Source organism: Massilia sp. LXY-6, from assembly GCF_051233485.1.
In the GTDB taxonomy this organism is placed as follows: domain Bacteria; phylum Pseudomonadota; class Gammaproteobacteria; order Burkholderiales; family Burkholderiaceae_D; genus Telluria.
In genome coordinates, this window is sequence record NZ_JBKFGF010000011.1 from 113,635 (window position 1) to 167,767 (window position 54,133).

Genomic DNA, 54,133 nt, shown 5'->3' on the forward strand with positions numbered 1-54,133 from the left:
GCTCGAGGAAGTCGACCTGGGTAGCTTTGCCGACACGCTGACCGCCGACCTGCCGTACGGGCGCAAGCGCGCGCTCGAGATCGCCACCACGCTCGGCATGGAGCCGGAACTGATGCTGCTCGACGAACCGACCCAGGGCATGGGCCACGAAGACGTGCACCGGGTGACCGAACTGATCAAAAAAGTATCGGCCGGCCGCACCATCCTGATGGTCGAGCACAACATGAACGTGGTGTCCGGCATCTGCGACCGCATTTCGGTGCTGCAGCGCGGCGCCATCCTGGCCGAGGGCACGTATGCCGAAGTGTCCCGTAACCCGCAGGTGATGGAGGCCTACATGGGCACCGAAGCGCCGTTGGAAGGAGCGCACTGATGGCCGCGGCATTGGAAATCCAGAACCTGCAAGCCTGGTATGGCGAATCGCACATCCTGCACGACGTCGGCTTTTCGGTCGACGAGGGCGAGGTGGTGACCCTGCTGGGCCGCAACGGCGCCGGCCGCACCACGACGCTGCGCGCCATCATGGGACTGACCGGGACGCGGCGCGGCTCGATCCGCATCCACGGCACCGAGGCGATCCACCTGCCGACCTACAAGATCGCGCACCTGGGCGTCGGTTACTGCCCGGAAGAGCGGGGCATCTTTTCCTCGCTGTCGACCGAGGAAAACCTGCTGCTGCCCCCGGTACTGGCTTCGTCGAAGGGCAAGGGCGGCGGCATGTCGCTGGACGAGATCTACGAAATGTTCCCCAACCTGTACGAGCGCCGCAACAGCCAGGGCACGCGGCTGTCGGGCGGCGAGCAGCAGATGCTGGCCGTGGCGCGCATCCTGCGCACCGGCGCGCGGCTGCTGCTGCTGGACGAGATCTCGGAAGGCCTGGCGCCGGTCATCGTGCAGGCGCTGGCGCGCATGATCACGACCCTGAAGGCGAAGGGCTACACCATCGTGATGGTGGAACAGAACTTTCGCTTCGCCGCGCCGCTGGCGGAGCGTTTCTATGTAATGGAGCACGGGCAGATCGTGAAAACCATCCGCGCGGACGAACTGAAGGCCAGCATGCCCGAGCTGACCGAGCTGCTCGGCGTATGAACAACAACATCTTTTTTAACGGAGACAACCCATGAAACGCACCGCCATTGCCACTGCCATTGCCGCCACTGCCGCGGCCGCCTGCCTGTCGATCCCGGCCCAGGCCCAGATCTCGGGCGACACCATCAAGATCGGCTTGATTACCGACCTGTCGGGCGTGTATTCCGACATCGACGGCAACGGCGGCGCCGAGGCCGTGCGCATGGCGATCGCCGACATGAAAGGTGAAGTCAACGGCAAGAAGATCCAGTTCATCGTCGCCGACCACCAGAACAAGGCGGACATCGCCGCCAGCAAGGCGCGCGAATGGTTCGACCGGGAAGGCGTCGACATGCTGATCGGCGGCACCAACTCGGGCGCCAGCCTGGCCATGGCCAAGGTCGCCGCGGAAAAGAAAAAAGTCTTCATCGCCATCGGCGCCGGCTCGGCCCGTCTGACCAACGAGGAATGCTCGCCCTACACCGTGCACTACGCTTACGACACCGTGGCGCTGGCGCGCGGCACCGGCGCCACCATGGTCAAGCAGGGCGGCAAGTCCTGGTATTTCCTTACCGCCGACTATGCCTTCGGCCAGTCGCTGGAAAAGGACACCACCGACGTCATCAAGGCCAATGGCGGCAGCGTGCTCGGCAGCGTGAAGCACCCGCTGGGCGCCTCCGACTTCTCGTCCTTCCTGCTGCAGGCGCAATCGTCCAAGGCCCAGGTGCTGGGCCTGGCGAACGCCGGCGGCGACTTCATCAACTCCGTCAAGGCCGCCAACGAGTTTGGCCTGACCAAGAAGATGAAGGTGGCCGGTCTGCTGGTGTTCATCAACGATATCCACACCCTTGGCCTGAACACGACCCAGGGCCTGTATCTGACCACCGGCTGGTACTGGGACCAGAACGACGCCACCCGCGCCTGGGCCAAGCGCTACTTCGCCAAGATGAAGAAGGAACCGTCGATGCTGCAGGCGGCCGACTACTCGGCCACGATCAACTACCTGAACGCGGTGAAGGCGGTTGGCAGCGACGACGCCGACAAGGTCATGGCCCAGCTCAAGAAGACCAAGATCAATGACATGTTCGCGAAGAACGGCGAGATCCGTCCGGATGGCCGCATGGTCCACGACATGTACCTGATGCAGGTGAAGACGCCGAAGGAATCGAAGGCGCCATGGGACTACTACAAGGTCGTCGCCACGATCCCGGGCGATCAGGCCTACACGACCAAGGCGGAAACCAAGTGCGCCGCATGGAAGTGATGATCTGAACGTATGGAAATCTTTGGCGTCCCCCTGCAAGCCATGATGAGCCAGCTCCTTCTGGGGCTGGTCAACGGCTCTTTCTATGCGATGCTGTCGCTGGGCCTGGCCGTGATTTTCGGCCTGCTCAACGTCATCAATTTTTCGCATGGCGCGCTGTACATGATGGGCGCCTTCGCCGCCTTCATCGGTGTCACCACGTTCGGCCTGAACTACTGGGTGATGCTGGTGCTGGCGCCGCTGCTGGTCGGCGTGTTCGGCATCCTGGTCGAGAAAACGATGCTGCGCTGGCTGTACAAGCTGGATCACCTGTACGGCCTGCTGCTGACCTTCGGCATCACCTTGCTGCTGGAAGGCGTGTTCCGCTCCATCTATGGCGTGTCCGGCCAGACCCTGGACGTACCGGAAGCGCTGTCCGGCGCCACCGACCTCGGCTTCATGATCCTGCCGAATTACCGGGCATGGGTCGTGGCAGCTTCGCTGACGGTCTGCCTGGCGACCTGGTTCACGATCGAGAAGACGAGATTGGGCGCCTACCTGCGCGCCGGCACCGAGAACCCGAAGCTGGTCGAAGCCTTCGGCGTCAACGTGCCGCTGATGGTGACGCTGACCTATGGCTTCGGCGTCGCCCTGGCGGGCTTTGCCGGGGTGCTGGCGGCACCCGTCATCAACGTCACGCCGCTGATGGGCTCGAACCTCATCATCGTCGTGTTCGCGGTTGTCGTGATCGGCGGCATGGGTTCCATCCTCGGCTCCATCGTCACTGGCTTAGGGCTCGGCGTGATCGAGGGCCTGACCCGGGTGTACTACCCGGAAGCCTCGGAAGTGGTGGTGTTCGTCGTGATGGTGATCGTGCTGCTGCTGCGTCCAGCCGGCCTGTTCGGTAAAGAGAAGTAAAGGACCTCGCAAACCTACTGCGCGTTGCAATGTTGGTGGGGGCGCCGAGCCTGCGATGCGCGCTGTACGCTTGTACAGCTGCGCTTCTCGACCAACATTGCGGCCGCTCGCGACGGTTTCCGAGGCCCTTTAGGAAAGGAATTATGAATAAGAAAATCGCCTACACCATCGTCCTGCTGGTCGCCCTGGTCGCGCCGTTCGTCGGCTATCCGGTGTTCCTGATGAAGCTGCTGTGCTTCGGCCTGTTCGCCTGCGCCTTCAACCTGCTGATCGGCTACACCGGGCTGCTGTCCTTCGGCCACGCCGCCTTCTTCGGCGGCGCCGGCTATGTTGCCGGCTATGCGCTCACCACGCTGGGACTGCCGTTCGAGGCCGGCATCGTGCTGGGTGTGCTGGCGGCCGGCGTCATCGGCCTCGTAATGGGCCTGCTGGCGATCCGGCGCCAGGGCATCTATTTCTCGATGATCACCCTGGCGCTGGCCCAGATGGTGTATTTCGGCGCCCTGCGCGCCCCGTTCACGCACGGCGAGGACGGCTTGCAGGGCATCCCGCGCGGCAAGCTGCTGGGCGTGCTCGACCTCGGCAACGACCTGGTCATGTACTACGTCGTGCTGGCGATCTTCATTGCCGGCTTCGCGCTGATCGTGCGGATCGTCCATTCGCCGTTCGGCCAGCTGCTCAAGGCGGTCAAGGAAAACGAGCCGCGCGCCATTTCCCTGGGCTATGACGTGGACAAGGTCAAGCTGCTGGCCTTCGTGCTCTCGAGCGCCCTGGCGGGGTTGGCAGGGGCCACCAAGGCCGTCGTGCTGGGCTTCGAGACCCTCACCGACGTGCACTGGACCATGTCTGGCCTCGTCATCCTGATGACCCTGGTGGGCGGCATGGGCACGTTGGCCGGGCCGATACTGGGCGCCTTCCTGGTGGTCGCCCTGGAGAACAAGCTCGGCGACCTGGGGAACTTCCTCGCCGCAGCGACCCATGTAGAATGGTTCGCGTCGCTGGGCGAATCGGTGGGCATTGTCACCGGACTGATCTTTGTCGCATGCGTGCTGCTGTTCCGGCGCGGCATCGTGGGTGAGATCCTGGCGGCCTTCGATGCCGCCAAGCGCGGGAGCAAGCCGGCCTAACACTGAGGAGGTGCAGGTGTGATCGACGAATCCCTCATGGTGGATGCGAACGGGATCCGCATCCACGCCACCACGACCGGGCAGGGGCCTGTCATCCTGCTGCTGCACGGTTTTCCCGATACCCACATCGTCTGGCGCAAGCAGGTGCCGGTGCTGGCCAGCGCCGGTTTCCGCGTGCTGGCACCCGACCTGCGCGGCTACGGCCGCACCGACGCGCCGCCGCATATCCTCGACTACACGCTCGACAAGCTGCGCGGCGACGTCCTGGGCCTGCTCGACGCGCTGAAGATCGACAAGGTCCGCCTGGTCGGCCACGACTGGGGCAGCGTGATCGGCTGGCAACTGGCGGCACTGGCGCCCGAGCGCATCGAACGCTTGGTGGCGATGTCGACCGGGCACCCGTCGGCGATCGCCCATGCCGGCGTCCTGCAGCACTTGCGCATGGCCTATATCCCTATGCTCTGCATGCCCGGCATCGCCGAGCAGATGCTGCGCGCGGCCGACTGGTTCGCCCTGCGCCAGTTCACCAGCGAACCGGGCCAGGCCGAGTTCTGGAAGCGCGACCTCGAGCCGCCGGGGCGCCTGACGGCGGCCCTGAACTACTACCGCGCCAACCTCAAGCTGGCGCTGCCGCAGTCGACGCCGCGCGCCCACGGGCGCATCAAGGTGCCGGTGATGGGGATCTGGAGCGACCGCGACCCGGCCCTCGGCGAAAAGCAGATGCGCGATTCCGCCCATTACGTGGATGGGGAATTCCGCTTCGAGCGGATCCGCGACGCCGACCACTGGCTGCAGCTGACGGCGCACGAGCGGGTGAATGCGTTGCTGCTGGACTTCCTGGCGGCGAAGAAACCGCAGAGCAGTTTCTGACGGACAAGCCGCCACAAAAGGTGTCAGAACGCCGCTGCGTAGATCGCCCGCGCATCTTCCCGCGTCAGCTCGCGTGGATTGTTCCCCAGCAGCCTGGTCTGCAGCATTGCATCGTCGGCCAGCCGGTCCAGGTCGCGCTCGGTGATGCCGACCTGCTGCAGGGTCGTCTCGACCCCGGTGATCTTGGCGATCTGCTGCATCGCAACAATCAATGCCTGGGCCCGGGCTTCTTCGCTGCCGCTGGCGTAGGGCACCACGATACCGGCGAGTTCCGCATAGTGGCTAGTTGCTGCTGGTAAATTGAAGCGAAGCACATGCGGCAGCACGAGCGAATTCGACAGTCCGTGCGCCACATGAAAGATCCCGCCGATCGGATAGGCAAGGGCGTGCACGGCAGCCACCGGCGCATTCGAGAATGCCTGCCCGGCCAGACAAGCGCCCAGCAGCATGGCCTGGCGCGCATCGAGATCGTGGCCGTTCTCGCAGGCTTTCACCAGGTTCGCCGACAGCAGCGACAGCGCCTGGCGCGCCAGCATGTCCGACAGCGGGTTCTTCTTATGGCGGCTGGTATAGGCCTCGATCGCATGCACCATGGCGTCGATGCCGGTCGCGGCGGTGACCACAGGCGGCAGGCCGATGGTCAAATTGGCGTCCAGCAGCGCCAGGTCGGCGTACAGCTGCGGCGACACGACGCCCATCTTGGTGGTCTCGCCGGTGGTGACGATGGCGATGTTCGTGACTTCCGAACCGGTACCGGCCGTGGTCGGCACCTGGATCAGCGGCAGGCGTTGTCCCGTGACTTTACCGATGCCATACATCTCGGCCAGCGGCTGTTCGCTGCCGGCCAGCACGGCGACCAGTTTGGCGACGTCCATCGAACTGCCGCCGCCGATGCCGATCACGAGTTCCGATCCGTTCTTGCGCGCGAACTCGGCCGCGGCGAGGACCACGGCTTCCGGTGGATCGGCCATCACGTCCGAATAGGTGAGCACCTGCATGCCCTGGCGTTCGAGGCTGACGCGTGGCGTCTCGACCAGGCCGGTGCGCAGGAAACCGGGATCGGTCACCATCAGCACCCGCTTGATGCCGGGGAAACGCTCGGCGACGAGCTGCCCGAGCCGCAGCGCTGCGCCGGGCTCGGAGACGATGCTGGATACCGTGGTGAAACTGAATGCGGGGATGGGGTTCATCGTTTCCGTCTCCTTTTGGTTTTGATTTTGCGTTTTCTCAAGCTTACACCAGCTCGATACATTCCTTACCTTACAATGTCGCTTTCCCTGTCTGTGCGTCTGTCCCATGCTTGATGTCGTCGTTCTGGCCTGCGCGGCCTTCCTTGCCGGCCTGGTTGATGCTGTCGTGGGAGGAGGAGGGTTGATCCAGATTCCGGCGATCTTTGCCGTCTTCCCGAAGGAAGTCCCGGCCACGCTGCTGGGTACGAACAAGCTGGCGTCGATGTGCGGGACCAGCGTCGCGGCGGTGAAGTATGCGCGTCGAGTACAGGTGGCGTGGAGCACGGCGGCACCTGCCGCCATCGCGGCCTTTGCGCTGGCCTTTATCGGCGCCTGGACCGTGACCCGCGTGCCGGGCGATTTCGTCCGCAGCCTGCTGCCGCTGATCCTGCTGGCGGTCGCCGTCTACACCTTCAAGAAGAAGGATTTCGGTTCCGTGCATGCGCCGGTTCACAGCGGCATGACGGAACGCCTGCTGGCAACCGGGGTCGGCGCCGCCATCGGTTTTTATGACGGCTTCTTCGGCCCGGGAACCGGCAGCTTCCTGATCTTCATGTTCGTGCGCTTCTTCGGCTTCGACTTCCTGGGCGCATCGGCGGCGGCAAAGATCGTCAACGTGGCGTGTAACGTCTCGGCACTGATCTGGTTCGGCTACAGTGGCCACCTGATCTGGAAGCTGGCCGGGCTGATGGCGGTGTGCCAGATCGGCGGCTCGCTGATCGGCACCCGGCTGGCGCTGAAGCATGGCAGCGGCTTCGTGCGCAAGCTGTTCCTGGTCGTGGTTTCCTTGCTGATTGTAAAGACGGCCTACGATTCTTTTACAAAATTAGGCTGGTAATGTTTCACGTGAAACAGTGGGGCATTGCCCTGTCTTGCTGAGTTTCGTCACCAAGGGGATACATCCCATGCGCCAGTTGGTGCAATCGGGCGGCACAGGCCGGTGCCGGCCGCGGCGGTCGGAACGAACTGCTCGCCGTTGAAAGTCGATTCATGACGATCCCGGCAATCGCCAAGTCCACGGCTTTTGTAATTCACTGATGGCGCCGTTCGCGTATCCCTTCGCATTGGTCATGGCAATGATGGGCGCAAGCGGCGGTTGGCGTTGACGAGCGGGGTGGTCTTTCGGCGCTTGAGGTGATCGCCGGCGGCCGGGCGTCCGAGCCCTGCGCCGCAGACAGGGTGCCCGTTGTCGTCTTGCGATCCAAGGTTGCCGTTCCGCTTGGGAACCCTGCGCTGCTGCTGGACGGAAGAGGGCGGTCCCTGGCAGCGTTCCTCCAATGCCCGACTTGGACTTGAACGTGGACTCGACCGATCGGACGGCGGCACGGAAACAGGATTGCTCGCATGATAGACAATGCTGAGAAGTCAGCGCGGCGCCACAATCCTTGGTTTCACGTGAAACATTCCAGCGGAATTCAGGCAGAGATGAAGCTGCACAGAAAAAAGAATCTATAATCCCTGCTTAACTCTCCTCGCAGTACATTCCATCATGCTATTTCCGACAGAATTCGACGTGATCGTCGTCGGCGGCGGCCATGCCGGCACCGAAGCGGCTCTTGCGTCCGCACGCATGGGGCAAAAGACCCTATTGCTTACCCACAACATCGAGACCCTCGGTGCGATGTCCTGCAATCCGTCGATCGGCGGCATCGGCAAGGGCCACCTGGTCAAGGAAGTCGACGCCATGGGCGGCGCGATGGCGATTGCCACCGACGAGGCCGGCATCCAGTTCCGTATCCTGAACTCGTCCAAGGGCCCGGCCGTGCGCGCTACCCGTGCCCAGGCCGACCGCGTCCTGTACAAGGCGGCGATCCGCTCGCGCCTGGAAAACCAGCCGAACCTGTGGCTGTTCCAGCAGTCGGTGGACGACCTGATCGTCGAAGGCGAGCGCGTGGTCGGCGCCGTGACCCAGATCGGCTTGCAGTTCCGCGCCCGCGCCGTGGTGCTCACCGCCGGTACTTTCCTGGACGGGAAGATCCACGTCGGCCTGCAGAATTACACGGCCGGCCGTGCGGGCGACCCGGCGGCGGTATCGCTGTCCGCGCGCCTGAAGGAACTCAAGCTGCCGCAGGGCCGCCTGAAGACCGGCACGCCGCCGCGCATCGATGGCCGCAGCATCGACTTTTCCGCGATGAGCGAACAGCCGGGCGACCTCGATCCGGTGCCGGTGTTCTCGTACATGGGCAATGTCGCCATGCACCCGAAACAGGTGCCATGCTGGGTTACGCACACGAATGCGCAGACCCACGAGATCATCCGCAAGGGCCTGGACCGCAGCCCGATGTACACCGGCGTGATCGAAGGCGTCGGCCCGCGCTACTGCCCGTCGATCGAAGATAAGATCCACCGCTTCGCGTCGAAGGAATCGCACCAGATCTTCCTCGAGCCGGAAGGTCTTACCACCAACGAGTTTTATCCGAACGGGATCTCGACCAGTCTGCCGTTCGACGTGCAGCTGGCCTTGGTGCGCTCGATGCGCGGCCTGGAAAATGCCTTCATCCTGCGTCCCGGCTATGCGATCGAATACGATTATTTCGATCCACGCGGCCTGAGGGCTTCGCTGGAAACGAAGGCGATTAGCGGCCTGTTCTTCGCCGGCCAGATCAACGGCACCACCGGCTATGAAGAAGCGGCGGCGCAGGGCATGCTCGCCGGTATCAACGCGGCGCTGCAGACCCAGGGTAAACAAGCCTGGACCCCGGGCCGCTCGGAAGCCTACCTCGGCGTGCTGGTCGACGACCTCACGACCCAGGGCGTGGCCGAGCCCTACCGCATGTTCACCAGCCGCGCCGAGTATCGCCTGTCGCTGCGTGAAGACAATGCGGATATGCGCCTGACCGAGATCGGCCGCAAGCTGGGCGTGGTCGGCGATGCCCAATGGGAGGCCTTCGAGCGCAAGCGCGAAGCCGTGGCCGTGGAGCTGGAACGCCTGCGCTCGACCTGGGTCAACCCGCGCATCCTGGCGGCCGCCGAATCCGAACGCGTGATCGGCCAGGCCATCGAACGCGAGTACAACCTGGCCGACCTGCTGCGTCGTCCGGGCGTCGAATATGACAAGCTCGTCACCCTGCAGGGCGTCGACGGCCAGTCGCTGGCCGGCCCGGGCGTGGCAGACCCCGCCGTGAAGGAACAGGTGGAGATCCAGCTGAAGTATTCCGGCTATATCGATCGCCAGGCGAGGGAAGTGGAACGCCACGACTATTACGAGAACCTGAAGCTGCCGGAAAACCTGAACTACCTGGAGATTACGGCGCTGTCGATCGAGGTCAGACAAAAGCTCGACAAGCAGCGTCCGGAAACCCTGGGCCAGGCTTCGCGTATTTCCGGCGTGACCCCGGCGGCCATTTCGCTGCTGCTGGTGCACCTGAAAAAGCGCGGCGCCAAAGGATTCACCAATGCGCCCAGCGAGGAAACCGCTGAATGAAGAATTTCGACCGCAATACCCTGTCCCAGGTGCTGTTTGACGGCATCGCCGAGATGCAGCTGGATGTCTCCGGGGAACAGCAGGGCAGGTTGATGGACTACCTGGCCCTGATGTTCAAGTGGAACTCCGTCTATAACCTGACTTCGCTGCGCGACCCGATGCAGATGGTGACCCACCACCTGCTCGATTCGCTGGCCGCAGTGCCGGCCTTCGCCGGCGCACGCAATGTGCTGGACGTGGGTTCGGGCGGCGGCCTGCCGGGCATCGTGCTGGCCATCGTCCGCCCGGACATGAAGGTGTCGATGATCGACACCGTGCACAAGAAAACCGCCTTCCTCACCCAGGTGAAGGCCGAGCTCGGCTTGAGCAACGTCACCGTCTACACGGCGCGGGTCGAACAGCTGCAGGTGAGCGACAAATTCGACGTCATCACCTCGCGCGCTTTCGCGGACCTGTCAGATTTCGTCAACTGGTCTTCGCACCTGCTGGCGGAGGGCGGGTGCTATATCGCCTTGAAAGGGGTGGCGCCGCAGGAGGAACAGCAAAGGCTGCCGGCCGCATGGCGGGTAAGCAAAGTGGAACCCCTGCAGGTGCCCAGGCTGGGCGCGGAACGCCATCTCGTGTTCATCGAAAAAGTACGCGAGAGATTGGAATAAAAGCGCAACGGTCTAAACGATATAAACCGTTTATACCGTATTACCAAATAAACCGTATATATCGTTTTAATGGTATGAACGGTATGGCTTTTTGAAGGCATACATGGCGAAAATTTTTTGCGTAGCAAACCAGAAGGGCGGGGTCGGCAAGACCACCACCAGCGTCAACCTGTCCGCCGGGCTGGCCAAGCTGGACCAGCGCGTGCTGCTGGTCGACCTGGACCCGCAGGGCAACGCCACCATGGGGGCAGGGATCAACAAGGCCGGGCTCGAGTCCTCGATCTACGAGGTGCTGCTCGGCGAGGCCGACGTGGCGTCCGCGCGGCTGCGCAGCGAAGCCGGGCGCTTCGACGTGCTGCCGGCGAACCGCGAGCTGGCCGGCGCCGAAGTCGAGATGGTGGAGCTGGACAACCGCGAGCGCCGCCTGAAGGAGGCGCTCGCCAAGGTCGATGCCGATTACGACTTCATCCTGATCGACTGCCCGCCGGCACTGTCGATGCTGACCCTGAACGGCCTGGTGTGCGCGCACGGCGTGATCATCCCGATGCAATGCGAGTACTACGCGCTGGAAGGCTTGTCCGACCTGGTCAACACGATCAAGAAGGTGCACGCCAACCTGAACCACGACCTGCGCATCATCGGCCTGCTGCGCGTGATGTTCGATCCGCGCATGACCTTGTCGCAGCAGGTGTCGAGCCAGCTCGAACAGCATTTCGGCGACAAGGTTTTCAAAACCATCATCCCGCGCAACGTGCGCCTGGCCGAAGCGCCGTCCTACGGTATCCCGGGCGTCGTGTTCGACCCGTCGTCGAAGGGCGCCCAGGCGTATATCGCGTTCGGCGCGGAGATGGTCGAACGCATCAAGACCATGTAATCAACATACAACAACGACAGTCCAACACCATGGCAACCAAAAAACTGAAAGGGCTCGGCCGCGGCCTCGACGCCCTGCTCGGCGGCGATGCGCACGAGACCCCGGCCGCGCCCGCAGGCAGCCCCTCCACTTTGCCGGTCACCCGCATCCAGGCCGGCAAGTACCAGCCGCGTACCCGCATGGACGACGGTTCGCTGTCCGAGCTGGCGGCGTCGATCAAGAGCCAGGGCATCATGCAGCCGGTGCTGGTGCGGCCGGTCGCAGGTGCCGGCGACATCGCGTACGAGATCATCGCCGGCGAACGCCGCTTCCGCGCGGCCCAGCTGGCCGGCCTGGACGAGATCCCGGTGCTGGTGCGCGAGGTCGACGACCAGAACGCGGCGGCGATGGCCCTGATCGAGAACATCCAGCGCGAAGACCTGAATCCGCTCGAAGAAGCGCAGGGCATCGCACGCCTGATCTCGGAATTCGACTTTACCCACGAACAGGCGGCAAATGCCGTCGGCCGCTCGCGCAGCGCCGTCTCCAACCTGCTGCGCCTGGTGAACCTGGCCCAGCCGGTGCAGACCATGCTGATGGCAGGGGATATCGACATGGGCCATGCGCGTGCCCTGCTGGCGGTCGATGCCGCCAGCCAGATCGCGCTGGCGAACCAGGTCATTGCGAAACGCCTGTCGGTGCGCGAGACCGAGAAACTGGTCGCCCGCACGCTGGAAGAGCAGAACGCCCCGGCCGAGGCAAAGCGCCAGAAGGAAAAGTCGGGCGACCTCGTGCGCCTGGAGGAAGAGCTGTCCGACCGCCTCGCCACCCCGGTCGTGTTCAAGATGGGGAACAAGGGCAGGGGACAGATGATCATCGACTTCGCCGACCTCGACGTGCTCGAAAGCGTGCTGGCCCGCCTGCGCGATTAATTTGTTGCACCATTTCCACACTGTGGGCAAGTGCTTACTTGTCCACAGTCACCCGTTGCGCATCCCTGCTAATAACTGATTTTCGTAGGAAATTTAACAGTTTCGGCATAAATCCTTTGTCATTTTTGCATCTTCCTGGCCGCGATATAAGGACGGAAGAGTTTGACTACCGCCTTCATAAGCCCTTATAATTCCGCTGATTCATGTAATTACCATACCGTAACTCGGTTCCACCACGGCTGGCGCGAAAGAACAATAAAAATGCTGCGCTTGGTCTCCCTGCAAATGATGGCAACACTGGTAGCCGGCGTGATCGCCGGACTGCTCGGGGGGTGGCCTGCGATGTTTTCGGCGGTACTTGGCGGCTTGTGTTGTGTCGTTCCCAACGCTGTCATGGCAGTGCGCCTGTTCGCCAGTGCGCAAAAGCCGGGCGGCGCGAACCCTGCCACATTTTTCATCTGGGAATTTGTAAAGATTGCTTTAACGCTCGCGCTGCTGTACGTAACGGCGCGGCTTTACCACGATCTGAACTGGTTCGCCTTGCTGGGCGGCTTCATCGTGGCGCTAAAAAGTTACATCATCTTAATATTTAGGCAGAAACAATGACGAGTCCAACGGCAGAAAATGCGGCGGCGCATGCGCCTACCGCAGGAGAATACATTTCCCACCACCTGGGTCACCTGACCAACATCCACCAGGGCTTCATCGTAGACTTCAAAGTCATCAACTACGATACCGTGTTCTGGTCGATTTTGATGGGTGTTATCGGTGTATTTGTCCTGTGGCTCGGCACGCGCCGCGCCACCTCGGGTGTGCCGGGCCGTTTCCAGGGCGCCATCGAAGCCGTCGTCGAGATGGTCGAAGACCAGTCAAAATCCATTATCCACGGCGATCGCCGCTTCATCGCACCGCTGGCACTGACCGTGTTCGTCTGGGTGTTCCTGATGAACTGCCTGGACTTCCTGCCGGTCGACCTGTTCGCCGCCATCCTGCGCGCCATGGGCATGGGTGAGATGCACTTCCGCATCGTCCCGACCGCCGACCTGAACGGTCCGCTGGGCATGTCGCTGGGCGTGCTGGCCGTGGTCCTGTATTACAACCTGAAGGTCAAGGGCGTCGGCGGCTGGGTCCACGAGCTGTTCGCCGCGCCCTTCGGTATCTATATGGCTCCGTTCAACTTCCTGTTGAACATGATCGAATACGCAGCACGTACGGTGTCGCTCGGCATGCGACTGTTCGGCAACATGTACGCCGGTGAGCTGCTGTTCCTGTTGATTGCCCTGCTCGGTGCGCTGGCTGGCCCGTTCGGTATTGTCGGCCAAATCGTTGCAGGTTCGGCTTGGGCAATCTTCCACATCCTGATCGTGCTCCTCCAGGCTTTCATCTTCATGATGCTGACGCTGGTGTACATCGGTCAGGCCCACGAGAGCCACTGACCGACGCGATCGCAAGAACGAACAAGATAGTGGTAGTAAAGAGTTGTAAATTTCTTAATTTTTTAACACACTTTTGGAGTAACACAATGACTGACTATTCTTACATTGCGCTGGCTTGCGGTCTGATCATCGGCCTGGGTGCAATTGGTGCCTGTATCGGTATCGCTCTGATGGGCGGCAAATACCTGGAAGCTTCGGCACGTCAGCCTGAACTGATGAACACCCTGCAGACCAAGATGTTCCTGCTGGCCGGCCTGATCGACGCGGCATTCCTGATCGGTGTTGGTATCGCAATGCTGTTCGCGTTCGCAAATCCGTTCCACGCCTAATCGAAACATTATTCGATTCTGAACAGCCGAACCGCTCCGGTTCGGCATCCGTTTTTGTGAGAAGGAATTTACCGTGAACTTGAACGCAACCCTGTTTGTTCAGTTCGTGGTCTTCTTCATCCTGGTGTTCGTCACGATGAAATTCGTGTGGCCGCCGGTGATGAAAGCGCTCGACGAGCGCGCCGAGAGGATCGCGAACGGCCTGGCCGCTGCTGACCGCGGCAAGGCAGAAATGGCTGCCGCCGAAAAACGCATCGCCGCCGAACTGGCATCGACCCGCGAAGAAAGCGTCAAGCGCATCGCCGACGCCGAAAAGCGTGCCCAGGCCATCATCGAAGACGCCAAGCAGACCGCTGCCGTCGAAGCCGCGCGCATCATCGAAGCTGCCAAGGCCGACGCCGAGCAGCAAGTGACCCGCGCCCGCGAAGAACTGCGCGGCCAGGTGGCTGCCCTCGCCGTTGCCGGTGCCGAGCAGATCCTCAAGCGCGAGGTGAACGCAACGGCCCACGCCGACCTGCTGAACCGTCTGTCGACCGAGCTCTGATTATGGCTGAGTTCGCAACCGTCGCCCGCCCCTACGCCGAAGCGCTGTTCCGTGTCGCCCAGAATGGCGACATGGCGGCCTGGACCGGCATTGTCTCGGAACTGGCCCAGATCGGCGCCAATCCGGACGTGCAGGCTTTTGCCGGCAATCCGAACGTCACGCCGGCACAACTGGCCGAGACGATTGCGTCGCTGGTCAAGTCGCCGCTGAACGCCGAAGCGAAGAACTTCATTGCGATGCTGGCCGAAAACGGCCGTGTCGCGCTGCTGCCGGAAATCGCCGACCAGTTCTTCCTGCTGAAGAACGCCTCGGCCGGTGCCGCCGACGCGACTGTCTACAGCGCGTTCGACCTGTCGGCAGACCAGGTGACCGCGCTGGTCGCCACGCTGGAAAAGAAATTTGGCCGCAAGCTCAACCCCACGGTCGAAGTCGACCCCTCGCTGATCGGTGGTGTGCGCGTGGTCGTCGGTGACGAAGTGCTGGATACCTCGGTCCGCGCGAAGCTGCAGCAAATGCATCACGCGCTGGTGGCCTGAGGATCTTTGCACCGTCTACCGCGTCCAAGCCCTTGCCCTACGCATCAAGAAACTATTAGGAGTTAGCACTCATGCAACTTAATTCGTCTGAAATCAGCGAACTGATCAAGAGCCGCATCCAGGGCCTCGAAGGTTCGGCTGATGTTCGTAACCAAGGCACGGTGATCTCCGTCGCCGACGGTATCTGCCGCATCCATGGTCTGTCGGACGTGATGCAGGGCGAGATGCTGGAATTCCCGGGTAACACCTTCGGTCTGGCGATGAACCTCGAGCGCGACTCGGTCGGCGCCGTGATCCTGGGTGCTTACGAGCACATCTCCGAAGGCGACACCGTCAAGACCACCGGCCGCATCCTCGAAGTGCCGGTCGGTCCGGAACTGCGCGGCCGCGTCGTCAACGCACTCGGCCAGCCGATCGACGGCAAGGGCCCGATCACGGCTTCGCTGACCGCCCCGATCGAAAAGATCGCCCCGGGCGTGATCGCGCGTGAATCCGTCTCGCAGCCGATGCAGACCGGTATCAAGTCGATCGACGCGATGGTGCCGATCGGCCGTGGCCAGCGCGAGCTGATCATCGGCGACCGCCAGACCGGTAAATCGGCTGTCGCAGTCGACGCGATCATCAACCAGAAGGGTCAGAACATGACCTGCGTGTACGTGGCGATCGGCCAGAAGGCCTCGACCATCAAGAACATCGTGCGCTCGCTGGAAGAGCATGGCGCGATGGAGTACACCATCGTCGTGGCTGCTTCCGCTTCGGAATCGGCAGCGATGCAGTACATCTCGGCCTACTCGGGCTGCGCGATGGGCGAATACTTCCGCGACCGCGGCGAAGACGCGCTGATCGTGTACGACGACCTGTCGAAGCAAGCCGTTGCTTATCGCCAGATCTCGCTGCTGCTGCGCCGTCCGCCGGGCCGCGAAGCGTATCCGGGCGACGTGTTCTACCTGCACAGCCGCCTGCTGGAGCGTGCCGCTCGCGTGAACGCCGACTACGTGTCCGCCTTCACCAACGGCGCCGTGACCGGCAAGACCGGTTCGCTGACCGCACTGCCGATCATCGAGACCCAGGCGGGCGACGTCTCGGCCTTCGTGCCGACCAACGTGATCTCGATTACCGACGGCCAGATCTTCCTGGAGACCTCGCTGTTCAACGCCGGTATCCGTCCGGCGATCAACGCCGGTATCTCGGTGTCGCGCGTTGGTGGCGCCGCCCAGACCAAGGTCATCAAGGGCCTGTCCGGCGGTATCCGTACCGACCTGGCGCAGTACCGTGAGCTGGCTGCGTTCGCGCAGTTCGCATCGGACCTGGACGAGTCGACCCGCAAACAGCTGGACCGCGGTGCACGCGTGACCGAACTGCTGAAGCAGAAGCAGTACTCGCCGCTGCCGATCTCGCTGATGGCCGCGTCGCTGTTCGCCGTCAACAAGGGTTATTTCGACGATATCGAAGTCAAGCGCGTGCTGGATTTCGAAGCCGGCCTGCACGGCTTCCTGAAGTCCAGCCATGGCGCCCTGCTGTCGAAGATCGACGACAGCAAAGCCCTGGACAAGGACGGCGAAGCAGCGCTGGCCGCCGCCATCGCCGACTTCAAGAAGTCGTTCTAAGCGCGCATCGATGGAATACGGGACCGGGGCAACCTGGTCCCTATAAGGAGTAAGGGCTCATGGCAGCAGGCAAAGAGATACGTGGCAAGATCAAGAGCGTAGAAAATACGAAGAAGATCACCAAGGCGATGGAAATGGTCGCCGCGTCCAAGATGCGCAAGGCGCAGGACCGGATGCGCGCCGCCCGTCCCTACAGCGAGAAGGTCCGTAACATCACGGCCAACCTCGCCACTGCGAACCCGGAGTACACCCACGCGTTCATGGCCAACGCCAAGGACACGAAAGCGAAAGCCGTCGGCTTCATCGTCGTCACGACCGACAAAGGTCTGTGCGGCGGCATGAACACCAACGTGCTGCGCCAGGTGACGCAGAAGACCCGCGAGCTGGAAGCCGCGGGCAATCGGATTGAAGTCGTTGCAATCGGCAACAAGGGTCTGGGCTTCCTGAACCGCATTGGCGTGAAGGTCGTTTCGAGTGTCACGCAAATCGGCGACACCCCGCACCTGGACAAGCTGATCGGCCCGATTAAGGTCATGCTCGACGCTTACCAGGATGGTCAGCTGGACGCGGTGTACCTGTGCTACACCAAGTTCATCAACACCATGCGCCAGGAACCGGTGGTCGAGCAACTGCTCCCGCTGCCGGCCGGGCACCTGCAGGCCGATGCAAGCGCCCACTCGTGGGACTACATCTACGAGCCGGACGCGCAAGTCGTCATCGACGAGCTGCTGATGCGCTACGTCGAAGCGCTGATCTACCAGTCGGTGGCCGAGAACCTGGCGTCCGAGCAGTCGGCGCGCATGGTGGCGATGAAGGCCGCGACCGACAACGCGGGCAACGTCATCGGCGAGCTGAAGCTGGTCTACAACAAGACCCGTCAGGCAGCGATTACGAAAGAACTCTCCGAGATCGTGTCGGGCGCAGCTGCAATTAGCGCTTAACAGCGGCAGCTAAGCCGAATAAACGACCTCTCGTAACGAAATTAAAACTATATCTGAAGGAACGAACATGGCTGATGGCAAAATCGTTCAGTGTATCGGCGCCGTGGTTGACGTGGAATTCCCGCGCAACGCAATGCCGAAAGTGTACGACGCACTGAAAATGGAAGGCTCCGAACTGACCCTGGAAGTCCAGCAGCAGCTGGGTGACGGCATCGTCCGTACCATTGCACTGGGCAGCTCGGAAGGCCTGCGTCGCGGCATGATTATCCAGAACACCGGCAACCCGATCATGGTGCCAGTTGGCAACGCGACCCTGGGCCGCATCATGGACGTGCTGGGCAACCCGATCGACGAGCGCGGTCCGGTCGCTGCCTCCCGCACCGCCTCGATCCACCGTACCGCACCGGCCTACGACGAGCTGTCGCCGTCGCAGGACCTGCTGGAAACCGGCATCAAGGTGATCGACCTGGTCTGCCCGTTCGCCAAAGGCGGTAAGGTCGGCCTGTTCGGCGGCGCCGGCGTCGGCAAGACCGTCAACATGATGGAACTGATCAACAACATCGCTAAAGCGCACTCGGGTCTGTCCGTGTTCGCCGGCGTGGGTGAGCGTACCCGTGAAGGTAACGACTTCTACCACGAGATGGCCGATGCGAAGGTCGTTGACCTGGACAACCTGGGCAACTCGAAGGTGGCGATGGTCTACGGCCAGATGAACGAACCGCCGGGCAACCGTCTGCGCGTCGCGCTGACCGGCCTGACCATGGCGGAAGCCTTCCGTGACGAAGGCAAGGACGTTCTGTTCTTCGTGGACAACATCTACCGCTACACCCTGGCCGGTACCGAAGTCTCGGCACTGCTGGGCCGTATGCCGTCAGCGGTGGGCTACCAGCCGACCCTGGCCGAAGAGATGGGCCGCCTGCAGGAGCGCATCACCTCGACCAAGACCGGTTCGATCACCTCGATCCAGGCCGTGTACGTCCCTGCGGACGACTTGACCGACCCGTCGCCGGCAACCACCTTCGCCCACCTGGATTCGACCGTCGTGCTGTCGCGTGACATCGCCTCGCTGGGTATCTACCCGGCAGTCGATCCGCTGGACTCGACCTCGCGCCAGCTGGACCCGCTGGTCGTCGGTGAAGAGCACTACGCCACCGCCCGCGCCGTGCAGGGTACCCTGCAGCGCTACAAGGAACTGCGTGACATCATCGCGATTCTGGGCATGGACGAACTGGCACCGGAAGACAAGCTGGTCGTCGCTCGTGCACGTAAGATGCAGCGTTTCCTGTCGCAGCCGTTCCACGTCGCCGAAGTCTTCACCGGCGCACCGGGCAAGTACGTTTCGCTGAAAGACACGATCAAGGGCTTCAAGATGATCGCGTCGGGCGAACTGGACCACCTGCCGGAGCAGGCGTTCTACATGGTCGGCACCATCGAAGAAGCGATCGAGAAGGCCAAGAAGCTGGCTGCCTAAGCGGCTCCTTTAAGGGACACACATGGCAAACACTATTCACGTAGACGTCGTTTCGGCCGAAGAGCAGATCTTTTCGGGCGAAGCCGAGTTCGTCGCGTTGCCGGGTGAAACGGGTGAGCTGGGTATCTACCCGATGCACACCCCCTTGATCACGCGCATCCGTCCGGGCGCCGTGCGCATCACGATTCCCGGCCGCAGCGAAGAGGAATTCGTCTTCGTCGCGGGCGGCATCCTGGAAGTCCAGCCGAAAGGCGTGACCGTCCTGGCCGACACCGCGATCCGCGGCGCCGACCTGGACGAAGCGAAAGCCCAGGAAGCCAAGCGCAAGGCCGAAGAGCTGATGCTGAACAAGGAATCCGCGATCGATTACGCCAAGGCGCAAGCCGAACTGGCGGCCGCGATCGCCCAGCTGGCGGCCATCGCCAAGCTGCGTCACAAGGGACGCTGATCCAGCGTTTTAAGTGGCACATGAAAAGGCAGCCTGCGGGCTGCCTTTTTTATTGTCCAGGCTGCTCCTGCGCCAGCCGCAACGCCACCTTGTGCCTGAAATACCCGTCCTGCACATAGCGGTACAGGTTCGCGCCCGGGCACACGGTCTGTCGTGAAAAATCGCGGTGGCTGGCGATGTGGTCGAGGCTGACCCCGTACTTCTTCGCCAGCAGCGCCATCAAGCGCACCACCGCATCCAATTGCTGCCGGTTCGGCTCGACTTCCTCGAAATTCCCCACCACCTCGATCAGCGCGTGACCTAGCGGGTCGTATTCCGTATTCGTGTCGCCGGCATAATCGATCTTGCGGCCTTCGTAGATATTGCCGTCGAGATCGATGATGTAGTGGTAGGGGATGTCGAGCCAGTGTTTCGTCCCACGCGACCAGGTCTGCAAGTTGCGCAGGTACCGGCGCGGATCGGTGCCCGGCTTGAATGGCTCGCCCTGGTGATGCAGGGTGATGTGGGTGATGGTCTGGCGCTGCGCCCGCGCGGGGTCGGCCGGGGTGCCGCCCCAGCTTTCAACCGGGACGATGCTGCGTTCGACCTCGGCCAGAGACTGGGCCGGGGCAGGATGGGCGGCGCAAAAAAGCAGGGATAAGGCGAAGGCGAGGGCAGGGCGGAAACTCATGTGGATTCATGCGCCGAAGCGCGATGCAAAGATGATAAGCTGGTCATGACGATAACATAGTGAGCCCAGCATGCGAAACATCGAACAAATCCTCAAGACCGCCAAGACCGTCGCCGTGGTCGGCATGTCGAACAAACCGGAGCGCGCCAGCCACGAGGTGGCGGAATACCTGCAAGGGCAGGGCTACGAGATCCTGCCCGTGAACCCGGCCTATGCCGGCCAGCAGATTCTCGGCCGCACCGTCTACGCCACGCTGCAGGAAGCCGCCGATGCGCTGGCCAGGGATGGCAGGCGCATCGACGTGGTCGATGTTTTTCGCAAGCCCGAGGAAATCGGGCCGATCGCCCGCGATGCCATCGACGTACGCGCCGGCGTCTTGTGGATGCAGCTCGGGATCGAGAACCAGGCCGCGGGTGACCTGGCGCGCGCGGCCGGCCTCGACGTCGTCATGAACCACTGCATGCTGGTCGAGCACCGCAAGCTGGAAGCGCGGGCATGAAAGTCCGCGAACGCTTTCGCGCCCCGAAGAGCGTCAAGCTGCGCGACGAGGATGCCGGCCTGACGCCCCTGCGCGAAAAAAACGGCGAAAAAAACGGCGAGAAGAACGGCGGCGCCAAGCAGCGCGAGCGCGCGGCGACAAGCGACCTGATCGGCCAGGTGGCGCACTTCCAGGAGATGCTGTACGCCAGTCATCAACAGAAGTTGCTGCTGGTCCTGCAGGGCATGGACACCGCCGGCAAGGATGGCACGACGCGTGCGCTGTTCTCGCAGATCAGCCCGATGGGCTTGCAGGCCACTGGCTTCGCCGCCCCGACCGAGCGCGAACGGGCCCACGACTTCCTGTGGCGCGTGCATGCCCACGTGCCGGGCAACGGCCAGATCGCCGTGTTCAACCGCAGCCATTATGAGGACGTGCTGGTGCCGCGCGTGCTGGGCGACATCGACGGCAAGGAAACCAAGCGCCGCTACGCCCACATCCGCGACTTCGAGCGCATGCTGGCCGAGAGCGGTACGACGGTCGTGAAGGTGTTCCTGCACATCTCGAAGGACGAGCAGAAGAAGCGCCTGCAGGAGCGCCTCGACGATCCGGAAAAGCACTGGAAGTTCGACCCGACCGACATCAAAGTGCGCGAGCAGTGGGACGCCTACCAGCGCGCCTACGAAGATGCGATCGCCGCCACCAATCTCGACCACGCGCCCTGGTACATCGTGCCGGCCGATTCGAAGACCCACCGCAACCTGATCGTCGCCCATCTGCTGCTGGAGACGATGGAGGCCATGAAATTGTCGTGGCCGGCGCCGAAGGCCGATCTCGGCACGGTCAAGCTGGAATAGAATGCAGTTTCCTTAACCTCTCACGTCCGCCCGCCGCCATGTTCAAGACTACCGCCCTGCTGTTCTCCCTCGGCGCCGCCATCGCCGCCGCCGCTCCCGCCCAGGCGCAGAGCGCGTCGAACGCCGCGGCGCCGGCCGCGCCATCGGCATCCTGCCCGGCCGTGCTGAAGCACACCTTCAACCGTCTGCAGGACGAGGCGCCGCAGGACCTGTGCCAGTACGCCGGCAAGGTGGTGCTGGTGGTGAACACGGCCAGCTACTGCGGCTTTACTCCCCAGTACGAAGGATTGGAAGCCTTGTATGCCAAGTACGCCGCGCGCGGCCTGGTGGTGCTGGGCTTCCCGTCGAACGACTTCAAGCAGGAATCAAGCGATGCCAAGAAGATCGCCGACCTCTGCTACAACACCTACGGCGTGAAGTTCCCGATGTTCGCCAGCAGCGTGGTGAGCGGCGCCGGCGCCAACCCCCTGTATGCGGAGCTCATCAAGGCCACCGGCAACCAGCCGAAGTGGAACTTCAACAAGTACCTGATCGACCGTAACGGCAAGGTGCTCGACTACTTCCCGAGCAAGGTCACGCCGCAGGATCCGGCGCTGGTGTCGAAGATCGAGCAGGCGCTGGGCGGCTGAGCGATCAGGCTGCGCGCCGGATGGTGGCGCGCAGCGGCCCGCGCAGCGCATTGCAGACCACGATCTCCTGCGCGCGCTCCAGGGTCTCGCGCGCGATCGGGCATTCGATCGCTTGCCAGGCCGGGTCTTCCAGCAGCAGGGAGCGCATCACGCCGGGCAGCACGCCCGACGACAGCGGCGGCGTGTACCAGCGCTCGCCGACCCGCACGAATACGCTGCTGCGGCCGCCCTCGGCCAGTTCGCCGCGCTCGTTGAAGAACAGGGTGTCGAAGGCGCCCACGGCCTCCGCAGCCTTCCAGGCGGCGTCGTAGCGGCTGCGAATCGTCGTCTTGTGACGCGCGAACAGGGCGCTGGAGTCGACCGGCTCGTCCGAGAGCAGCACCTCGACCGGACCTTCCAGCGGCGAAAGCGGTGCGCTGTGCACCACGACTTCGCCGTCCGGCTGCAGGGCCAGGCGCAGGCGGTGCGGCGTGCCAGCCGGCAGCGCGGTGCAGGCGCCCACCGCACTCGCCCGCGCCAGCTCCTCGGCAAACGGAAAACCGAAGTAGGCGCTCGACGCGCGCAGGCGCGCCAGGTGGCGCTCCAGGTGGCGGCAGCCTTCCTCGCGGGTGGCATACATGGTCTCGAAGATCTCGAACCCGTTCGGCAGCTCCGTCAGGAAGCGCGCCTTCAGCCGGCACTCGGCATACTCCATCGCGGGATCGCTGTCGTACACGATGCCGGCCCCGACCCCGAGCTCGCCGCGCCGCACGCCGTTGTGCTCGGGCTGCAGCACCAGGGTGCGGATCGGCACCGACAGACAGAAATCGCCCGACTGCGCCCCGAACGCGGGCGGATCCATCCAGCCCAGCGCGCCCGTGTAGATGCCGCGCGGGGCCGGTTCCAGTTCGTGGATGATCTCCATGGTGCGGCGCTTTGGTGCCCCGGTGATCGAGCCGCAGGGGTACAAAGCGTCGAAGATCGCGTCCAGGCCGGTGCCATCGGCCAGCTGGGCCTGGACCGTGGAGGTCATCTGCAGCACGCTGCTGTAGCGGCGTACCTCGAACAAGGCCGGCACGCCGACGCTGCCGGTGCGCGCGATCCGGCCCAGGTCGTTGCGCAGCAGGTCGACGATCATCAGGTTCTCGGCGCGGTTCTTCGGATCGGCCGCCAAGGCGCTGGCACGCACCGCATCGAGGTCCTCGTCGCCGCTGGCCGGGGCGGTACCCTTCATCGGCCGTGCCAGCAGGCGCCCGGCGTCATGGCGCACGAACAGTTCGGGCGACAGCGACAGCACGGTGCGGCCGTCCGGCAGCCCGATCAGCGCGCCATAGGGCACCGGTTGGCGCTCGCGCAGGCGCGCGTACAGCGCGTGAACGGAACCGAAGGCGTCGAAGCGGATCCGGTAGGTGTAGTTGACCTGGTAGGTGTCGCCGGCGGCAATGTAGTCGCGGATGCGTTCGATGGCGCGCGTAAAGGCCGCTTCGTCGACGTTGGCGCGCACCTCGGCGATCCCGGCCGGGCCACCGGCGCGTTGCCGCAGCCAGTCCGACACCTCGTCCGCGGACAGCAGCTCGTAGCCGCGGAACAGCAGTACCTGGGCCAGCGGAGAATCGTGTAACTGCGCCTGCGCGGGCGGCACGATGCCGAGCAGTTGTTCGCCCAGCTCATAGGCCAGCACCGGCACCGCGTACAGGCCGGCCGCCAGGGCTTCCTGCAGGCGCGCCAGCAGCACCGGCCATTCGGCGGCCGTATGGCAGGCCAGCATGCCCGCATAGCCGCGGTACAGGCGCGAGCGCGACAGCGGGCCGGCGTCCGGACCGGCGTTGTCGAGCAGGGCGAAAATCGGGCCGTCGTCCATGGCGGGGCTCATGCGCTCAGGCGGCCAGCAGCAGCGACAGCTGCAGGGTGCTGTTTTCCGCCGGATGCTGGCGGAACCCGCTCTTGGCGTAGCGGTGCCAGCGTCCGGTCACGTAGGACACCAGCAGGCTGGCGCGCGCGACGACGTCTTCCTCGCGGCCGTGGCCCTGGGTGACAGCCACCCGCAGCGCGCCCTTGAACGCCAGCTCGACCTTGTCGTAGAACTGGTTCATGCGCAGCTGCAGGCGTTCGTCCTCGCCGACCAGGGCGTCGCCGATCAGCACCCGGGTCATGCCGGGGTTGTTGGCGGCGAACGAGAGCAGCATCTGCAGCATCGCATGGGCCTGGGCCACGCCATCGTCCTCGCGTTCCGTGATCTGGTTGCACACGCCGAACACGCTGGACTCGATGAATTCGATCAGTCCCTCGAACATCTGGGCCTTGCTGGCGAAGTGGCGGTACAGCGCCGCTTCCGACACCGACAGCTTCGCGGCCAGCGCCGCGGTCGTGATCTTCTCGCCCTTCGGCTGTTCCAGCATCGCCGCCAGGGCCTGGAGGATCTGCAGTTTACGTTGGCCCGGCTTGGTGCTTGCCATGTGGTCGCGTTTCCGTCTGATGGTTCGTGGTCTATGAGCGCAGCCGGCGCAGGTGCGACGGCAGCTGAAGCACGGATTTTACTTTGACATCGACGTAGGCGGGTCGTTTTAGCATCTTCGGCAGAGGGGATTTACCGCTCGGATCGCTCATGCGCAGGTATTGCGTGACCCAGGCCGTGCGCACGCCGACGCGCTTGGCGTGCTTCAGGTTGACCAGGGTGTCCTCGACCAGCACGCAGCGGCGCGGGGCCAGGCCGTGCTTGCGCAGCAGGCGCCGCAGCATCAGCGTCGACGGCTTCGGGCGCAGCTGGCGGTGCACGTGCATGTCCTCGATCGCGATGTGATGGGAAAAATGGCGCTGCAGGCCGATGTGGCGCACCACCTCGGTCGAATACGCGGTCGGCGCGTTCGTCAGCAGGATCTTGCGGCCGGGCAGACGCCTCAAGAGGCGCGCCAGGCCGCGCTCCCAGCGCACCATCTCGCGCAGGGCGTGCAGATCGTGGGTCTCGCGCAGGAAGTCGGCGGCGTCGACCTGATGGTGGCGGATCATGCCGAGCAGGGTTGCGCCGTAGCGCTTCCAGTAGCCGAGCCGGGCCGCGTTCACCGCTTCCTGGCTGGCCGGCGTAGTGCCGTCGCCGAGCACGCGCGCGATGTAAGTGTTCATGTTGGCGCTGATCGCCGGAAAGATGGCGTGAGACGCGTCGTGCAGGGTGTTGTCGAGGTCGAACAGCCAGACAGGGGAGGAAGGTATAGGCACGGCAAGCTTGGTCGGGAAAGGCAGCCTTGCATTATATCGGCACCGGCCGCCGCGCATTCCTCATGAGGCATTTCTATTTTGTTATGTGAGAACGCGCACAGAGTAACTGATGAGTGTCTCCATAATCGAACAGGAAGCGCGATTACCCGAATCGAATGCCGATGAGCAATTTAGCTGCGAGGAAAAAATGCGCCGCCCCCTGTTTGCCCTGTTGTGCAGCCTGTTTTGGCTGGTCGTTCCCACCGTCTCGGCCGCCGAGCGCGGCGCCCTGTTCCGGGTCAGCCTGGAGGGCCACGACATGTACCTGTTCGGCACGCTGCACGTTGGCTTGCCAGAGTTCTATCCGCTCGAGCCCCGCATCGTCGAGGCCCTGAACCAGTCGTCCACGCTGGCACTCGAGATCGACCCCGCCCAGCCGCAGCGTGAACTCCAGCGCGTCTTGCACGCCCGCGGCATGCTCGAACCCGGCGCGGTGGGCTACGACAGCATGGATCCCGATCGCCGCTCCCTGCTCGACAGCCTGATCGTCCAGGGCGGCTACGATCCCACCAACGCCAGGAAGTTCAAGCCGGTGCTGCTGGCGACCCTGCTGACGATGGCCGAATACACCAAGCAGGGCTACCGCAGCGACCTGTCGAGCGAAGCCTGGCTGGCCCGGCATGCGCGCGCAAACGCCACCCGCGTGCTCGAACTCGAATCGCTGGACCGCCAGCTGTCCATGCTCGACCGCCTGTCGGTACCCGAGCGCTGGCGCTTCCTCGACGAGATGATGGGCACGATCGAATCCGGCGCGCAGCGCGTCGAAGCACGAGACATGGTGCAGGCCTGGAGCAATGCCGACCGCGCCGCGCTCGACCGCATCGCCATGCGCTGCGATGCAGATACCAGCGTGTCCGGGAAGTTCGTGACCCAAGTCTTGCTCAAGGAGCGCAACCGCGGCCTGGCTGACGGCCTCCTGAACCTGCTGCGCCAGGAAAAGCGGACCTTTGCCGCGATCGGCGTGCTGCACCTGCTGGGCAAGGGAAGCGTGCCGGAGCTGTTGCAGGCGAGGGGCGTGAGCGTAGAACGAATCTACTAAGAACCTATCCCAGTAGGGAATGAGTCATTGCTGGCGCGCCTGACAAGCGGGTGCTGCGTTGCTCGTCGTTGCATGGCTTGCCATGCGGCCTCCTCGCGCCTTGCCCGCGCTTGCCATGCATCGCTATCAACTTCCTCTTCCCTACTGGGATAGGTTCTAAGCGACACGGCAGAGCCCGAAAAAGAAAAAAGGCCCGACAAGTCGGACCTTTTTGCTTAATTCTGGCGGAGCGGACGGGGCTCGAACCCGCGACCCCCGGCGTGACAGGCCGGTATTCTAACCAACTGAACTACCGCTCCAGATGGTGCCCTTGACGTGGATTGAACACGTGGCCTCTCCCTTACCAAGGGAGTGCTCTACCACTGAGCTACAAGGGCATCGCTACTTCGTTTCGCAGCGACTTGAATCGCTGCAAAATTTCAGTGAGACCGGATCATAGTGCCAAAGGCCTGTTCGGTCAAGACTTCCAGCAACAAACTGTGCTCAATGCGCCCGTCGATGATGTGCACGGTGTTGACGCCGGACTTGGCGGCATCCAGTGCCGACGAGATTTTCGGCAGCATGCCGCCGGAAATCGTGCCGTCCGCAAACATCTCATCGATCTCGCGCGCCGACAGGTCGGTCACCAGATTGCCCTGCTTGTCCTGTACGCCGGCGATGTTGGTCATCATGATCAGCTTTTCAGCTTTCAGGATTTCCGCGATCTTGCCGGCGACGACGTCGGCGTTGATGTTGTAAGCCTGGCCATCCTGGCCGAAGCCGATCGGCGAGATGATCGGGATGAAGGCGTCATCCTGCAGGGCTTTCACCACGGCCGGATTGATTGCCTCGATTTCGCCGACGAAGCCGATGTCGAGGAACTCGCCCGGATTGTCCTTGTCGGGCATCGACATCTTGCGTGCACGGATCAGGCCGCCGTCCTTGCCGGTCAGGCCGACCGCCTGGCCACCGTAGTGGTTGATCAGCATGACGATGTCCTGCTGGACTTCGCCGCCCAGCACCCACTCGACCACTTCCATGGTCTCTTCGTCGGTGATGCGCATGCCTTGCACGAAGGTGCCCTGCTTGCCGATCTTTTTCAGGGCGTTGTCGATCTGCGGACCGCCGCCATGCACCACTACCGGGTTCATGCCGACCAGCTTCAGCAGGATGACGTCGCGTGCGAAGCCGTGTTTCAGGCGTTCGTCGGTCATCGCGTTGCCGCCGTATTTGATGACGATGGTTTTTCCGTGGAAATTACGGATATAGGGAAGTGCTTCGGCCAGGATCTGCGCCTTGATCTGCGGCGAGACCGCAGTCAGGTCGTTCTTCTGGTCGTCGCCCGTCATTGAGCTCAGCGTAGCGTTCATTGGGGGTCCAAAAAGAATTTGCGAGATTTTACAGGCAAGCGCCCGTCGCAGTGCGCATTATAAAGGCAGCTTGTTGTATTTTCCGGCCCATCGGGCTAAGGTGGGCCCATGAGCACATGTACGCGTTGCGGCGCCGGCTTCGGCTGCGCCATGGTCGATGGTAGCGACAGCCCCTGCTGGTGCACCGCGCTGCCGCCGGTGGTACCCGTTCCGGTGCCGTCCGGCGCTGGGCAGCCTGCGCCCGGCTGCTGGTGTCCCGCCTGCCTGCGTCAGCATATCGCGCAACAGGCTGGAGCGTCGCCAGACAGGCCTGGCGCCGAGTGAACACTGTCCCTCAACGCCGGGTGCGGAAGAAGCGCATCATCTCGCGGCTCGCGTCCGGTCCCTTGGCGTCGGTATAGGTGCCGAGGACATTGCCGCCCGACCAGGCATGGCCGAAACCGTGTACCAGCCAGTGTTCGGCGTGAATCGTGCCGTCCGGATGGCGGTGCACGGTGCGCGTGTAGGCGTGGCCGTCGGGCACGTGGCCCGGCTCGACCGCGGTTTGCTCCTTCGCGTGGCGGCGCCGGCGCCGGATCAGTTCTTCGCCGTTGGCCGGGTGCACCGTGGTGTCCTGGTCGCCGTGGAACACGATGATGGGCAGCTCGCGCACTTTATTTCCCTTGGGACGGCGGAAATCGCCCTTCATGGCGGCCATCGCCGTCGGCAGGTCGTGCGCGGCCGCGAACGGCAGGCCGGAATGCACGCCCACCGCCGCGTACAGCTCGGGATACAGCGTGCCCAGGATGGCCGACATCGCACCGCCGGCCGACAAGCCCGCCACGAACACCTGTTCCGGATCGACCACGTAGCGCGCCATGAGGTCGCGCGTGAGCCCGGCGATGATCGACGGTTCGCCCTGGTCGCGCCGCTGGTCGACCGCGTTGAACCAGTTCCAGCAGCGGTGCGCGTTCGCCTGTTGCGACTGGGCCGGGTACACGACCAGGCAATTCCACTCCTCGGCCAGCGCGTTCATCCCGGTACCGAGGGCGAAGTCGTCCGGATTCTGGGTGCAGCCGTGCAGCATCACCAGCAGCGGAGAAGGCTGGCCGGCATAGGTGCTCGGCACGTACAGCTTGTAGTCGCGGGTGCCGGCCTCGTTGGTGTACGAGCCGTCGATGAAATGGCCGGGCAGGCCGATCGCGGCTGCGCCGCTGGACAGCGGCGGCGCGTTGAAGGGATTCACGGACTGGCCAATACGGCTCAGGCCGGCCAGCATGTCGGAGGCCGAATCGAAGTTGGCCTGGTTCGACGCCGGCATCTGCTGTGCCGCCGGATGCATGCTGGAGGCGGTCTTGATCGATTCCCGCATCATGCTGCGGGCGACGGAAGGACCGCGGCGCATCAGGGAACGGGTGGCGGCGCGCATTTGCGCGAATAACTTGTTGCTTAAGGACATCGGCCCTCCTTGTGATTCGACTTGGTGCCTCAGTCTTGGTCTGCCAGCTTGCGTCAACCTGACAGGTGACGCAAGCGTAATCCGTCCGGATACGGTAATCTGCGCGGCATGAGTCCAACATTACAGCCGGGCATCCGCTTCGAGTGGCATTACACGGTACCCGAGCGCGCCACCGTACCGCAGCTCTATCACGATACGGCATTCTGCCGCGACATGCCGGATGTGCTCGCCACCGGCTATATGGTCGGGATGATGGAGCTTGCCTGTGTGCATGGCATGATGCCCTACATGGACTGGCCGCGCGAACAGAGCCTGGGCACCATGGTCAGCTTCCAGCACCTGGCGCCGACGCCGCCCGGCATGACCCTGCACGTGAAGGGCGAAATCATCGAGGTCGACGGCCGCCGCGTACGCTTCAGGGTCGAGGCCTGGGACGACGCCGAACGCATCTGCGAAGGCATCCACGAACGCTGCGTGATCGATCCGGCGCGTTTCAATGCGAAATTGGCGCACAAGATCGAGAAAACCGAGAAAGCGGTGTCATGAATCCGGAACAGCAAACGCCCGTCCCATCCCCCTGCATCAACGTGTGCCGGATGGTGCCCGCAACCGGCCTGTGCGAAGGCTGCCTGCGCACGATCGACGAGATCGTCGCCTGGGGCCGTGCCGACGACGACTACAAGCGCGCAGTATGGGCCGAGATCCGGCGCCGCGAAGCGCAGATCTTCGACTGATGCGGCTGCCTGCGTCGATGCGGGTGTTCGAGCGCGGCTGGCTGTCCGCCAACAACATCCTGTTCATCGGCCGCGACCAGACGACCCTGGTCGACAGCGGCTACGTCACGCATGCGCCGCAGACGCTGGCGCTGGTGCGTCACGCGCTCGGCGGCCTGGCGCTGGACCGCATCGTCAACACCCATCTGCACTCCGACCACTGCGGCGGCAATGCCATGCTGAAGGAAAGCTTCGGCTGCCGCATCGCGATTCCGGTGGCCGAGGCCGACAAGGTCCGGGCCTGGGACGAGGAGGCGCTGAGCTACCGTGCCACCGGCCAGCAGTGCGCGCGTTTCACGTTTGACGAGACGGTGTCTGCGGGCGAGGTGCTGGCGATGGGCGATCTGTCCTGGCAAGCCTTGGGCGCGCCGGGCCACGACCCGCATGCGCTGCTGTTCTGGTGCGAGGAGGAGGGCATCCTCATTTCCGGCGACGCCCTGTGGCAGAACGGCTTCGGCGTGATCTTTCCGGAACTGGCCGGCGAGCCCGGTTTCGAGGAAGTGCGGGCCACGCTCGACCTGATCGCCACATTCCGTGCGCGCCTGGTGATTCCCGGCCACGGCGCGCCGTTTACCGATGTCGAGGCCGCCCTGCAGCGCGCCTACGGGCGCCTGGACTACCTGGCGGCCGATCCGGTCCGTAACGCGGAGAACGGCGTGAAGGTGCTGCTGAAATTCCTGCTGCTCGCGCGCCGCGACATTCCGCTGGCCGAGGTGGAGGCCCTGTTCGAGACGGTGCCGCTGCTGGTGCTGGCGCGCGCGCGTTTCCTGCCGCGTCCGCCGGCCGAGCTGGCACGGTGGGCAGTACGGGCGCTGGAGAAGGCGGGCGCGGCGCGGCTGCACGGCGATGTGCTGGTCGACGCCTGAACGCCGGAATTAGAACCGAGTATCTAGCACGATCGTGCTTTTTTACCTCTATAATCGAACAGCTGGTCCGATCAACCCCATTGCAACTCTTCACGAGAACATCCATGGCCCTGCCTCCCGTCCTGCAAAACCTTTCCTTACCCGTCATCGCGTCGCCGATGTTCATCGCCAGCGGCCCCGCGCTGGTGGCTGCGCAGTGCAAGGCCGGCATCGTCGGCTCCTTCCCGGCCCTGAACGCGCGCCCGGCCGAGCAGCTTGACGTCTGGCTGACGGATTTGCAGCGCGAATTGGCCGCGTACCAGGAAGCGCACCCGGATAAAAAGGTCGGGCCGATCGCCGTCAACCAGATCGTGCACCAGTCGAACGACCGCCTCGCGCATGACGTCGAGGTCTGCGTGAAGCACCAGGTGCCGATCATCATCTCCTCGCTGCGCGCGCCGCCGCAGGAAATGCTGGATGCGGTGCACGCCTACGGCGGCATCGTGCTGCACGACGTGGTCTCGATCCGCCACGCCGAGAAGGCCCTGGAAGCGGGCGTCGACGGCCTGATCCTGGTCGCGGCCGGCGCCGGCGGCCATGCGGGCGCCCTGTCTCCGTTCGCGCTGGTGGGGGAGGTGCGCAAGTTCTTCGATGGCCCGATCGCCCTGTCCGGCGCGATCGCCACCGGCGACGCGATCCTGGCGGCGCAGGCGATGGGCGCCGACCTCGCCTACATCGGCTCGCGCTGGCTGGCGACCAGGGAATCGAACGTCAGCGAGGCCTACCGCGACGCCATCGTCGGCTCCAGCGCGGCGGACATCGTGTACACGAACCTGTTCACGGGCGTGCACGGCAACTACCTCAAGAAATCGATCCTGGCGGCCGGGCTAGATCCGGAGAATCTGCCGGTCTCGGACAAGAGCAAGATGAGTTTCGGCTCCGGCAGCGCCAAGGCCTGGCGCGACATCTGGGGCGCGGGGCAGGGCGTGGGCCTGATGGATGACGTGCCGACGGTGGCGCAGATGGTGGAGCGCCTGACGCAGCAGTACCAGGCGGCGCGGGAGCGGCTGCGGCTGCCTCGTTGACGTCGTCCCGCGAAGGCGGGGATCCAAGTTCGGCGATCAGTGCAAACGTGTGCCACGGCCCAACCTCAACTTGGGTTCCCGCCTGCGCGGGAACGACGTTCCTTAGGCCGGTGGTCCTTCTTTTTCATCCTCCACCTGCTTGTCCTCTTCCTTGATCACCCACAGCCCCGGCAGGTTACGCCAGTAGCCATGCGCATCCATCCCGAACCCGACCACGAACTTGTTCGGGATGGTCAGTCCCACGATATCGGCCTGCACCGGCTTCCGGCGGCCCAGTTCCTTGTCGGCGAACACGGCCAGGATCACCTCGGCCGCGCCCATGTCCAGCAGGCGCTGCTTCACGTGGGCGAGCGTCTCGCCTTCGTCGAGGATGTCGTCGACCACGATGATGGTGCGGCCCGCCACGTTCTGGCGCGGGATCACCTTCCACACCACCTCGCCACCACGGTCCAGGTCGCCGTAACGGGTGACGTGGATGTAGTCGAACTCGAGCGGGAAAGTCAGTTGCGGCAGCAGGTGGCCGGTGAACACCACCGCGCCGCCCATCACGCCCAGCACCAGCGGGAAGGCGCCGGTATCGTCGGTGTCGAAACGCTGGTTGAGCACCTCGGCGACGTTGCGTACGGCGGCCTGGACGGTGTCGGCACTGACGAGTTCTTCGGCGCGGGCGAGGAGTGCGCGGGCGCGCGTGTAGTGAAAATCCTGTTCTTGCATGGTTTATTGTAGGAAAAAGAATTCAATACGGATTATCCGCCAGAATGCTTCGGGCTGCGATTCGCTTGGTTCGTAAGATCAAGGGATTGATGTTCCAGAGCAATGAGGCGCCTGCGCCACATCCGGGCAGAGGCGCGTATGATACGCAGCTTGGAGAATCCACAACACACGAGCATCCCCGATATGCCTGCAACCATGTCCGCAACCACGCCAAGCACCGACACCACCGGCCTGCGCGCCGAACGCCTTGCCCAGCTGCGCGCCGCGATGGCGCGCCACCAGGTCGACGCCTTCATCATCCCTTCCGCCGATCCGCACTTGTCCGAATACCTGCCCGGACGTTGGAAGGGCCGCGAATGGATGTCGGGCTTCACCGGTTCGGTCGGCACCTTCATCGCCACCAAGGATGTTGCCGGCGTCTGGACCGACGGCCGCTACTATACCCAGGCCGAGCAGGAGCTGGCGGGCACCGAGATCCGCCTGATGAAGATCCCGTCGGGCGCCAGCCTGCTGCACATCGACTGGCTGGCCGAGACCATGCAGCCCGGCCAGACCGTCGCCGTCGACGCCCGCGTGCTGGGCCTGGCCGTGGCGCGGCTGCTGGAAGACGCACTCACAGCGCGCGGCGTCAAGCTGCGTACCGACCTCGACCTGCTGGACGAGATCTGGAGCGACCGTCCGGGCCTGCCGCCCGAGGCCGTATTCGAGCACGAGGCGCCGCATGCGACCACGCCGCGCGCCGACAAGCTGCGCGCCACCCGCAACGCGATGGCCAAGCTGGGCGCCGAGCGCCACTTCATCTCGACCCTGGACGACATCGCCTACCTGTTCAACCTGCGCGGCGCCGACGTCAGCTACAACCCGGTGTTCGTCGCCCATGCGCTGGTCGAGCCGTCGAGCGCGACGATCTTCGTGGCCGAGGGCAAGGTCCCGGCCGCGCTGCGCGAGCGCCTGCAACAGGATGGCGTGCGCGTCGCGCCGTACGAGCAGGCGGCGCAAGCCCTGGCCGCGCTGCCGGCCGGGAGCAGCCTGTTGCTCGACCCGCGCCGCGTCACCGCCGGCATGCGCGCCGCCGTCCCGCAGGGCGTGCGCGTGGTCGAGGCGATCAACCCGACCACCTTCGCCAAGTCGCGCAAGCTGCCGGCGGAAGCCGACCACGTGCGCGACGCCATGGAACAGGACGGCGCCGCGCTGTGCGCCTTCTTCGCCTGGCTCGAATCGACCTTGCTCGACCAGAAGCGCGCGCCGCTCACCGAAGTCATGATCGACGAGCAGATCACCGCCGCGCGCGCGCGCCGTCCGAACTTCATCAGCCCGAGCTTCGGCACCATCGCCGGCTTCAACGCCAACGGCGCGATCATGCACTACCGCGCTACCCCGCAGAACCACGCCGTGATCGAGGGCGACGGCCTGCTGCTGATCGACTCCGGCGGCCAGTACCTGGGCGGCACCACCGACATCACCCGCGTAATTCCGGTCGGCACGCCGTCCGCCGCGCAAAAGCGCGACTTCACGCTGGTGCTAAAGGGGATGATCAATTTGTCGGTGGCGCGCTTCCCGCGCGGTACCAAGGGCCCGATGCTGGACGCGCTGGCGCGCGCGCCGATCTGGGCCGCCGGCATCGACTACGGCCACGGCACCGGCCACGGTGTCGGCTACTTCCTCAATGTGCACGAAGGCCCGCAGGTGATCTCGCCGACCGCCATGCCCGAGCCGCATACCGCGATCGAACCGGGCATGATCACCTCCAACGAACCGGGCATCTACCGCCCCGGCCACTGGGGCATCCGCATCGAGAACCTGGTGCTGGCCCAAGTGGTCGACACCACGGAATTCGGCGAATTCCTCGGCTTCGAGACCCTGACACTGTGCCCGATCGACACCCGCTGCATCGACATGACCCTGATGCGCGGCGACGAGGTCGCGTGGCTGAACGACTATCACCGCAGCGTGCGTGCGCGCCTGCTGCCGCTGGTCGACGGCGCCGCGCGCGACTGGCTCGAACAGCGTACCAAGGAGATCTGAGATGGCGGCCGGCGTCCGTTCCACCCGCGCCAGCGCCGCCGTCGAGCGGCTCAAGAGGCGCACCGGTACCACGACGTATTCGATGGCACGCACCGGCGACGGCCACTTCTTCCTGGCCGAGCGGGCCGGCGCACCGCCGCTGTGCCCACCGATGGAGCTGGATGACTTCGTGAAATTCGTCGACGGCCTCGGGCCGCAGCCGGAAAAGCGCATCACCAAGAACGATGCCGCTTTCGAAAAACAACTGGTGCGAAAGAAGCAGCCTTGAATCCACCCGCATCGCCGGGTTCCGTGCTGAGCTTGGCGGACCTGGTCAATCTTTATTGGTCGCATGCCGAACTGCAGACCAATGCCCTGGTCCTGCTGCACCTGCTCGGCGCGCTGCTGCTGGGGCTCCTGGTCGGCTACGAGCGCTCCTACCACGGGCGCGCGGCCGGCATGCGTACTTATGGCCTGGTGTGCATGGCATCGTGCGCGCTGACCATCATCGCCGGCTACCCGAACTCCTGGTACGGCGGGCATGGCGCCGCGGTGGCGCTGGTCGATCCGACCCGCGTGATCCAGGGTGTGGTCACCGGCATCGGCTTCCTCGGCGCCGGCGTGATCATGCGCTCGGGTTTCAACATCAGCGGACTTACGACGGCGGCCTCGATCTGGGCCTCGTCGGTGATCGGCATCATGGTCGGCGTCGGCTTCTACATGGCGGCGATGGGCCTGGCCTTCTTCTCGGCGATGATCATGATCTACCTGAACCGCGCGGTCAGCATGCTGCCTTCGCGTCAGGCGGTGGCGGTGACGCTGCGTTTCAAGCCCGGCGTGCGCCCGGAGGAAGACGAGCTGCGCAAGCAGGCGCTGGAGCGCGGCTACGAGATCGCCGGCGGCTCGCTCACCATCGGCAGCGACAAGGGCTGCCAGGAGTGGCGCTTCGTGGCGCTGGCGCTGGCCAACCATGCCGGCGCGCCGCTGTCTTCGCTGGCCACCGAGCTGTCGGGCCTGGAGGGCGTGGATGGCTTCCTGCTGTCGCACGCCCGCAACTGATAGGGACATGACGATGAAAGCCCAGGACGTACTCGATTTCTGGTTTGGCGCTCCCGGCAGCGAGGCCGCCAACCAGCCGCACCGCGAATGGTTCGTCAAGAGCGACGCCTTCGACGGCCAGATCCGGCAGCGCTTCGGCGCCGCCATCGACCAGGCCGTCGCCGGCGGCCTGCGCGAATGGGATGCCGAGGGGCCGCAGGGTGCGCTCGCGCGTATCCTCGTGCTCGACCAGTTCACCCGCAACGCCTGGCGCAACACGCCGCGTTCCTTCGAGGGCGATCCGCTGGCGCTGGCCGCGGCAAAGCACCTGGTCGACAGCGGCGCATACAAGGAATTGCCTCCCTTGCAGCGCGCCTTCGTCTACATGCCGTTCGAGCATGCGGAGGACGCGTACATGCAGGAGCGTGCGGTCGAGCTGTTCACGATGCTGGCGGCCGAACATCCGGGCTTCGACGAGATGCTCGACTACGCGCACCGCCACCGCGGCGTGATCGCGCGCTTCGGCCGCTTCCCGCACCGTAACGAGATCCTCGGCCGCGCCTCGACGCCCGACGAGATCGAATTCCTGCGCCAGCCCGGCTCGCGCTTCTGATGGCGGCACTCCTGAACATCGTCGGCGCCGGCCACGTCGGCCGCGCGCTGGGCCGCCTGTTTTACGCGCGCGGCGTGTGGGCCGTGCAGGACGTGCTGACCCGCTCGCACGGCAGCGCGCAGGCGGCGGTGGATTTTATCGGCGCCGGCCACGCGGTCGATGCCGTCCAGGCGCTGCGTCCGGCGGCCGTGTGGATGCTGGCGGTATCGGACGACCGTATCGCCGGGGTGGCGCGCGAACTGGCCGCGCGCGATGACTGGCAAGGCGCGGTGGTATTCCACTGCAGCGGCGCGAAAGCGTCGTCCGAACTGGCGCCGCTGCGCGCGGCCGGCGCCTTCGTCGCCAGCGTGCATCCGGTGCGCAGCTTCGCCGATCCGCAGCAGGTGGCCGCTGCCTTCGACGGCACCTTTTGCGGCGTCGAAGGGGACGCGGAGGCGCTGGCGGTGCTGAATCCGGCCTTCGAGGCGATCGGCGCGCGCGTGGTGGCGATCGATGCGCGCGCCAAGACCGTGTATCACGCGGCCTCGGTATTCGCCTCGAACTACCTCACCACGGTGCTCGACGCCGCCCTGCGCGCCTACCAGGCGGCCGGCATCCCGGCCGAGGTGGCGTGCGAGCTGGCGCGGCCGCTGGCGACGGAAACCCTGGCCAACGTGTTCCGGCTGGGGCCGGAGACCGCACTGTCCGGCCCGATCGCGCGCGGCGACACCGCCACCGTGGCGCGCCAGCAGGCCGCCGTGAACGCCTGGGACCCGGCCACCGGCGCGCTGTACGAGGCGCTGGCGGCCGCCACCTGGGACCTGGCGCGGCGCCGGGACGCTCAGCATGACCCCCAAGCATAAATTTTTCTTATCCATGAAGGAGACTGCATGCACTTGACCGCGTGGGCGACCCTGGCCGTTCTCGGCGTGTATTTCTGGACCGGCGTGATGGCCGGCTGGGCCAGGAGCAAATACAAGGTGCCGGCGCCGGGAATGGACGGTCCGCTGCCTTTCCAGAGCGCGCAGCGGGTGCAGGCCAACACCCTCGAGCAGCTGCCGCTGGTGCTGGCGCCGCTGTGGCTGTGCGGGACCTATCTGGGCGACACCTGGGCGGCGGCCGGCGGCCTGCTGTGGTGCGTGGGACGCATCGTGTATGCACTGGGCTATTACCGCGACCCGAGCAAGCGCGAAGCCGGCTTCATCATCGGCATGCTGGCTTGCGGCGCCCTGGTCGCGGGCAGCGCGCTCGGATTATTGTTGCACTAGAGCAAAAGCTCGATGCCGTTTCGTGACAAAGTTCCTATAGTGCAATAAGCTGCACGTCTACGACCACGGAGGATCGCATGCTGTTCTTGAAGAGTACCAGCGTCACCAAAGCACCCGGCGTGTACGAAGTTGATGTTGCCGCCAAACCGCCGGGCAAGACCTTCGGCGTGTTCCTCGCGACCGACCCCGACAATCCGCCGAACGCCATGCTGACCGCGCTGCAAGAACTCGGCTTCGCGCACACCTATCAACAAAGCTATGTCCACAAGGACAAAGGCAAGGTGCTCGACCTGCATTTCCAGAAAGACGGCACCGACCTGTTCAAGGGCTGGAAGAGCGAGGAATGCGCGAGCAACCTGGCTGCCCTCGACAGCCTGTTCGGCAACTTCGGCATTAGCGTTACCCCACGCGTGATGAGCCTGGCCGAAGCCTACGCCTGAACCTCAAGCACGTCGATCAATTACTTCAACGTGATACAGCGCCCACGGGCAAGCCGCAAAGCGCTGCGCCAGCGGCTGCGCGGCCATCTCCGGCACCCGGTCGGCATCGTACACGGCCCATAGCGGCCCCAATCCTCCCAGCGGCATTGGCTTGCCGTCCACGTGCGTGGCGACGATGAAGCGCCGCGCACGCGCCTGGGCCAGCGGCAGCTCGACGTTGTAGCCGTCCACCGCGCGCAGCACCAGCACCGTCTTGTCCCCGAGCGCGGCACCGGCGCGCGCCAGCACGTCCACCAGGAGCGGGCCGCGCAGCGTGTGCGTCTTGCCGTCGTATTCCAGGGTCGGGTGGATCGTCACCGCGGGCAAGGCGCGCAGTGCGGCGTCGTCGAACACGTAGGCTTTGCGGAAGCTCACCCCATGCTTGTGCATCATCTGGTCGAGCGCCGGGTCGAAGGGACCGCGGTTGGCGTGGGCGATGGCGCCGGTGAGCGTCAGCAGGGCCGGACCGTCCGGCGGCGCGGGCAGGGAAGCGCCGGCGGCCTGGCCGCCGAAGGGAAGGGCGCCGGCCGCTGCCGCCGCGCCGAGGAACTGGCGTTTGTTCATGCGAAAATGTCCTGTCGATGGGATCCCGCCATCATAGCTTTTACTCTTTTATATTTGTCTGAATGGACCTGTTCCCCTTCGATGCGGGCCTGCAGCCGATCCCGATCGAGGATGGCGAACTGGCACTGCTGCCCCAACTTCCGCTGCCGATCGACAACGCCGAGGTCTTCGCGCGCCTGCTGCGCGACACCGAGTGGCGCCATGAATCCGTGGTGGTGTACGGCAAGCGCCACCTGCAGCCGCGCCTGACGGCCTGGCACGGCGAAGCCGGCTATGGCTATTCCGGCCTGTATCTTGCGCCGCTGCCGATGACGCCGCTGCTCGAGCAATTGCGCGGCGCGGTCGAAGGCGCCACCGGCCATCGCTACAACAGCGTGCTGCTGAACTACTACCGCGACGGCGCCGACAGCATGGGCATGCACAGCGACGACGAGCCGGAACTGGGTCCGCATCCCGCCATCGCCTCGCTCAGCTATGGCGCCGCCCGAGCCTTCATCCTGCGCCATAAGCGCACTGGGCGAACGCTGAAATTCGACCTTGCAGACGGCAATTTGTTACTGATGGCAGGTGCTTTGCAGCAAAATTGGCTGCACGGGATCAATAAGACTGTAAAACCGGTAGGACCCAGGCTCAACCTGACTTTCCGTTACATCGCTTAAATTCTAGGCATCTGCAATCAATACCGATCATTTTATTAATGAATAACGGGTCATTAAGTTACATCTTATTACAGTTCTTACGAATTGAGCACTGACTTGAGCATTTGGCACTGTTATCTTGACTACATCGCGATTCCTTTTGCATCGCGAACCAGTCAACCAAAGTAAAGGATGTCGAATATGAAAAAGCTCATCGTTGCACTGATCGCAGGCGCCGCCGCTATGTCCGCAGCACAAGCCCAGAACTTCACCGATAACCCGCACGCTTACGTCGGCGTTGGTGTCAGCTCTGCCAAGAACGTCCAGCTGGACGACTACAAGGCTTCCGCCAAGATCTACGGCGGCTACGAACTCAACCGCACTTGGGCTGCTGAAGCCGGCTACACCGATTTCGGTACCAATACTTTTGCCAACGGCAATACCAAGGGCGACAGCTACTACGTGGCTGCCAAGGCAACGATGCCGATCAACGATCAGTTCTCTGCTTACGGCAAGCTGGGCGTCGAACACAGCGAGCGCAAGCTGAACACCGCTGGCCTGAACCTGTCGAGCAACGATACCGGCGCCTACGGTGCCCTGGGCGTGCAGTACAAGCTGAACCAGCAGGTCGCACTGACCGCCGAGTACGAGCGCTATGGCAAGGAGAAGGATTTCGGCGCCAAGGCGAACGTCTGGACCGTCGGCGCGCACTACAACTTCTAAGCGCAGCACTGCAGCGTGGGACGATTCAGGCCAGTGGCCTGAATTGCGTGCCCACGCCTGACGCTTGCGTCATGTTAAAAAAGGGCCTTTGTGGCCCTTTTGCTTTTTTCAGAGCGGCGCCCGGGACGGCGCATGCAGTGGCTGCATCCAGGGCGGCAAGGCCAGCGGCGCCTGCGGCGCGCCGAAGCCGGCGGCGACGAAGCGGTGCAGCGAAGACCACGGCCATTCCGTCGCCTGCTCGCAGAAGCCGTGGCGCATCGGGTTGCTGTGCACATAGTCGATCAGGTCCGTGTACTCGTTGTCGTCGCCGACGCGGTAGTCGCGGTAGTGGGGCTCCCAGATCGCCGCATCGGCCGTGCCCGCCGGGCTGGCGGCCTGTCCGGTCTTGTGCAGGGCCTTGGAAAAGGCGATTTTGACGGCGCGCCAGCGCGTGGCGCAGTCATGGTCGCCGGGCGGCAGGGTCCAGATCGCGTGCGCGTGGTTGGGCAATACCACCCAGGCATCGACGTGGAAGGGCTTGCGGATCCTTGCCTGGCGCATGGCTTCGCCGAACGCCGAGAAATAATCCGTCAGCAAAGTGCTATTCCGGTCCAGCAGCCGTACCGTAAAAAAGTACGTCATGCCGGGAACGCGGTTATCGCGGTAACGTGTCATGGATGGATGTGGCGAAAGCCGACCTCAACGACGCCCGATTCTACACATGAGATGGGAACCGGGCCGATCCATTTCCGCGCGAAAAATATGGACGCGCCCGCTCGGGAAACCAGGTGCCAGCATTGCCCGGAACGCTGTCCGCACCGGACGAACGGCAAAAAAAAGCTCCCGGTGGGGAGCTTTTGTGGCTTTGGCGCGACTGAATCGACGCGGGTCGTTCAGGCAGCTCAGGCAGTAAGCGGCTTGTAGCGGATGCGCTTCGGCTTCGCGCCTCAGCGCACTACGCGCAAGTCACGGTGCGCACCGACAGTCCCGAGGTAGCGTCCACCCCGACTGGCCAGCAGCCAGCCGCCATGCTGCCAGCCCAGGCTCAGGAAGGTGTTCACGGAGCGCAGGTTGGTTGCCTGTACGTGGGAGAGGCAGATCTGCAGTCCTTCCTGCGCCATGCTGGACGCAGTGGCGACCAGCAGCTTCTTGGCCCAGCCGCCGCGCCGGCTTGACGGGTGGGTGTACAGGAAGCTCAGGAACGCATTGCGCGGTCCCACCTTGCACGTGAGCGGGCACGGCGTATCGGTGTGGGCGGTGCCGACGTCGATCCGGGTCTGCGAGCGCACAGCGCCGTCTTCGACCAGCGCGTAGATCCGCCCGCCTTGCGCAAGCACCTGGCGCACCCCGGCCCCGGTATGCGGTCCGATCTGGTCGAGCAGGCTGTCGGGACAGCGCGCCAGGTCGTCCTCGGAGACGAGCCGCAGCAGCGTACAGCCCGGCGGGCATGCCGTGCCCGCGTCGCGCAGCGGCAGCGCAAACAGCGTGTACACATCGAGCGCCAGCGCCTTGCGCAGCAGCCAGAAGCTCAGGCTACGCAGGCCGCCGCGTTCCCGCAGCAGCGCTACCCGTTCGTGGTTCCACAGCGCGCGCATGCTAGAGCGGCTCCCAGCCGGACAAGGCCGTTTTCAGCATTCGGTACCCGACTGCGCCGACCAGTCCCGGCCGGAACAGGATCAGGTCCATCATCCGCGCGCCCGGCTGCGCGCCCCAGCGCTGCTTGTAGCCGGAGTCGCCCTGGCCCCAGTCCACCAGGCGCAGGCCGCGCTCGATCGCGTCCTGGAAAATGTCGAGCGAGAGCAGCGAGCCCGGGCTGGACGCCTTCCACGCCTCGTCATAGCCGTTGGCCACGATGCACATCGTCTGCCCATGTTCGAGGTGCAGCGAAAAGGCGATTTCGCGGCCGCCGCACGACAGCAGCCACAGCACGACCTCCGGCCCGTCGCCATGCTGGGCGAGCCGCGACCAGTAAGCCTGATTCTGCACACCCACGAGCTTGACTTCCTTGCCCTGCTGGCCAACCCAGGAGGCCTGCTCGACCAGCGCTGCGCGCTGCAACAGCGATGCGGCGCAGCTTCCGGTGAGCCGGTGCCGTTCCGTGGTCACCGCGCCCTGCTTGTCGAGGCGGCGGCGCAGGTAGGCGATGTTCTTCCACAGCGATCCGCTGACCTGCGCCTGCAGCGCCTCCTTCGACGCTGGCAGGGTCAGCTCGAACACCTGCCCGCTTTCCTGTTTCAGGCCACGCCAGCCGTGCGCGCGCAACAGGGTAATGAAACGCTGGGTATCGGTGTCGCCGTCGATGAGCGGTCCCATGCGCAGCATGGCGCCGCACGGGCGCCTGGTCAGCTCGGCGGCGAGCCCGGCCAGTGCCTGCTCGCCGGCACCAGGCTCGACGGCCACGCCGCGCCACGGCCAGTAGTAGCCGCCTAGCGCCCACAGGTCCAGCTTGCCTGCGCGCTTGCGCGCGAACGCGACCTCGGCGCCCGGGGCGCGGACCACCGCCAGCGGGCCGCGCCAGCCATTGCCGGGCAAGTAGGCCTGTTCCCACGCCGCAGCGGTATGCGCGCGCACGAAACCGCGCCGCGCCAGCACATCGGATGCCACATCGAGTCCCTCAGCCATGTCGCCCCCCTCAGCCATGTCCGCGGATCAGCCGGCGCACTTTTGCCTTGACCCCATAACGGTCCAGCAGCTGGCCTGCCCAGCCGGAAAAGCGGTCCATCAGCGCGTGGCCGCGGACGATGGCGGCATTGCGCAGCGTGGACCGCACCAGGAATACGTGGGCGCACTGGCGCTGGTGAGTGGCGAACAGGCGCTTGTGGTCGGACTGGCCTTCGGTGAAGTCGAAGTAGCGCAGACCGCCTTCATTGAACATCTCCTCCAGCGCCAGCCACTGCAGTACGGTGCCGACCGACAGATGCATGTAGGCCGGGTCGTAACCCAGGTAGGCGTAGATGGCGACGCCGTCCTCGACCGGGCAATACAGGTAGGAGACCGGCCGCTCGCCGTCGAACAGCACGTAAGCGCGCAATTGCCCACTGGCGGCCAGCGCGCGGGCGCGCTCCATGAACTCGGGCGTGTCGGGCAGGCCCGCGTCCAGCAGCTTTTCCTGGTAGGTCAGCTTCGACACGGCGCGCGCCAGCTCGAAGAGGGCCGGGACCTCGTCCGGGCGGCGGTAAGAATGCCATTTCAAGGTGCCGCCGCAGTGCTCGGTGTACTTGCGGATCTTGCGGTTGATGGTCGAGCGCGTCTTGGACGAGAACTTCTTCTGGTACTCCTCGAAAGAGGTGTTCAGGTCGATGTAGCAGTGCTGGTACTGCAGCGGGACGTAACGCAGGAACGGGCCGGACCGGGCTACGCGCGGCAGTGCTTCGTCGACCGGCAGACGCCGCAGCGCGAAGCCTTGGCTGCCCGGCACCAATTGGTCTTCGCCGGGAATGGCGATGCCCTCGGGATTGCCCGCCTCGGCCAGCCCGATCGAGCGCAACTGCAGGCGGATCGGTGTCTGGAACAAGGTCCAGTCGCTCAGCTGGAACTTGAACGGCACGTCACGCATTTGCCATGGATTCATTCTTGCCCCCATCTCAGTGCACCAGCCGGCGCGCGGCCTGGGCCACGTAGCGCTGCGCAGTGGCCAGCGGCGACACCTGCGGCAGCTCCCAGTCCGGCGGTGCCGCCGGGACCACGGACGGATCGAAGGACGCGGTCGGGAACTGCGCCGCGTTGCGGCCGAGCCATTCGCACAGGCCGGCGAAGCGGCGCGTGACGATCCGGTCTTCGCTGCGGCGGTCGGCGCTCAGGAGTTCGAAGTTGTGCGATACCAGCGTCGCCGCCGGCAGGCCCTGGTCGCGCGCGCGCGTCAGGCCCTGCACCAGCTCGGCGAGCGAGCAGGCGGTGATCTGCATCGGGCGTACGCGCCCGAATCCGTCGCGGAACAGCGTCACCGGGTACTCGGCGATGCCCTCGATGTGCGAGGGGTGCAGCGAGCGCGCGCTGCCCTTGTCCGGATACGGGAAATCGAAACAGGCGTTCATGCTGGAGTCGACCTTGACGCCGATGCGCGCCAGCGCTCGCAAGGTGTCGGCGTTGGCCGAGTAGTTCCCGCTGCGGAACGCGGTCGGGCGCGGCGCCCCGGCCTCCACCAGGCGGCCGGCGGCAGCGTCCAGCATCGCGGCCTGTTCGTCCAGCGAAAACCGGTGCAGCATCGGCGTCTTCTTGCGGCGCGGGACGATCTCGTTGGGCAGTTCGTCCAGCCATTCCGGATGGATGTGCATCTGCACGTCCTGACCCGCCTCCATGATCAGTCCGACCATTTCCTGCAGGGCGTCCAGTCCGTAGTAGTAGGAAAACAGCGGCTCGACAAAGAACACCGCCCGCAGCCCGTTGTCGCGCAGGATCTGCAGGTTGACCGGCAGGGCTCCGCGCTCGTGCGGCGGCGGGCCGTACGTGAGGCGACGGAATGCCGCCGGCAAGCGGGCCGCCATGTCGGTCCAACCATCGGCCCAGATCTCGACATCGTACGTAAGGTGAACTTGCATGAATGGTCGACATCTTAATGAATTGATAATTTGAAATTATCTTACACTTTTGCAAGTCCTTCCAACATTTTTCGCCTATCGTGCGCGCCCCCCGAAGTGTTTGCGGAACATCAGCCGGATGCTTGGATGGTCAAAAAAAATCCCCACAATGTGGGGATTTTTTCATGCAGCAAGCATTTAGCTCGACAGCGGCTTGTAGCGGATGCGCTTCGGCTTCGCGCCTTCTTCACCCAGGCGCTTCTTCTTGTCGGCTTCGTATTCCTGGTAGTTACCGTTGAAGAAGGTGACTTGCGAGTTGCCTTCGAAAGCCAGGATGTGGGTCGCGATACGGTCCAGGAACCAGCGATCGTGCGAGATCACCATCACGCTGCCGGCGAATTCCAGCAGCGCGTCTTCCAGTGCGCGCAGGGTTTCGACGTCCAGGTCGTTCGACGGTTCGTCCAGCAGCAGGACGTTGCCGCCTTGCAGCAGGGTTTTCGCCAGGTGCAGGCGGCCGCGTTCGCCACCCGACAGGTTGCCGACCACCTTCTGCTGGTCCGCGCCCTTGAAGTTGAAGCGGCCGAGGTAGGCGCGCGACGGCATCTCGAAGCGGCCGACGCTCAGCATGTCGGCGCCGCCGGTGACGTCTTCGAACACGGTCTTGTTGTTGGCCAGCTCATCGCGATGCTGGTCGACCAGCGACACTTTCGCGGTCTGGCCGATCACGACTTCGCCGCTGTCCGGCTGTTCTTTACCGGCGATCATCTTGAACAGGGTCGACTTACCGGCGCCGTTCGGGCCGATGATGCCGACGATCGCGCCCGGCGGCACGGTGAACGACAGGTTGTCGATCAGGAGGCGGTCGCCGAAGGCTTTGCTGACGTTCTTGAATTCGATGACTTCGTTGCCCAGGCGCTCGGCGACCGGAATGAAAATCTCCTGGGTCTCGTTGCGCTTCTGGTATTCGTATTCGCTCAGCTCATTGAAGCGGGCCAAGCGGGCCTTCGACTTGGCCTGGCGTGCCTTCGGGTTCTGGCGCGACCACTCCAGTTCTTTCTGCAGTGCCTTCTGGCGTGCCGATTCGGTCGCTTCTTCCTGCTTCAGGCGTGCCTGCTTCTGGTCCAGCCAGGACGAGTAATTGCCCTTCCACGGAATGCCCGAACCGCGGTCCAGTTCCAGGATCCATTCGGCGGCGTTGTCGAGGAAGTAGCGGTCGTGGGTGATACCCACCACGGTGCCGGGGAAGCGCAGCAGGAACTGCTCCAGCCACTCGACCGATTCGGCGTCCAGGTGGTTGGTCGGCTCGTCCAGCAGCAGCATGTCCGGCTTGCTCAGCAGCAGCTTGCACAGTGCCACGCGGCGCTTCTCGCCACCGGACAGCACGCTGATCTTCTGGTCCCACGGCGGCAGGCGCAGCGCGTCGGCGGCCATTTCCATCTGCAGGTTCAGGTTGCCGCCATCGGCTGCGGCGATGATCGATTCCAGGCGCTCCTGCTCTTTCGCCAGGGCGTCGAAATCGGCGTCTTCTTCCGCGTAGGCGGCGTACACGGCTTCCAGTTTCGCTTGCGCCTCGAAGGCTTCGCCCAGCCCGCTTTCCACTTCCTGGCGCACGGTCTTGTCCGGATCCAGCTGCGGCTCCTGCGGCAGGTAGCCGATGTTCAGGCCCGGCATCGGGCGCGCTTCGCCCTGGATGTCGGTGTCGATGCCGGCCATGATCTTCAGCAGGGTCGACTTGCCCGAGCCGTTCAGGCCCAGCACGCCGATCTTCGCGCCCGGGAAGAAGGACAGCGAGATGTCCTTCAGAATCTGGCGTTTCGGTGGGACGATCTTGCCCACGCGGTTCATGGTGTAGACGTAATTGGCCATGTGATATTGGTAAATTCGATGAGAAATAAGGACGACAGGATACTGTAAAAAACCGGGGTCAGACTCCGGTTTTAGGAAATTGCCCAAAACTGGAGTCTGACCCCGGTTTGATGCTGCTTAAGCTTGCTTGGTGGTTGCGCTTGACGGGCGGCGCAGCAGGCCCTCTGCGGCGAACAGTGCCAGCGCCAGCCAGATCAGTACGAAGCCGACCAGGCGGTCGGCCGAAAACGGTTCGTGGAACAGCCACACGCCGAGCAGGAATTGCAGGGTCGGCGACAGGTATTGCAGCAGGCCCAGCGCCGACAGCGGGATCTGGCGCGCGCCCGAGGCGAACAGCAGCAGCGGGATCGCGGTGATCGGCCCGGCCGCTGCCAGCAGCAGGCGGGTGGTGGTCGATTCCGTGTTGATGAAGGCATTCTGGCCGTGCATGGTCAGCCACAGCACGTAGGCGCCCGCCACCGGAAACAGCACCATGGTCTCGAACGACAGGCCCTCGAGCGCGCCCAGCGCCGCGGTCTTGCGCAGCAGGCCGTAGCCGCCGAAGGATAGCGCCAGCGCCAGCGAGATCCAGGGCACGGCCCCGGCCTGCCAGGTCAGCCAAGCCACGCCCAGCGCCGCCACCGCGATCGCCATCCACTGCGCGCGCCGCAGGCGTTCCTTCAGCAGCAGGTAGCCGAGCGAGATGTTCACCAGCGGGTTGATAAAATAGCCCAGGCTGGATTCGATCACGTGGCCGTTGTTGACCGCCCAGATATAGATCAGCCAGTTCACGCTCAGCAGCACGGCCGAGGCGACGAAGCTCCAGAAGATGCGCGGCTGGCGCACCAGGTTGAGCCAGGCCCATTGGCGGCGCACGGCCAGCACGATCAGCAGGAACAGCAGCGACCACAGCATGCGGTGCGCCAGGATCTGCAGCGGCGGCACCTCGCCGATGGCGTGGAAATACAGCGGGAACAGGCCCCAGCACAAAAAGGCCGAGGCGGCGGAAAGAATGCCGGTACGCATGGGATCGCGGGGGATGTGACGAGGGTCGACATTATCCCTGAACTGGGACCGGCTTGCTGGCGAGCTTGCCATTTTTCTATTCGCTGAGACAATGGCGTCCTTGAAAGACGGAATTCAGCTTGTCTTTCCACGTTCAATATTCTATTGTGCAACGCACCAAAACAAGCAACGGTGAAATCTTGACGGCGCAACATAAGAAAAGCAGCATCGCAGCGCTGACCGTGTCCGCGGTCGGCATCGTCTATGGCGACATCGGCACCAGCCCGCTGTACACCCTGAAGACCATCTTCGATCCGGCCCACGGCCTGGCGCTGACCACGCCGAACCTGCTGGGCATCGTGTCGCTGATCTTCTGGGGCCTGACGATGATCGTCTCGCTCAAGTACGTGACCCTGGTGTTGCGTGCCGACAACCGCGGCGAGGGCGGCATCATGGCCCTGATGGCGCTGGCCCTGAACTCGGTCACGCGCGGCTCGCGCTGGCACTACGTGCTGATGTTGATCGGTGTGTTCGGCGCCACCATGTTCTACGGCGACAGCGTGATCACGCCGGCGATTTCGGTGCTGGGCGCGATCGAGGGCCTGGAAGTGGCCACCCCCGGCCTGGAAAAATACGTGGTGCCGCTGACCATCATCGTGCTGGTGATCCTGTACAGCGTGCAGCGCCACGGCACCGCCGGCATCGGCCGCTGGTTCGCCCCCGTCATGCTGGTCTGGTTTGCGGTGCTGGCCGTGATGGGCGTGATCAACATCGCCCAGGCTCCCGTCATCCTGCAGGCCCTGAACCCGCTGCACGCCTTCGAGTTCATGCTGCGCAACCGCTTCGTCGCCCTGGTCGCGCTGGGCGCGGTGGTGCTGGCCTTCACCGGCGCCGAAGCGCTGTACGCCGACATGGGCCACTTCGGCAAGAAGCCGATCCGCATGGCCTGGTTCATGGTCGTGTTCCCGGCGCTGGCGCTGAACTATCTTGGCCAGGGAGGCCTCCTGATCACGCATCCGGATGCCTTGGAAAATCCCTTCTTCCGCCAGCTCGGCAGCTGGAGCGTGCTGCCGCTGGTGGTGCTGTCGACGATGGCGGCGGTGATCGCCTCGCAGGCCACCATTTCCGGCACCTTCTCGATGACCAAGCAGGCCATCGCCCTCGGGCTCCTCCCGCGCATGCGCGTGATGCACACCTCGGAAAGCGAGATCGGCCAGATCTACATCCCGGCCGTCAACTGGCTGCAGCTGTCGGTGGTGCTGATCGCGGTGATCGGCTTCGGCTCGTCCGACAAGCTGGCCGGCGCCTACGGGATCGCGGTGACGGCGACCATGTTCGCCACCACGATCCTGACTTTCTTCGTGATCCGCTACCGCTGGCACCTGCCGCTGTGGCTGTGCTTTGGCGCCACCGGCTTCTTCATGATCATGGACGTGATGCTGTTCTCGTCCAGCACCCTCAAGCTGCTGCACGGCGGCTGGTTCCCGCTGCTGCTGGGCGCGATCCTGCTGACCACCATGCTGACCTGGAAGCGCGGGCGCGAACTGGTGTTCGAGAACCTGGAAAAGCATGCGATCCCGCTCGACGACTTCCTGCAGTCGCTGTTCGTCGGCCCGCCGACGCGCGTGGCCGGCACCGCAATCTTCCTGCGCGGCGAAACCGACGGCGTGCCGCACGCGCTGCTGCACAACCTGCTGCACAACAAGGTGCTCCACGAGCGCGTCATCTTCCTGACCGTGCACATGCGCGAGGAACCCTATGTGCCCGAATCCGAGCAGGTGAAGGTGGAAGCGCTGGGCCACAACTGCTACCAGCTGAACGTCGCTTACGGCTTCAAGGACGAGGCCTGCATTCCCGACATCCTGCGCCTGTGCGGCCTGCAAAACCTGGAATTCGAGATGATGGAGACCTCCTTCTTCATCGCGCGCCAGACCGTGATCTCGGTACCGGGATCGGGGATGATGCCGTGGCGCGAGCACCTGTTCGTGCTCATGCAGCGCAACGCGCGCACCGCCGCCGATTACTACCAGATCCCGGCCAACCGCGTGATCGAACTGGGCACGCAGGTGGAGATTTAAGGACAAAGCCGTACAAATTCCGCACAGTCCTTGCACAGACAGTCCCGGCGGCCCTTGCTATGGTCGGAGTTTGCCTGATTAAACTTCGATCATTTCAAGGAGCACCATGAAACTGTTGTCCTTCCCGCTGGCCGCCGCCTTCGCCGCCGTGTTGAGCCTGACCGCCTGCGGCGGCGGCGGTGGCGATTCCGGCAGCGGCAACGCGAGCAACCCGGCCGCCACCGTCAAGATCACCGATACCGTGGTCGGCACCGGCGCCGAAGCGGCCGCCGGCAGCCATGTGCTGGTCAACTACACGGGCTGGCTGTACAGCGCCAGCGCCGCCGGCAACAAGGGCGCGCAGTTCGATACCAGCGCGGGCAGGGGTCCCTACGAGTTCATCGTCGGCGGCAATGTGATCCAGGGCTTCAGCCAGGGCGTGAAGGGCCTGAAGGTGGGCGGCAAGCGCACCATCGTGATCCCTTCCGTGCTCGGCTACGGCCCCAGCGGCAGCCAGAATATCCCACCGAACACCGACCTGGTATTCGACGTCGAGCTGGTGAAAGTCTGCGGCGCCACCTGCTGACGCCGCGTAGCCCCTCTTACTCGCGCAGGCCCCCGATCGGGGCACGCTCGACGAACCTCCCTAGGTAGCGCTGGATCGCCGCGCCCGGCTGGTGCGTGGTGCCCGCCAGCGCATCGAAGTCAGCGACAACGGCCCCGGCGTGCCGGACGGGCTGGCGGGGCACATCTTTACCCCCTTCTTCACGACCAAGAAGCAGGGCGGCGGGATCGGCCTGGCGATGGTGCGCCACCTGGTGCACGAGAATGGCGGCACGGTGCACCATGCGCGCTCGGTCGGGCGCGGGGCGCGCTTCGTCATCAGGTTCTGAACACCCGTGGAAGCCGGGAGCTTATGGAACGTGCATCGTGAGTAAATGATATGCTTGCTCCTTGGCCGCGCCCACGCCGCGGCGTAATAACGGAAACCGGAGAGAGTAATGACAGCAACAGCGGACAATATAGAAGCCCAAGCAATCCACGACCTCACGCCGCGCCAGCGAGTGTTCGCGATTATCGGCGCGTCGTCGGGCAACCTGGTCGAGTGGTTCGACTTTTACATCTACTCGTTCTGCGCGCTGTATTTCTCGTCCGCGTTCTTCCCGAAGGCCGATCCCACCGTCCAGCTGCTGAACACCGCCGGCATCTTCGCCGCCGGTTTCCTGATGCGCCCGATCGGCGGCTGGCTGTTCGGCCGCATCGCCGACCGCTACGGCCGCCGCAACTCGATGATGATCTCGGTGCTGATGATGTGCGGCGGCTCGCTGATGATCGCGGTGCTGCCGACCTATGCCGCGATCGGTACGGCGGCGCCGGCGCTGCTGCTGGTGGCGCGCCTGTTCCAGGGCCTGTCGGTGGGCGGAGAATACGGCACCAGCGCCACCTACATGAGCGAGGTGGCCGAGCCGGGCCGTAAAGGCTTCTATGCCTCGTTCCAGTACGTGACCCTGATCGGCGGCCAGCTCGCGGCCCTGCTGGTGCTGGGCATCCTGCAGCTGTTCCTGTCGCACGACGAACTGGTGGCCTGGGGCTGGCGCATTCCCTTCGTGGTCGGCGCCGCCACGGCCGTGGTGTCGCTCTACCTGCGCCGCTCGCTGCACGAGACCACCACCGAAAGCGAGCGCAAGAACAAGGCCGCCGGCAGCGTGGCCGCACTGCTGCGCAAGCATCCGCGCGCCTTCGTGACAGTGCTCGGCTTCACCGCCGGCGGTTCGCTGATCTTCTACACCTTCACCACCTACATGCAGAAGTACCTGGTCAACACAGTGGGCATGAACACCAAGACCGCGAGCGCCATCATGACCGTGTGCCTGCTGATCTACGCGGCCATGCAGCCGCTGTTCGGCGCGCTGTCGGACCGCATCGGCCGTAAAACGTCGATGATCGCCTTCGGCGCCCTGGCGACGATCTGCACCGCGCCCATCATGTTCACGCTGCGCGGCGTCACCAGCCCGGTGATGGCGGGCGTCCTGATCGTCTGTGCGCTGGCCATCGTCAGCCTGTACACCTCGATCTCGGGCCTGATCAAGGCCGAGATGTTCCCGGTCGAAGTGCGCGCGCTGGGCGTGGGCCTGTCTTACGCGGTGGCCAATGCCATCTTCGGCGGTTCGGCCGAATACATGGGCCTGTGGTTCAAGCAGGCCGGCACCGAGTCGTATTTCTACTGGTACGTCAGCTTCATGTGCCTGCTGGCCTGCATTGTGGCGATCCGCATGCCGGATCCGCAGAAGTCCGGCCTGCTCAAGTAAGCAGCATATCGATGTGCAGGATGCCGTCTTCGTCGTAGGGTTCGGAGACGGTGACGAAACCGAAGCCGGCGTAGAAGCGCTCCAGGTGAGCCTGGGCGCCGATGCGGATCGCGTGGCCCGGGTGCAGCTGGTGCGCCAGCGCGATGCCCTGCGCTACCAGCTCGCGCCCGAGGCCGGTGCCGCGCGCGGCCGGGCTGGTGACCACGCGGCCGATCGACATCTCCTCGTATTTGGCACCCGGCGCCAGGCAGCGCAGGTGGGCCACCAGTTCCGGCTTGCCGCCCTTGTCGCGCCAGCCGAGCAGGTGGTGGGCGCCTGGGTCGAGGCCATCGATGTCCGGGTACAGGCAGGTCTGCTCGAGCACGAACACTTCCTGGCGCAGCGCCAGCATTGCATACAGCTGCGCGACCGTCAGGTCGGCGAAGCCGCTCCATTGCCAAGTAATCATACGTTTATTTATATAGACAATTGTTTGTTCAGGCCGCCGTCTCGAAGCCTTCGAGTACGTTGACCACGTTGATGCCAAGCTCGGGCACGACGGAACCCCCTTCGAACACGAACACGCTGGGTAGGCCGAGGTAGCCGATGCGCTCGCCGATGCGCAGGAAGTCCGCGCTGGAGAGATTGAAGTGCGAGCGCGGATCGCCGCCGAAGGCATCCACACCCAGCGACACCACCAGCGCCTGCGGCGCGAACATCGAGATCTTGAGGCAGCTCGATTCCAATGCCGCGAACCACTGGGCGGCCGTGGCGCCGTGCGGCAGCGGCAGGTTCAGGTTGTAGCCGAGGCCTTCTCCTGCACCCGTTTCGTCGGCATGGCCGAGGTAGAAGGGATAGTCCTGGCGCGGATCGGCGTGGATCGAGGTGAACAGCACGTCCTTGCGATGATAAAAAATGCTCTGGGTGCCGTTGCCGTGGTGGTAGTCGATGTCGAGGATGGCGACGCGCTGCAGGCCGTCGTCCAGCAGGTGCTGGGCCGCCAGCGCCGCATTGTTCAGGAAGCAGTAGCCGCCGAAGTAATCCGCGCCCGCGTGGTGGCCGGGCGGACGGGTCAGCGCAAAGCTGCCGTGCTCGCCCAGGCGCAGCGCGTGGGCCGCGTTGACGGCGCAGTCGGCCCCGGTCTTGGCCGCGACCCAGGCGCCGGCCGTGAGCGGGCTGCCGTTGTCCATCGAGTACAGGCCGAGGCGGGCCGTAAAATTGTCCGGCTCGACGTCATGGCGCATCGTGCGGATCGGCCACACGGAGGGTAAGGCATCGCGCTCCGCATTGCGCGGGTCGAGCTGCAGCCATTCGCTCCAGGCGCTGCGCAGAAAGTGCAGGTAGCGCGGCGTGTGCACCCGCTCCAGCGACACCAGCGGCACCCCGTGCGGCGTGACGATCCGGCCGAGGCCGCGCCGGCTCAGTTCCGCGACGACAAGGTCGGCCCGCTCGGGCTTTTCCGAACACGGGACACGTTCGCCGCGCAACATTTCGTAGCGGGCGGCATGTTGGGAGTGGTGTTCGTTGTAAAAGGTGAGCAAGGTCCGCCCTGGCTGGCTTCAGCTGTTACAGCACAGTGTACTGCTGTTATAAGCCGCAACAAAATCGTCGAAGCTGCCGGTGTCGGCGCGCTCGATCTGCTCCTGCTCGGAGAGTGACACCCGCGCCATCTCGTCGAACACGGCCACCTCGGCCGGCATCAGGGCGTCGGCGCGGAAGGCTTGCGCGTGCAGCGCGCTCTGCTGCAGGCCGAACTTGGCGAACGAGCCGAGTTCGCGCACCGCCGCCAACACCTTGTGCGAGGGCGTCAGCGTGGGGTCCAGTACTTTGGCCTTCTGCGCGTCGAGCGACTCGACGTGCACGCCCTTGACATTGTGTTCGCTGTCCAGCAGCTCGGCCAGCGGGCGGATGCGCTCGATCAGTTCCAGCGCCCAGTCCGAAAGCAGCACTTCCTGGTCGTCGCGGGTGAGCGTCAGGTCGGGGCGGCGGCCTTCCTTCACGGTGCGGGCGAAGTTGCGCGCATGGATCTGTCCTTCCATCGCATTGATCTTCGGGCTTTCCTCGAGCGCGCAGAACAGCAGGAAGGCGTCCAGGAAGCGGCCGGTTTCCAGCGCGATGCCGACCGGTTCGAACGGATCGACGTCCAGGCAGCGCACCTCGATGTACTGCACGCCGCGGTTGCACAGCGCCTGCACCGGGCGCTCGCCGGTCCGGATCACGCGCTTCGGGCGGATCGTCGAATAGTACTCGTTCTCGATCTGCAGGATGTTGGTCGACAGCTGGATCCACTCGCCATCCTTCTTGGTGCCGAGTTCGGCATACGGCGGATAAGGGCGGTTGACCGCATCCATCAGCGAGGTGACGTAGCTCTCCAGGCTGTTCTCGTGCGGGCGCAG

At 64.4% G+C, this 54,133-nt stretch carries 61 protein-coding genes and 2 tRNA genes (2 of these 63 running past the window's edge); 42 read left to right on the forward strand and 21 right to left on the reverse strand.

Annotated features, from left to right (window positions below; genetic code table 11):
• The 6 genes from ACI48D_RS06395 to ACI48D_RS06420 form a co-directional block, all read left to right on the forward strand.
• A protein-coding gene (locus ACI48D_RS06395; RefSeq protein WP_435570382.1) for an ABC transporter ATP-binding protein crosses the window boundary here: on the forward strand, positions 1–373 show its final stretch. The gene continues 395 nt to the left of window position 1, outside the view; only the last 373 of its 768 coding nucleotides appear in the window; its start codon lies off the left edge, out of view; it ends in the stop codon at positions 371–373.
• Entirely contained in the window at positions 373–1,089 is a 717-nt protein-coding gene (locus tag ACI48D_RS06400; RefSeq protein WP_435570383.1) for an ABC transporter ATP-binding protein, read from the forward strand. The genes ACI48D_RS06395 and ACI48D_RS06400 overlap by 1 nt, the downstream gene beginning before the upstream one ends.
• A gap of 31 nt (positions 1,090–1,120) precedes the next feature.
• Positions 1,121–2,332, forward strand: a complete 1,212-nt coding sequence (locus tag ACI48D_RS06405) for an ABC transporter substrate-binding protein (RefSeq protein WP_435570384.1) — start codon at positions 1,121–1,123, stop codon at positions 2,330–2,332.
• A 12-nt stretch (positions 2,333–2,344) separates the two neighbouring features.
• Positions 2,345–3,229 carry a branched-chain amino acid ABC transporter permease gene (locus ACI48D_RS06410; protein WP_435570385.1) on the forward strand — a complete coding sequence of 295 codons (885 nt, stop codon included), beginning with the start codon at positions 2,345–2,347 and terminating at the stop codon, positions 3,227–3,229.
• A 143-nt stretch (positions 3,230–3,372) separates the two neighbouring features.
• Positions 3,373–4,356, forward strand: a complete 984-nt coding sequence (locus ACI48D_RS06415) for a branched-chain amino acid ABC transporter permease (RefSeq protein WP_435570386.1) — start codon at positions 3,373–3,375, stop codon at positions 4,354–4,356.
• Positions 4,357–4,374: 18 nt separating this feature from the next.
• Positions 4,375–5,226 carry an alpha/beta fold hydrolase gene (locus tag ACI48D_RS06420; RefSeq protein ID WP_435570387.1) on the forward strand — a complete coding sequence of 284 codons (852 nt, stop codon included), beginning with the start codon at positions 4,375–4,377 and terminating at the stop codon, positions 5,224–5,226.
• A gap of 23 nt (positions 5,227–5,249) precedes the next feature.
• Here the strand turns inward: ACI48D_RS06420 and ACI48D_RS06425 are convergent, their stop codons facing one another.
• On the reverse strand, positions 5,250–6,407 hold the full coding sequence (locus ACI48D_RS06425) for an iron-containing alcohol dehydrogenase (protein ID WP_435570446.1): 1,158 nt from the start codon (positions 6,405–6,407) through the stop codon (positions 5,250–5,252).
• Between the two features lie 115 nt (positions 6,408–6,522).
• Between ACI48D_RS06425 and ACI48D_RS06430 the strand changes: the two genes are divergently transcribed.
• From ACI48D_RS06430 to ACI48D_RS06495, 14 genes are all read left to right on the forward strand, one after another.
• Entirely contained in the window at positions 6,523–7,293 is a 771-nt protein-coding gene (locus ACI48D_RS06430) for a sulfite exporter TauE/SafE family protein (RefSeq protein ID WP_435570388.1), read from the forward strand.
• 651 nt (positions 7,294–7,944) lie between these two features.
• Positions 7,945–9,879 carry a tRNA uridine-5-carboxymethylaminomethyl(34) synthesis enzyme MnmG gene (gene mnmG / locus ACI48D_RS06435; protein WP_435570389.1) on the forward strand — a complete coding sequence of 645 codons (1,935 nt, stop codon included), beginning with the start codon at positions 7,945–7,947 and terminating at the stop codon, positions 9,877–9,879.
• A complete protein-coding gene (gene rsmG / locus ACI48D_RS06440; protein ID WP_435570390.1) occupies positions 9,876–10,535 on the forward strand; it encodes a 16S rRNA (guanine(527)-N(7))-methyltransferase RsmG in 660 nt (219 codons plus the stop codon). The genes mnmG and rsmG overlap by 4 nt, the downstream gene beginning before the upstream one ends.
• A gap of 103 nt (positions 10,536–10,638) precedes the next feature.
• Entirely contained in the window at positions 10,639–11,409 is a 771-nt protein-coding gene (locus tag ACI48D_RS06445; protein ID WP_435570391.1) for a ParA family protein, read from the forward strand.
• Between the two features lie 29 nt (positions 11,410–11,438).
• Positions 11,439–12,320 (forward strand): ParB/RepB/Spo0J family partition protein, encoded by an 882-nt coding sequence (locus ACI48D_RS06450; RefSeq protein WP_435570392.1) that lies wholly within the window; start codon positions 11,439–11,441, stop codon positions 12,318–12,320.
• Positions 12,321–12,581: 261 nt separating this feature from the next.
• Positions 12,582–12,926 carry an ATP synthase subunit I gene (locus ACI48D_RS06455; RefSeq protein ID WP_435570393.1) on the forward strand — a complete coding sequence of 115 codons (345 nt, stop codon included), beginning with the start codon at positions 12,582–12,584 and terminating at the stop codon, positions 12,924–12,926.
• Positions 12,923–13,756, forward strand: coding sequence for a F0F1 ATP synthase subunit A (gene atpB / locus ACI48D_RS06460; RefSeq protein WP_435570394.1), 834 nt, complete (start codon positions 12,923–12,925; stop codon positions 13,754–13,756). The genes ACI48D_RS06455 and atpB overlap by 4 nt, the downstream gene beginning before the upstream one ends.
• 86 nt (positions 13,757–13,842) lie before the next feature.
• The gene (atpE, locus tag ACI48D_RS06465; RefSeq protein WP_052234347.1) at positions 13,843–14,085 is read left to right on the forward strand and encodes a F0F1 ATP synthase subunit C; all 243 of its coding nucleotides are present in this window, start codon (positions 13,843–13,845) and stop codon (positions 14,083–14,085) included.
• 73 nt (positions 14,086–14,158) lie between these two features.
• Positions 14,159–14,629, forward strand: coding sequence for a F0F1 ATP synthase subunit B (locus tag ACI48D_RS06470; RefSeq protein WP_435570395.1), 471 nt, complete (start codon positions 14,159–14,161; stop codon positions 14,627–14,629).
• Positions 14,630–14,631: 2 nt separating this feature from the next.
• Complete coding sequence (locus ACI48D_RS06475; RefSeq protein ID WP_435570396.1) at positions 14,632–15,165, forward strand: F0F1 ATP synthase subunit delta; 534 nt, start codon at positions 14,632–14,634, stop codon at positions 15,163–15,165.
• A 71-nt stretch (positions 15,166–15,236) separates the two neighbouring features.
• Positions 15,237–16,772 (forward strand): F0F1 ATP synthase subunit alpha, encoded by a 1,536-nt coding sequence (atpA, locus tag ACI48D_RS06480; protein WP_435570397.1) that lies wholly within the window; start codon positions 15,237–15,239, stop codon positions 16,770–16,772.
• 59 nt (positions 16,773–16,831) lie between these two features.
• Positions 16,832–17,713 (forward strand): F0F1 ATP synthase subunit gamma, encoded by an 882-nt coding sequence (atpG, locus tag ACI48D_RS06485; protein WP_435570398.1) that lies wholly within the window; start codon positions 16,832–16,834, stop codon positions 17,711–17,713.
• Between the two features lie 67 nt (positions 17,714–17,780).
• Positions 17,781–19,184: a F0F1 ATP synthase subunit beta gene (atpD, locus tag ACI48D_RS06490; RefSeq protein WP_435570399.1), complete on the forward strand. Its 1,404-nt coding sequence runs from the start codon at positions 17,781–17,783 to the stop codon at positions 19,182–19,184.
• Positions 19,185–19,206: 22 nt separating this feature from the next.
• Positions 19,207–19,632: a F0F1 ATP synthase subunit epsilon gene (locus ACI48D_RS06495; RefSeq protein WP_435570400.1), complete on the forward strand. Its 426-nt coding sequence runs from the start codon at positions 19,207–19,209 to the stop codon at positions 19,630–19,632.
• Positions 19,633–19,681: 49 nt separating this feature from the next.
• Here ACI48D_RS06495 and ACI48D_RS06500 read toward each other — a convergent pair whose 3' ends face one another.
• The gene (locus tag ACI48D_RS06500) at positions 19,682–20,302 is read right to left on the reverse strand and encodes a peptidoglycan recognition protein family protein (protein ID WP_435570401.1); all 621 of its coding nucleotides are present in this window, start codon (positions 20,300–20,302) and stop codon (positions 19,682–19,684) included.
• A 70-nt stretch (positions 20,303–20,372) separates the two neighbouring features.
• Here ACI48D_RS06500 and ACI48D_RS06505 point away from each other — a divergent pair, with 70 nt between their 5' ends.
• Genes ACI48D_RS06505 through ACI48D_RS06515 form a run of 3 tightly spaced genes read left to right on the forward strand, consistent with a single transcriptional unit; the run spans position 20,373 to position 22,266 of the window.
• Positions 20,373–20,801, forward strand: coding sequence for a CoA-binding protein (locus ACI48D_RS06505; protein ID WP_435570402.1), 429 nt, complete (start codon positions 20,373–20,375; stop codon positions 20,799–20,801).
• On the forward strand, positions 20,798–21,637 hold the full coding sequence (locus ACI48D_RS06510) for a PPK2 family polyphosphate kinase (protein ID WP_435570403.1): 840 nt from the start codon (positions 20,798–20,800) through the stop codon (positions 21,635–21,637). The genes ACI48D_RS06505 and ACI48D_RS06510 overlap by 4 nt, the downstream gene beginning before the upstream one ends.
• A gap of 38 nt (positions 21,638–21,675) precedes the next feature.
• Complete coding sequence (locus ACI48D_RS06515) at positions 21,676–22,266, forward strand: glutathione peroxidase (protein WP_435570404.1); 591 nt, start codon at positions 21,676–21,678, stop codon at positions 22,264–22,266.
• A gap of 4 nt (positions 22,267–22,270) precedes the next feature.
• Here the strand turns inward: ACI48D_RS06515 and pabB are convergent, their stop codons facing one another.
• From pabB to ACI48D_RS06530, 3 genes are read right to left on the reverse strand one after another with little or no spacing between them, the layout of a single operon-like run.
• Positions 22,271–24,106, reverse strand: coding sequence for an aminodeoxychorismate synthase component I (gene pabB, locus ACI48D_RS06520; RefSeq protein WP_435570405.1), 1,836 nt, complete (start codon positions 24,104–24,106; stop codon positions 22,271–22,273).
• A 16-nt stretch (positions 24,107–24,122) separates the two neighbouring features.
• Positions 24,123–24,701 carry a nucleoid occlusion factor SlmA gene (slmA, locus tag ACI48D_RS06525; RefSeq protein WP_435570406.1) on the reverse strand — a complete coding sequence of 193 codons (579 nt, stop codon included), beginning with the start codon at positions 24,699–24,701 and terminating at the stop codon, positions 24,123–24,125.
• Positions 24,702–24,732: 31 nt separating this feature from the next.
• On the reverse strand, positions 24,733–25,515 hold the full coding sequence (locus ACI48D_RS06530; protein WP_435570407.1) for an HAD-IA family hydrolase: 783 nt from the start codon (positions 25,513–25,515) through the stop codon (positions 24,733–24,735).
• A gap of 130 nt (positions 25,516–25,645) precedes the next feature.
• Here ACI48D_RS06530 and ACI48D_RS06535 point away from each other — a divergent pair, with 130 nt between their 5' ends.
• Positions 25,646–26,536 (forward strand): TraB/GumN family protein, encoded by an 891-nt coding sequence (locus ACI48D_RS06535; RefSeq protein WP_435570408.1) that lies wholly within the window; start codon positions 25,646–25,648, stop codon positions 26,534–26,536.
• Between the two features lie 222 nt (positions 26,537–26,758).
• Here the strand turns inward: ACI48D_RS06535 and ACI48D_RS06540 are convergent.
• From ACI48D_RS06540 to argB, 3 genes are all read right to left on the reverse strand, one after another.
• Positions 26,759–26,835 (reverse strand) — tRNA-Asp (locus ACI48D_RS06540).
• 3 nt (positions 26,836–26,838) lie between these two features.
• Positions 26,839–26,913: transfer RNA gene (locus ACI48D_RS06545), tRNA-Thr, on the reverse strand.
• Positions 26,914–26,955: 42 nt separating this feature from the next.
• A complete protein-coding gene (argB, locus tag ACI48D_RS06550; protein WP_435570447.1) occupies positions 26,956–27,864 on the reverse strand; it encodes an acetylglutamate kinase in 909 nt (302 codons plus the stop codon).
• Between the two features lie 129 nt (positions 27,865–27,993).
• On the opposite strand from argB, the gene ACI48D_RS06555 reads away from it, so the two are divergent.
• Positions 27,994–28,209: a cysteine-rich CWC family protein gene (locus ACI48D_RS06555; protein ID WP_435570409.1), complete on the forward strand. Its 216-nt coding sequence runs from the start codon at positions 27,994–27,996 to the stop codon at positions 28,207–28,209.
• 10 nt (positions 28,210–28,219) lie between these two features.
• Here the strand turns inward: ACI48D_RS06555 and ACI48D_RS06560 are convergent, their stop codons facing one another.
• Positions 28,220–29,323: an extracellular catalytic domain type 1 short-chain-length polyhydroxyalkanoate depolymerase gene (locus tag ACI48D_RS06560; protein ID WP_435570410.1), complete on the reverse strand. Its 1,104-nt coding sequence runs from the start codon at positions 29,321–29,323 to the stop codon at positions 28,220–28,222.
• Positions 29,324–29,431: 108 nt separating this feature from the next.
• On the opposite strand from ACI48D_RS06560, the gene ACI48D_RS06565 reads away from it, so the two are divergent.
• The 4 genes from ACI48D_RS06565 to ACI48D_RS06580 all read left to right on the forward strand — a co-directional run bounded on the left by ACI48D_RS06565 (position 29,432) and on the right by ACI48D_RS06580 (position 32,026).
• Positions 29,432–29,869, forward strand: a complete 438-nt coding sequence (locus ACI48D_RS06565; protein WP_435570411.1) for a thioesterase family protein — start codon at positions 29,432–29,434, stop codon at positions 29,867–29,869.
• The gene (locus ACI48D_RS06570; protein ID WP_435570412.1) at positions 29,866–30,057 is read left to right on the forward strand and encodes a DUF1289 domain-containing protein; all 192 of its coding nucleotides are present in this window, start codon (positions 29,866–29,868) and stop codon (positions 30,055–30,057) included. Before ACI48D_RS06565 ends, ACI48D_RS06570 begins: the two co-directional genes overlap by 4 nt.
• Complete coding sequence (locus tag ACI48D_RS06575; protein WP_435570413.1) at positions 30,057–30,962, forward strand: MBL fold metallo-hydrolase; 906 nt, start codon at positions 30,057–30,059, stop codon at positions 30,960–30,962. Before ACI48D_RS06570 ends, ACI48D_RS06575 begins: the two co-directional genes overlap by 1 nt.
• A gap of 104 nt (positions 30,963–31,066) precedes the next feature.
• Positions 31,067–32,026 (forward strand): NAD(P)H-dependent flavin oxidoreductase, encoded by a 960-nt coding sequence (locus ACI48D_RS06580; RefSeq protein ID WP_435570414.1) that lies wholly within the window; start codon positions 31,067–31,069, stop codon positions 32,024–32,026.
• A gap of 102 nt (positions 32,027–32,128) precedes the next feature.
• On the opposite strand, the gene ACI48D_RS06585 is transcribed toward ACI48D_RS06580, so the two are convergent.
• Positions 32,129–32,740 (reverse strand): hypoxanthine-guanine phosphoribosyltransferase, encoded by a 612-nt coding sequence (locus ACI48D_RS06585; RefSeq protein ID WP_435570415.1) that lies wholly within the window; start codon positions 32,738–32,740, stop codon positions 32,129–32,131.
• Positions 32,741–32,935: 195 nt separating this feature from the next.
• Here ACI48D_RS06585 and ACI48D_RS06590 point away from each other — a divergent pair, with 195 nt between their 5' ends.
• The 7 genes from ACI48D_RS06590 to ACI48D_RS06620 all read left to right on the forward strand — a co-directional run bounded on the left by ACI48D_RS06590 (position 32,936) and on the right by ACI48D_RS06620 (position 38,082).
• Positions 32,936–34,765: an aminopeptidase P family protein gene (locus ACI48D_RS06590; protein ID WP_435570416.1), complete on the forward strand. Its 1,830-nt coding sequence runs from the start codon at positions 32,936–32,938 to the stop codon at positions 34,763–34,765.
• Position 34,766: 1 nt separating this feature from the next.
• Entirely contained in the window at positions 34,767–35,033 is a 267-nt protein-coding gene (locus tag ACI48D_RS06595; RefSeq protein ID WP_435570417.1) for a hypothetical protein, read from the forward strand.
• On the forward strand, positions 35,030–35,803 hold the full coding sequence (locus ACI48D_RS06600) for an MgtC/SapB family protein (protein WP_435570418.1): 774 nt from the start codon (positions 35,030–35,032) through the stop codon (positions 35,801–35,803). Before ACI48D_RS06595 ends, ACI48D_RS06600 begins: the two co-directional genes overlap by 4 nt.
• 13 nt (positions 35,804–35,816) lie before the next feature.
• Positions 35,817–36,395, forward strand: a complete 579-nt coding sequence (locus ACI48D_RS06605; protein ID WP_435570448.1) for a DUF924 family protein — start codon at positions 35,817–35,819, stop codon at positions 36,393–36,395.
• Complete coding sequence (locus ACI48D_RS06610; RefSeq protein ID WP_435570419.1) at positions 36,395–37,237, forward strand: Rossmann-like and DUF2520 domain-containing protein; 843 nt, start codon at positions 36,395–36,397, stop codon at positions 37,235–37,237. The genes ACI48D_RS06605 and ACI48D_RS06610 overlap by 1 nt, the downstream gene beginning before the upstream one ends.
• 27 nt (positions 37,238–37,264) lie before the next feature.
• On the forward strand, positions 37,265–37,642 hold the full coding sequence (locus ACI48D_RS06615; protein WP_435570420.1) for an MAPEG family protein: 378 nt from the start codon (positions 37,265–37,267) through the stop codon (positions 37,640–37,642).
• 77 nt (positions 37,643–37,719) lie between these two features.
• Positions 37,720–38,082 carry a hypothetical protein gene (locus ACI48D_RS06620; protein WP_435570421.1) on the forward strand — a complete coding sequence of 121 codons (363 nt, stop codon included), beginning with the start codon at positions 37,720–37,722 and terminating at the stop codon, positions 38,080–38,082.
• 3 nt (positions 38,083–38,085) lie between these two features.
• Here ACI48D_RS06620 and ACI48D_RS06625 read toward each other — a convergent pair whose 3' ends face one another.
• Positions 38,086–38,685, reverse strand: coding sequence for a molybdopterin-dependent oxidoreductase (locus ACI48D_RS06625; protein ID WP_435570422.1), 600 nt, complete (start codon positions 38,683–38,685; stop codon positions 38,086–38,088).
• Positions 38,686–38,747: 62 nt separating this feature from the next.
• Between ACI48D_RS06625 and ACI48D_RS06630 the strand changes: the two genes are divergently transcribed.
• Both ACI48D_RS06630 and ACI48D_RS06635 read left to right on the forward strand, forming a co-directional pair.
• Positions 38,748–39,344, forward strand: coding sequence for an alpha-ketoglutarate-dependent dioxygenase AlkB family protein (locus tag ACI48D_RS06630; protein WP_435570423.1), 597 nt, complete (start codon positions 38,748–38,750; stop codon positions 39,342–39,344).
• A 180-nt stretch (positions 39,345–39,524) separates the two neighbouring features.
• The gene (locus tag ACI48D_RS06635; protein WP_435570424.1) at positions 39,525–40,046 is read left to right on the forward strand and encodes a porin family protein; all 522 of its coding nucleotides are present in this window, start codon (positions 39,525–39,527) and stop codon (positions 40,044–40,046) included.
• Between the two features lie 108 nt (positions 40,047–40,154).
• On the opposite strand, the gene ACI48D_RS06640 is transcribed toward ACI48D_RS06635, so the two are convergent.
• The 7 genes from ACI48D_RS06640 to rarD form a co-directional block, all read right to left on the reverse strand.
• The gene (locus tag ACI48D_RS06640; RefSeq protein ID WP_435570425.1) at positions 40,155–40,700 is read right to left on the reverse strand and encodes an REP-associated tyrosine transposase; all 546 of its coding nucleotides are present in this window, start codon (positions 40,698–40,700) and stop codon (positions 40,155–40,157) included.
• A 272-nt stretch (positions 40,701–40,972) separates the two neighbouring features.
• Complete coding sequence (locus ACI48D_RS06645) at positions 40,973–41,620, reverse strand: GNAT family N-acetyltransferase (RefSeq protein WP_435570426.1); 648 nt, start codon at positions 41,618–41,620, stop codon at positions 40,973–40,975.
• Between the two features lies 1 nt (position 41,621).
• Positions 41,622–42,647: a GNAT family N-acetyltransferase gene (locus tag ACI48D_RS06650; RefSeq protein ID WP_435570427.1), complete on the reverse strand. Its 1,026-nt coding sequence runs from the start codon at positions 42,645–42,647 to the stop codon at positions 41,622–41,624.
• A 10-nt stretch (positions 42,648–42,657) separates the two neighbouring features.
• Positions 42,658–43,596: a GNAT family N-acetyltransferase gene (locus tag ACI48D_RS06655; RefSeq protein WP_435570428.1), complete on the reverse strand. Its 939-nt coding sequence runs from the start codon at positions 43,594–43,596 to the stop codon at positions 42,658–42,660.
• Positions 43,597–43,609: 13 nt separating this feature from the next.
• Complete coding sequence (locus ACI48D_RS06660; protein WP_435570429.1) at positions 43,610–44,563, reverse strand: hypothetical protein; 954 nt, start codon at positions 44,561–44,563, stop codon at positions 43,610–43,612.
• 177 nt (positions 44,564–44,740) lie between these two features.
• Positions 44,741–46,408, reverse strand: a complete 1,668-nt coding sequence (gene ettA, locus ACI48D_RS06665; RefSeq protein ID WP_435570430.1) for an energy-dependent translational throttle protein EttA — start codon at positions 46,406–46,408, stop codon at positions 44,741–44,743.
• A 117-nt stretch (positions 46,409–46,525) separates the two neighbouring features.
• On the reverse strand, positions 46,526–47,413 hold the full coding sequence (rarD, locus tag ACI48D_RS06670; protein WP_435570431.1) for an EamA family transporter RarD: 888 nt from the start codon (positions 47,411–47,413) through the stop codon (positions 46,526–46,528).
• Positions 47,414–47,592: 179 nt separating this feature from the next.
• Here rarD and ACI48D_RS06675 point away from each other — a divergent pair, with 179 nt between their 5' ends.
• The 4 genes from ACI48D_RS06675 to ACI48D_RS06690 all read left to right on the forward strand — a co-directional run bounded on the left by ACI48D_RS06675 (position 47,593) and on the right by ACI48D_RS06690 (position 51,758).
• A complete protein-coding gene (locus ACI48D_RS06675; RefSeq protein ID WP_435570432.1) occupies positions 47,593–49,470 on the forward strand; it encodes a potassium transporter Kup in 1,878 nt (625 codons plus the stop codon).
• Between the two features lie 106 nt (positions 49,471–49,576).
• On the forward strand, positions 49,577–50,035 hold the full coding sequence (locus tag ACI48D_RS06680) for an FKBP-type peptidyl-prolyl cis-trans isomerase (RefSeq protein ID WP_435570433.1): 459 nt from the start codon (positions 49,577–49,579) through the stop codon (positions 50,033–50,035).
• A 91-nt stretch (positions 50,036–50,126) separates the two neighbouring features.
• Positions 50,127–50,342, forward strand: a complete 216-nt coding sequence (locus ACI48D_RS06685) for an ATP-binding protein (protein ID WP_435570434.1) — start codon at positions 50,127–50,129, stop codon at positions 50,340–50,342.
• 108 nt (positions 50,343–50,450) lie between these two features.
• Positions 50,451–51,758 (forward strand): MFS family transporter, encoded by a 1,308-nt coding sequence (locus tag ACI48D_RS06690; protein ID WP_435570435.1) that lies wholly within the window; start codon positions 50,451–50,453, stop codon positions 51,756–51,758.
• Here ACI48D_RS06690 and ACI48D_RS06695 read toward each other — a convergent pair.
• The 3 genes in view from ACI48D_RS06695 to gshA are tightly spaced (at most 28 nt apart) and all read right to left on the reverse strand, a layout consistent with a single transcriptional unit that may run on beyond the window.
• Positions 51,751–52,206 (reverse strand): GNAT family N-acetyltransferase, encoded by a 456-nt coding sequence (locus tag ACI48D_RS06695; RefSeq protein ID WP_435570436.1) that lies wholly within the window; start codon positions 52,204–52,206, stop codon positions 51,751–51,753. The genes ACI48D_RS06690 and ACI48D_RS06695 overlap by 8 nt on opposite strands.
• A gap of 28 nt (positions 52,207–52,234) precedes the next feature.
• On the reverse strand, positions 52,235–53,278 hold the full coding sequence (locus ACI48D_RS06700; protein ID WP_435570437.1) for a histone deacetylase family protein: 1,044 nt from the start codon (positions 53,276–53,278) through the stop codon (positions 52,235–52,237).
• A gap of 18 nt (positions 53,279–53,296) precedes the next feature.
• A protein-coding gene (gene gshA / locus ACI48D_RS06705; protein ID WP_435570438.1) for a glutamate--cysteine ligase crosses the window boundary here: on the reverse strand, positions 53,297–54,133 show its 3' portion. 759 nt of this gene lie beyond the right edge of the window; only the last 837 of its 1,596 coding nucleotides appear in the window; the start codon falls outside the window, past its right edge; it ends in the stop codon at positions 53,297–53,299.

Bases quoted from the DNA above. Each gene is read 5' to 3' on its own strand.
- ACI48D_RS06645 (WP_435570426.1), bottom strand. From the start codon at position 41,620: ATGCGCGCGCTGTGGAACCACGAACGGGTAGCGCTGCTGCGGGAACGC.
- ACI48D_RS06695 (WP_435570436.1), bottom strand. From the start codon at position 52,206: ATGATTACTTGGCAATGGAGCGGCTTCGCCGACCTGACGGTCGCGCAG.
- ACI48D_RS06655 (WP_435570428.1), bottom strand. From the start codon at position 43,596: ATGAATCCATGGCAAATGCGTGACGTGCCGTTCAAGTTCCAGCTGAGC.
- ACI48D_RS06555 (WP_435570409.1), top strand. From the start codon at position 27,994: ATGAGCACATGTACGCGTTGCGGCGCCGGCTTCGGCTGCGCCATGGTC.
- atpE (WP_052234347.1), top strand. From the start codon at position 13,843: ATGACTGACTATTCTTACATTGCGCTGGCTTGCGGTCTGATCATCGGC.
- ACI48D_RS06445 (WP_435570391.1), top strand. From the start codon at position 10,639: ATGGCGAAAATTTTTTGCGTAGCAAACCAGAAGGGCGGGGTCGGCAAG.
- atpA (WP_435570397.1), top strand. From the start codon at position 15,237: ATGCAACTTAATTCGTCTGAAATCAGCGAACTGATCAAGAGCCGCATC.
- atpD (WP_435570399.1), top strand. From the start codon at position 17,781: ATGGCTGATGGCAAAATCGTTCAGTGTATCGGCGCCGTGGTTGACGTG.
- ACI48D_RS06560 (WP_435570410.1), bottom strand. From the start codon at position 29,323: ATGTCCTTAAGCAACAAGTTATTCGCGCAAATGCGCGCCGCCACCCGT.
- ACI48D_RS06565 (WP_435570411.1), top strand. From the start codon at position 29,432: ATGAGTCCAACATTACAGCCGGGCATCCGCTTCGAGTGGCATTACACG.
- argB (WP_435570447.1), bottom strand. From the start codon at position 27,864: ATGACGGGCGACGACCAGAAGAACGACCTGACTGCGGTCTCGCCGCAG.
- ACI48D_RS06615 (WP_435570420.1), top strand. From the start codon at position 37,265: ATGCACTTGACCGCGTGGGCGACCCTGGCCGTTCTCGGCGTGTATTTC.
- ACI48D_RS06690 (WP_435570435.1), top strand. From the start codon at position 50,451: ATGACAGCAACAGCGGACAATATAGAAGCCCAAGCAATCCACGACCTC.
- atpG (WP_435570398.1), top strand. From the start codon at position 16,832: ATGGCAGCAGGCAAAGAGATACGTGGCAAGATCAAGAGCGTAGAAAAT.
- ACI48D_RS06605 (WP_435570448.1), top strand. From the start codon at position 35,817: ATGAAAGCCCAGGACGTACTCGATTTCTGGTTTGGCGCTCCCGGCAGC.
- ACI48D_RS06400 (WP_435570383.1), top strand. From the start codon at position 373: ATGGCCGCGGCATTGGAAATCCAGAACCTGCAAGCCTGGTATGGCGAA.
- ACI48D_RS06570 (WP_435570412.1), top strand. From the start codon at position 29,866: ATGAATCCGGAACAGCAAACGCCCGTCCCATCCCCCTGCATCAACGTG.
- ACI48D_RS06580 (WP_435570414.1), top strand. From the start codon at position 31,067: ATGGCCCTGCCTCCCGTCCTGCAAAACCTTTCCTTACCCGTCATCGCG.
- ACI48D_RS06620 (WP_435570421.1), top strand. From the start codon at position 37,720: ATGCTGTTCTTGAAGAGTACCAGCGTCACCAAAGCACCCGGCGTGTAC.
- pabB (WP_435570405.1), bottom strand. From the start codon at position 24,106: ATGGACGACGGCCCGATTTTCGCCCTGCTCGACAACGCCGGTCCGGAC.
- ACI48D_RS06450 (WP_435570392.1), top strand. From the start codon at position 11,439: ATGGCAACCAAAAAACTGAAAGGGCTCGGCCGCGGCCTCGACGCCCTG.
- ACI48D_RS06660 (WP_435570429.1), bottom strand. From the start codon at position 44,563: ATGCAAGTTCACCTTACGTACGATGTCGAGATCTGGGCCGATGGTTGG.
- ACI48D_RS06635 (WP_435570424.1), top strand. From the start codon at position 39,525: ATGAAAAAGCTCATCGTTGCACTGATCGCAGGCGCCGCCGCTATGTCC.
- slmA (WP_435570406.1), bottom strand. From the start codon at position 24,701: ATGGCAAGCACCAAGCCGGGCCAACGTAAACTGCAGATCCTCCAGGCC.
- ACI48D_RS06585 (WP_435570415.1), bottom strand. From the start codon at position 32,740: ATGCAAGAACAGGATTTTCACTACACGCGCGCCCGCGCACTCCTCGCC.
- ettA (WP_435570430.1), bottom strand. From the start codon at position 46,408: ATGGCCAATTACGTCTACACCATGAACCGCGTGGGCAAGATCGTCCCA.
- mnmG (WP_435570389.1), top strand. From the start codon at position 7,945: ATGCTATTTCCGACAGAATTCGACGTGATCGTCGTCGGCGGCGGCCAT.
- ACI48D_RS06405 (WP_435570384.1), top strand. From the start codon at position 1,121: ATGAAACGCACCGCCATTGCCACTGCCATTGCCGCCACTGCCGCGGCC.
- rarD (WP_435570431.1), bottom strand. From the start codon at position 47,413: ATGCGTACCGGCATTCTTTCCGCCGCCTCGGCCTTTTTGTGCTGGGGC.
- ACI48D_RS06535 (WP_435570408.1), top strand. From the start codon at position 25,646: ATGCGCCGCCCCCTGTTTGCCCTGTTGTGCAGCCTGTTTTGGCTGGTC.
- ACI48D_RS06430 (WP_435570388.1), top strand. From the start codon at position 6,523: ATGCTTGATGTCGTCGTTCTGGCCTGCGCGGCCTTCCTTGCCGGCCTG.
- rsmG (WP_435570390.1), top strand. From the start codon at position 9,876: ATGAAGAATTTCGACCGCAATACCCTGTCCCAGGTGCTGTTTGACGGC.
- ACI48D_RS06630 (WP_435570423.1), top strand. From the start codon at position 38,748: ATGGACCTGTTCCCCTTCGATGCGGGCCTGCAGCCGATCCCGATCGAG.
- ACI48D_RS06455 (WP_435570393.1), top strand. From the start codon at position 12,582: ATGCTGCGCTTGGTCTCCCTGCAAATGATGGCAACACTGGTAGCCGGC.
- ACI48D_RS06510 (WP_435570403.1), top strand. From the start codon at position 20,798: ATGAAAGTCCGCGAACGCTTTCGCGCCCCGAAGAGCGTCAAGCTGCGC.
- ACI48D_RS06595 (WP_435570417.1), top strand. From the start codon at position 34,767: ATGGCGGCCGGCGTCCGTTCCACCCGCGCCAGCGCCGCCGTCGAGCGG.
- ACI48D_RS06680 (WP_435570433.1), top strand. From the start codon at position 49,577: ATGAAACTGTTGTCCTTCCCGCTGGCCGCCGCCTTCGCCGCCGTGTTG.
- ACI48D_RS06505 (WP_435570402.1), top strand. From the start codon at position 20,373: ATGCGAAACATCGAACAAATCCTCAAGACCGCCAAGACCGTCGCCGTG.
- ACI48D_RS06475 (WP_435570396.1), top strand. From the start codon at position 14,632: ATGGCTGAGTTCGCAACCGTCGCCCGCCCCTACGCCGAAGCGCTGTTC.
- atpB (WP_435570394.1), top strand. From the start codon at position 12,923: ATGACGAGTCCAACGGCAGAAAATGCGGCGGCGCATGCGCCTACCGCA.
- ACI48D_RS06515 (WP_435570404.1), top strand. From the start codon at position 21,676: ATGTTCAAGACTACCGCCCTGCTGTTCTCCCTCGGCGCCGCCATCGCC.
- ACI48D_RS06530 (WP_435570407.1), bottom strand. From the start codon at position 25,515: ATGCGCGGCGGCCGGTGCCGATATAATGCAAGGCTGCCTTTCCCGACC.
- ACI48D_RS06415 (WP_435570386.1), top strand. From the start codon at position 3,373: ATGAATAAGAAAATCGCCTACACCATCGTCCTGCTGGTCGCCCTGGTC.
- ACI48D_RS06650 (WP_435570427.1), bottom strand. From the start codon at position 42,647: ATGGCTGAGGGACTCGATGTGGCATCCGATGTGCTGGCGCGGCGCGGT.
- ACI48D_RS06575 (WP_435570413.1), top strand. From the start codon at position 30,057: ATGCGGCTGCCTGCGTCGATGCGGGTGTTCGAGCGCGGCTGGCTGTCC.
- ACI48D_RS06625 (WP_435570422.1), bottom strand. From the start codon at position 38,685: ATGAACAAACGCCAGTTCCTCGGCGCGGCGGCAGCGGCCGGCGCCCTT.
- ACI48D_RS06410 (WP_435570385.1), top strand. From the start codon at position 2,345: ATGGAAATCTTTGGCGTCCCCCTGCAAGCCATGATGAGCCAGCTCCTT.
- ACI48D_RS06590 (WP_435570416.1), top strand. From the start codon at position 32,936: ATGTCCGCAACCACGCCAAGCACCGACACCACCGGCCTGCGCGCCGAA.
- ACI48D_RS06640 (WP_435570425.1), bottom strand. From the start codon at position 40,700: ATGACACGTTACCGCGATAACCGCGTTCCCGGCATGACGTACTTTTTT.
- ACI48D_RS06610 (WP_435570419.1), top strand. From the start codon at position 36,395: ATGGCGGCACTCCTGAACATCGTCGGCGCCGGCCACGTCGGCCGCGCG.
- ACI48D_RS06500 (WP_435570401.1), bottom strand. From the start codon at position 20,302: ATGAGTTTCCGCCCTGCCCTCGCCTTCGCCTTATCCCTGCTTTTTTGC.
- ACI48D_RS06495 (WP_435570400.1), top strand. From the start codon at position 19,207: ATGGCAAACACTATTCACGTAGACGTCGTTTCGGCCGAAGAGCAGATC.